The organism is Shewanella sp. (genome assembly GCF_048265805.1).
Taxonomy (GTDB): domain Bacteria; phylum Pseudomonadota; class Gammaproteobacteria; order Enterobacterales; family Shewanellaceae; genus Shewanella.
In genome coordinates this window covers 1-45,795 of record NZ_JBLXAT010000030.1, presented here as the reverse complement: position 1 = coordinate 45,795, position 45,795 = coordinate 1, and the positions used below count along the sequence as shown (strand labels likewise).

Here is a 45,795-nt window from a genome sequence, read left to right as displayed (position 1 = left end):
TCATGTTTTCCATCTTTACAATACGTATGTAATCGAGCTCGTAATCCGCCCGCTGCATCTTATTCTTCCTTTTCGCTATCATTTTATCTATCACGTTTTGTAAACGCTCTCCAAATTTTTCTTGCAATTTAGGATCGACAAAACTCAATAGTTTTTGTTTATCGCCATCGACTAGGGCTTGTTTATAAGCGAGGCATTTTTCAATGAAGATAGGATCTTGGTTATCGGTAGCATTAAAGGCAAAGTTGATCTCGCTAGCTTGGGTATTTGTAACCAGTAATAGCAAACTACTGGTAAGCATTGTAGATAGTTTCATTAGACGTCCTTTTAGTTAACTTACTAACAATAAATGATTAAATGGCTGGTAGTTTTATTCCTGCCAAAGAATTTTTACCTGCTGAGGGTCATTTTCGTTTAGGTATTGACAATTAATAGGTGCCGAGGCTTCTGTTGCGTTGATCTTAATACGTAATGAGGCTTTAAACTGAGTACCAGGGTCAAAGTCAACACGTGCTGAAGTATCCCCTGTGAGTACTTCTACATTGTTAGAAAAGCATATGTAATAGGTAGCACGTGCGTCCGGCACTGTTATGCCATAAAGATCAATATCGGCTTCCCCTGGAGCTACGGTGAGTTCTTTTGTTCGTCGACGTTGTCCGGCTGTTGACTCATCGATGACGTTATCATTTAAACGAACTTCAAAACTGTCATCAGCTTCATTACCATTGTCACCAAAGGTGAAAATGAGTTTAGTGGCACTGATGGTTACATTGGTTTCTGTACTCTGTTCGCCAACTTCAACATAGAGTTTGCCACTCACTGCATTTTCCGGCACCTTTACCGTTAACTTGCTGGTACTTGCGTTATGGACGTCCGCCAGTACACGATTATTAAATTTATCGACAAAGAACACTTTGTTGCCGTCAATGTGTTCGGAGAAACCTAGGCCACTAATTGTCATCTCCTGTCCAATCATAGCCGGCTGAGGATTTACACTGCCTATAGCTAAACCACGACCAAAGGTTAGATACTGTGGTGAGGTATTTTCTGTGACTGTATTTGCTATATCATCTTCAAAACGAAACTCTAATGATACTTTGGAGTCCGCTTGCATTTTTTGATAGAGTGAAGGTGGAAAATAGAAGGTGGCTTGTGTACAAGAATCATTAACTATATAGGAATCATCTAAATTTCCATCGTTTTCAATCGTTAATTCTTCATCGTTTCCTGTTGTCTCATCTTTGAAATATATCTCTGGATAGACTGGGTTACCAAAAATACTGTGGGCTGGACAAATTCCGGTTCCAGTTACTGTAATAAATGTAGAGTAGTCATCTAGGCTTAATAATCCTGGCTCCATTTTTAGTAAGTGCATCCCCCAATTTATACGGTAATCATAATGTTGTTTGAGTGTGAATAAGTTATACCACGCCTCTGCAGCATTTAAGCCTGAGCTAATTGCATCAAGAACGGTGTAAATTTCTTTCAGTTGACTATAGATGGGAATAAATGCTTCAGCTATTTTTGTGATAATTGCGTTACGCACATCTTTCATAAGTGAGTCTAGGTCATAACCCGCAGCCTTAAAAATCTCAGAAAGTAGTGGACCTAAATGCTGTTCAGTTAAAATAGTATCTACTTCATTTTTAACAATACTGTTTAGTTCACTAATAATATCGTTCATTTCCGTTGTTGTAACGCTGCCATCTTCAAAAGCTTTATTAACTGCATCTGCCAACCCTTTGCTAACTTGGGTGGCCATAATGATCTCAGAGATATGTATTTTATTTTTACCTTCTTTAACTATATATCCGTTAGGGTCAATACCACTGCTATCATTTTTCTTGGTAGATGCAATGATATTTGTTATTGCTTGAAAACTTTGCCATAAACATCGATCTATAAGGTTGCGCCAAAAAATGGCTTTTGCAGCGGTTACTTTTGAATCATCAAGTAGTATGTCACCTTGTGAACCTGGAGTAATTACTTCAACCATACAGTCTTGGTATTGACAAGCCGCTATCTGCTCGTCTTGTGACCATAGAGCGATAGAAAAAGGGGAGAAAGCTACAGGTGCTATCATGTTTCGGTCTATTAACGATGTAACGTGATGATAGCTTTTGCTTTTACTACTGTTTGTTGGATCGATGCCGACAACGGGAGATGAGTCGATGCTTAAGTCTGCATTAATTCTATAAACAGCTGTACTCAAATACATCTGGGTGCTGTTTTGTACTTCCGTATAACCATCATAGGAAAAAAGCTCGCTAATTGAGCCTCGAGTGGGTTCCACTTTAATACCGTCCTGGGATTCTGATGGTGAAATTGTTGGGCGAAGATCATCAGTGTTTACATTAGCTAACCCTTTATTGGATGCATTTTTTCGCCATTTTTTCATTGATTGGAGATAATTTGGATCATTTGTTTGGCTATTTTTTTTTAGTACCTGCTGAATTTCATAAATCAACCCTGCAACGTCAAGGTTGTTAATAGCAAAAGTTTTTTCTGGATCATTAATACCATTACGCACGTAGCTAGCTAGTTGTTGGTAGGCATCTATAGTCGGTAATTGATCACGGGCTTCACGAATTTGTTGTTCAGTTTTGTTATAAAGATAACCAGTGAGAGCCATTGCTTCTATGGTTGAATCAAGAGTTAATGTAACACTTGTGTCTGACGGCATAATGATGGCTCGTAAAATAATGACATTATCACTATTACTGACTAGCACTGTGTCAGGTGATGAAGCTTCAAACCGATAGTCAGTACCATCAATGTCTGCCAAGTTAGTATATGCTTCTGCTATGTATGATACATGGAATGGTCCCGTGAGATTTTGATATTCATTCGGAACCGTAATGTTTAACGCGACGTTTCTACCTATCCAAAGGTTGAGATAACGTGACTCTCCATATTGATTAGATAAATAGGCTTGGCCGCTAACGGCATCATCAGGCACGGTAAATTGTGCCGAATATTGTGATGTAACATTTAGTGATATATTTTGGATTCCCCAATTGATTTTTGTACCGCTAACGAAGTGCTCACCGGTTACCGTAATCGTATCACCTGGTGCGGCATTGGTGGGAGATAGTTTATAAAGCATAGGTGTATTGTTATCGAGTAATTTAACTCGCAATTCATTGGTGCGCTTGCCGTCTGCGACCACAAATAGATCAAATTCTTCACCTCCTAATGCAATATTGGCAAAATCAGGTATTACTATTTCAAGTTTATTGCTATCAATTGGGGTCGCTTTAATATTTACGGGCTGGCCGTTATTTCCACGTTTACTTAAAACGACAAAAACATCGCTTTCTGGCAGGTTTTTTCCTGAAATGGTTAGCGGTAGGTAAGCCATTGCTTGGTTAACTAAATCGTCACCGTTATTGGTGGTAAAGCTAGTTGCTGACAGAGTGACATTGCTATTAAGTATTAGTGGCGTCAGTGGATCTGGATCATTACTATCAATCAATAAATCGCCATCATCGTCCACATCGGCGTAATTGGCGATATGGTCGCTATCTGTATCAATCCCTAGCTGATCAATACTATCGTTAATTCCATCATTATCACTGTCGGGATCAACAAAGTTGGGTAGTAGGTCGGCGTCTTGATTACCGGTACCTTCGACACGGTCTGGAATGCCATCACCATCGCTGTCATCATCCAGCCAGTTAGGTATTCCATCGTTGTCGGCGTCGAGCAGGCGCTCTGTTTGGTTGATAAATACGTGGTATTCATTACCATCTAATATTCCATCTCCGTCAGTATCTTGCAACTCAGGATCCATCCCCAAGGCGAGCTCTTGTTCATCAGCTACACCATCGCGGTCTTGATCAAGAAATACGTCAATGGTGTAGGTAAAGCTATCTGCACCATTGGCATACTTATCCGAAACGCTGATGTTGTAATTGCCAACAGTTTTGGGAAGAAAGAAAATCGTTGCTCCGATACGACCGGTAGTATCAATTGCCAATGCTGATGACTGTACGACACTACCATTGTCATCCAATATCGTAAGAATAGGGGTAAACTTTGGGTCATCTTTGAAAAGCACTACACTGATGTATTTTTGTGCTTCCACTTGGGCTTGGCTAATCGAGATTTTAAAATCATCAATGTCTACTTCTTTATCAATAACCCCGCTAATACGGGCTGGAATGCTATCGATGATATTGGCTTGACCAACGTTATTGTTGAACTCTTCTTCTTCAATGGTAGGCAGTCGGCCGCGACTGGGATCAAAAGGAAAGTCATCAAGTTCATCAGGGACGCCATCGCCGTCTTCATCAGGATTTTCCCAAGTGCCTACATGTGGGCCAGAGTCACCATTATCTGAGCCACCACCTTCATCACCATTATCAGTGCCACCGTTGTCTCCGCCGTTACCGTTGTTGCCAGTATCCGGAACGGTTACATCGCTGCCATTGGGGTCTGTTTCATCTAAATCACCATTACAGGCTGCTGTAGCAAGGGCTGCGGTAAGTAGTAATGCTAAGTATTTTTTATTCGTCATTTATCATGTCCTTACGAAAATTATTGGCGAAAAGGCGTTTGCATCCGCATCAGTCCTTGGGATGTCATAGCCAGATATTTATCTCCACTGGCTTGCCCTAAAGCGTTGCAGCGCAGTTGTTGAGCGGAGGGATTAAAAAGCAGTCCTGAAGAGACCACATTCTCAATTACTGAGTTGGCAAAAGGCACCACCATTTTTTGGCACCATTGCACTTCGATTTGTAGCAAGTTAGCGTCTTGTAGGTTGATCTGACGTTCATCTGAGAGCTGAGTTAGTGCGGTTGAACGGTACATTAAGTTATCGTTGGGGATTTCTTGGTGACGGTCTCGTCCGTAGTAGATTTCCACCTTAAACTTATTAAACACTTCCTCATTTGGGTTGAGAATGGTGACTCGACCAAGTAGTCCAACGGCTGTGCGTGCCCGAGTATAAGCACTGACTATGTCACCGATTCCAGTACCGTGGTTGTAGAGTGGCATCATGCCCTCGGTTAAGCCGCGGTTGATAGCACTCATACTGCCATAGTTGATTGCACCTTCACGCACGGCTTTAACAGTTGCTGCATCCAACGTACTTTTTGCGGAAAATAGAAATGCCCATTGCACTACTAGCATCATCACTACCAGTATGATTGGCGTCAAAAACGGCAGTGACATGTTGAACTCAAACATGCTTTGGCCACATTGATAGCTACGTAGCGATCGCATCATTCAGCTACCCGATTTTGCTGTTGTTGTGGGGTTGCTTGCAGCTTGACTAACACTTGTTCTAGAGCATTAATCTGCTGGCCTACTGCGGTATTGCTGTTGCCCTGTCGTTGCGCAGTTTCTAATACTTCAGTAGCTTGTTTAATACGCACTAAGCTCATGTTGTACCAAGCTTTTTGGTGTTGTGGTGCTTGTTGTATACAACGCATGTAGGCGTTGATTGCTGCCTCTTGTCGGCCAGTGCGCGTGTAGATATTACCTAAGCGAAACCAGCCGTCAGCATAGTCTGGCGCCATTGCTAGAACTTGCATGTATAGGCTTTCTGCTTGCCCTAGCATGGCTTTTTTATAGGCCACCTCAGCTTGGGTTTGCAGCGCCATAATATTGGGGTGAATTTCCTGTTCGACGTGGGCTTGATGTGGGTTACTGGCTGCACACCCGGTGATGGTCAGCAGTAGCAAAATAATGGCTATTAGTTGGCCCATAACAACGTGTCTCCCGTGGTGATTTGATAATGTTCAGCGCTGCCACTAGCAAGTTCCAACGTATATTTGGCTCCCTTGCAAGCACTGCTACGCCATGGTTTTAGCTGTTTGGCAATCTTGAGTATTTGCAGTTGTTCGTTGAGGTAGACCACATCAATGGCATAGCTCATGCCCATGGTGTGAACCGCATTGCAAGGACTGATCAACATGCCTTGCTCACGGGTAAGTCGCGGTCTACCAAGCAAACCGCGTAGCCGTAACCAAGGCGTATTGGCCAAAAATACTTGTGGCAATTGCTGGCCGTCATTGAGTTGTAATGCGCGAACTAACATGACTTACATCTCGTACATAATTTTCATGGCAATTGGAAATGCCAAAATGAGAAAGGTCACCGGAAAAATGAACACGATTAGCGGAAAAATGAGTTTCACTGGCGCTTCGAGGGCTTTTTTCTCGGCTTTTTGAAAGCGTTCAACGCGGCGTTGGTCGGCTTGGATCCTTAAGGTACCGCCTAGGCTAGCCCCTGTTCGTTCGGCTTGTGCTAGTGAGCTAACCAAACTGTTGAGTTCAGTTATCTGTACTCGTTCTGCCATATTGCGAAAGGATTGAGCGCGGGACATGCCAGCACGCATATCGCGGATCACCTTTTCAAACTCGATTTTAAGTGGGCCATTTGGGCCACGCTCAACCGCTTGAGTGAGTGCGCCAGACATGTTGAGACCAGCCTCAATGGCAAGGGTTAGGTAGTCGAGATATACCGGCAGCACCCGAACAATGGCAATTTCGCGTTTTTTACGCAGATCGTTCAGCGTCATCATGGGCAGAAAGTAACCGAAGATGCCAGCAATCAGTAGGTAGCGCAGGTTAACGTCATCTAACATCACACATGCACTGAGGGTTAGTCCGATAGCGAACAAGGTACTTAGAATGCGGATGGCAAAATATTGCTCCGCGGTCATGATGTACGACAGTCCTGACACCTGAAGCTTTTTGGAAATTCGTTCTAAATAGTCGACACTGAGTTTTTCACTAATATAAAAGGCTAACAGTCTAACCAAGGGCCAAATGGCCTTAAGCCCTGGTGATAGTGGATCCATAAACTCGCGGTTATCTGTAGGTACACTTTGATAAATGCGATGGCAGCTAATTAGCAGTAATACCAATGCCAAGGCGAAACAAGTGACAATAATGTTGACCATAGTTCAGCCTCCTACACATCAATCGATACAATTTTACGGATCGACATATAGCCGCAAATCAGCATTAGTGAGGCAATGACTATCACCGCCCAGCCCATAGGTTCAGATATCAATCGCCCCATGGTTTGTGGCTCCATCTGATACAGCACTATGGCGATAAATATTGGCATTGCGGTCATTACAATGCCTTGAAGACGTCCTTGTGCTGTCAATGAATTGATTTTGCCCTCCATCTCAATCTTGCGACGTAATGTGTCGGATAAACGAGAAAGTACTTCCGCTAAGTTGCCTCCAACATCTCGTGAAATCTGCATGCCGGATACAACTAACTGAAACTCTTCTTCGGGGATTCGTTGAAACATGTTGTCCATAGCTGTATTGAATTCCACGCCTAAGCGTTGTTCGCGTAAAAAGAGATGAAACTCGTGTTTGATTGGCGCATCCATCTCATCGGCCATAGTTTCAATGGCGGTGTTCAAGTTGGCTCCTGATTGCATTGATGTGGCGATCATATTGAGACCATCCGGTAACTGGTGCACAAACTTGCGACGACGACGTGCATGTAAAAAGCGGTAAGCAAAACGTGGCAGGAATGCCAAAATGACGCTGATAATGATGCCTAAGGTCCAAGAGCCGACCACTAACCAAATTAGTAACGGGCCAGTAAGGATAGTGACAATGTTAATGATGAACAGCTGTTGTGGCTCAATGAACATGAACATTTCAGCCAAGTTGACTTTTGCATTGACGGTAAACCGCTCTTGGTAGATTTTGGCCCAGCGAGCGGATAGGTGACGTAGCGACCAGACCAATAACACTACTGAAATAAAGGTACAGCAGAGAATAAACAGAATATCGTCCATGCTACTCCTCCCGTTGAAAGATGCTTAAGTCGACTTGAATACCATCTCGGCGCAGTTGTTCGTAAAACTCTGGAATTGCACCGCTGGCAGTAAAGAAGCCTTGCACCTTGCCTTGCTCATTAAATCCAGTTTGTTGAAACTTAAAAATTTCAGAGAGCTGAACCGTATTTCCCTCAAGTCCAGTCACTTCACATATGCTGGAGATTCGGCGAGAACCATCGGCAAAACGTGATTGCTGCACAATGATGTTGATAGCCGAGGATATCTGTTCACGTATAGCCTTGGCTGGCAGATCCATCCCCGCCATCATCACCATGACTTCTAGACGAGATATACAATCCCGGGGAGAGTTGGAGTGAGCTGTGGTAAGTGAGCCATCATGGCCAGTATTCATCGCCTGTAGCATATCGAGCGCTTCACTACCCCGGCACTCACCTACAACTACTCGGTCGGGCCGCATACGCAGGCAGTTTTTTACTAAGTCACGAATTTCCACCGCTCCTTTGCCTTCTTGGTTGGCTGGCTTGGCTTCTAATGACACCAGATTTGGCTGATTTAACTGCAGTTCCGCCGCATCTTCTACGGTGATAATACGTTCATTTTTCGGGATAAAGTTAGACAGCACGTTAAGTAAAGTGGTTTTACCTGACCCTGTACCGCCCGAGATAATAATGTTGCGCTTTTGCTTTACCGCTATCTCAAGAAATTGCGCCATAGTTTGGCTCATTGAGCCAAACTTGACTAAATCACTGCACTCCAGCCTTTGCTGCATAAATTTACGGATGGTGATACATGGCCCTTTTAGCGCTAATGGAGGAATGATAGCGTTGACACGAGAACCATCTTTCAGACGTGCATCCACCATAGGTGAACCTTCATCGATTCTGCGGCCAATGGGGGTCACAATCCGTTCAATGGCACCCAGCACAGCTTGGTCATCGGAGAAGGAGATATCTGATAAATAAAGCTGACCTGCTTTTTCATAGAAGATCTGGTCATGACTATTTACCATGATTTCTGACACGGCAGGATCGGCAAGTAGCCCCTCTAATGGCCCTAGACCGATGGTCTCATCCAGCACTTCCTCAATTAATGCTTCAGGCTCAATACTGGTAGGGAGTTTTATTTGTTGGACAATTTGTCGGATCAGTGTGCCACTGCGTTCGCGTAACTCTTCATCGCTCATCTCATTAACATTGACGCGGCGCAAATCCATCTGTGTTAGTAGTTCTTTATGCACCTTGCGGCGCCACGTATTACGAAAGTTAATCTCTTCTAATTGTTGTGCGGTGTGCACATTGGCCTTTGGGGCTTTTTCTGTAGCAGAGTCAGTAGTGGCCACTGTTGGTGAAGTCGTGCTGCAATTTATAGTGTTGATGGTGGCATTTGCACTAGCGGGAATTGCCACGGGGGCTTCGCCTAATGTGGCACGACTGTCTTTTTCCTGTAGTCGTAATAGATAATCACCAACTTGCACTTCGTCATTGGCTGAAAGTGGCCCTGCTTGCTGGCAGCGATTGCCGTTAAGCTTAATACCGGTGCGGCTGCCGCTGTCTTTGATAAACAAACCATCAGCTGTTTGGTAGGCAATGGCATGAGTACGCGCTACTTTTAAGCCGCGTAACACAATCAGATGGTCGGTGTCCTTGCCAATGCTGCATTCATAGCCAACACACTGAAATTCACCAACATTTGTACCTTTAGTGGTATTAACTACAATGCTGAACATACTGCTTCTCCCTTAGTCCAGAATGTAGAACGGCTCAATGTCTTTGGCTTCATCCACCATCTGACGGCCTCTAGCTAGCTGCTCATCATTGGTTTGCCCGGAATAGATGACGTGCGGGGTCACAAAGATTACTAGCTCAGTTTTGTTTTCTCGAAAGTCGCGTGATTTGAAGAGTTCGCCGAGAATGGGGATATCACCCAGCAGTGGAAACTTGTAGATGGTTTTTGACATCTCGCTGTTGACTAAACCAGAGATCACCATGGTTTCGTTATCTTTGACGTTAATAACCGATTCAGTGCGGCGTGTGAGTACCCCGGGGGTACCGTTCGCGCTGGCAACCGATGGATCGATGGAGCTGACTTCGGCCTTGACGTTACTGGTAATGTTGCCGGAAGCATCGACGTATGGTTCGATATCTAATTGAATACCGTATTGCTTAAATTCGACATTGCTGGCGCCGAGGCCGGAGGTCGTTTCAATTGGGTATTCACCACCAGAGAGAAAACTTGCTGGAGTGCCAGAGCGAGTGGTGAGATTCGGTTCTGACAGGATGCGAGCATCGCCTTTTTGTTGTAACAAATTGATCTGCGATCCAAGGCCGCTGACGATACCAAAATAGCTCCAACCACGATTATCTAAGACGCCAATGTTGTCTGAAATTGCGTCTGAAATAGTTTCGGCATAACTTGATGCGGAAGTGCCTGTTAATGAAAACAATTGATTAGTCGTAAACCCTTTAGCTACGCCATAGACTGGGCCATCCGCCACCGTTTCCCATTGTACGCCGATATCTTTCAGTCTTTGTTTATTGAACTCGACGATCTTAACTTCCATTTTCACCATCGGTTTCAGTTCGTCGGCATAGGGGGTGTACTCCACTAAGTTGACGATGTCCGGTGCTAATTTGATGATCTGTTCCAGCGCTTGTTTGCGTTCTTCTGAAACTTTGCCACGCAGGATAATCAAGTTGTTGGCCTCCGTAACGCTGAGATGAGGGAAGCCTGAAAGTAATTCTTTGAGTTGTAGACTGGTTTTGAAGGGGTTGTCTTGAGTGACTACTACAGACAACTTTATTAGTTTGCCATCTTTTTGCCATAGCTGTAGGTCAGATAAACCAGCGCTATCACCAATCAATAACACACCTTTGTCATCAATCACTTTGGCACTCATCACTTTACCGTTACCGACGACAATACGTTCAACATTATTGGCTTTGTACAATTCAACAGCGCCGACATATAACTGTATTTGATGGTTGTTATGGGCCATTACTTGCAGCGAAAAAAAACATACGGCAAACAGAAATAAAATCTTAGTTTTCATACTGATTCTCAAGCTTATTTATTAGCGTTTTGGTTGAGAGAAACAGCGTTAATCGGATAACGCTGATAGGTGGTTTTCACTTGACCGCCACCGGTGATGATTTCTACCTTTTGTTGAGTTAGATTTTTTGCAAAGATCTCACTTTGATAAAGTGATTGAAATTCAATAGGTAAGTCTTCAGTGGCGTTACGCAGTAGCGTGACTAAACTTCCTTTACTCTTGGCTAGTGAAACTCGTGCCGCATCTTTGAGTGATAACGCTAAGGTGACAGTGTTGTATTCGGTTGGATTGTCAAACATCTGTGTGGCTAATTCATCGGGCACATCAATACTGCGCTTGCCAGTGGCTAAGACTTTGGCGTTGGCTAACAAAAGCTCCAGTTTCTTTTGGTTATTGCTTCCGCTAGTACCTGAGGAGTTTTCTGCGTCAGTTTGTTCTTGATACTGTAGTAACACGTCGACGCGATCAGAAGGAACCAACATGCCTGCGTTAGAGCTGATCGCATCAACATCAATGGTCACCGCCCGCTGACCCGGTTCCAACAGGTCGGAAAAATGTACCGCTCCAGTACCTTGCACGTAGCTTGTTAGTAATGGGCGTCCCCCTCCCATAGGCTCGACCAAAACTCTACCAACAACATCGCCAAAGTTATTGGGGCTCAAGGCGGTCATCGGCATTACATCTGCTGGCACACTACGAACTGACATATTTTGTTCAGAGATCACGTCGCCGATGTTAAGTGGCATTTTGGCCACGAGTACATCCATCATTTGGATGTGATTGCCGGAGAGTTCATCGCGAAGTTGCTGTTCGCGGGTGGCAAAGTAATTCTTGGTTGCCCATGCCGCGATAACGCCAATCAACAGCGCGACTATGAGTAACACCCAGTTTAGGTCTAGTGATTTGATTCGCATCTAAATTTCCTTATCTTGGCGCGAATGATTGTTAAAATGGTAGCGTTGGCAATGACTTAGCAAAGGAAAACGCGCTGTACCAATGACGCAATGCCTCTATACAAATTTGCATGACGTTTTGATCGTTAGTTATTGGGGTAAATAGTGCGGCGACGATAGCGCCACATACCACCAGATATTCAATACTGGCTTGTCCTCGTTGAATTTTGGTCATAGTTAGCCTCCATCTGCTGATAAGTTGGCAACAATCGATACATGTCCGGCCATGCGATTAAACGTAATATCGACCGTACTACTGCCACTACTCAGCATTAAGGCTCCTTTGCCTGCGGTAACGTCTAATATGTCGCCGCTTACGGTCCATCCTTGTCCCACAAAATAGTTGTAGTAATAGCGATAGGCACTGCCGATATCGCTGCCACTCCTGAGCAGCAAAGTTCGGCCTCTTTTGAATAGATCTTGGCTGCGTATATCTGATAACACTGTGCTGCTGGCAAGCGTCGGAAATGCTAGCGAATTAGCATTGGCAGTGACTGCTTCATTTTTACTGATACCCACATAAACCAATACGCCTTTTAATTGCGGTTTAATCCTTGCGGTTAGCAAATAGGGTGGCTGCAAGCTATTAATAATGAAGTCATTACCAAATTTCTGTTCATCGAACTTAATACTGCTGTCTTTCCATTGTTGTCTGAAAAAGGCTGCGGTTAGCATCGGGGATGTTTGCTGATCTGTGACTGCCCAAGTACGCATTGGTATGCCGTTGAAGTTCATATTGTCTGCCACTATTTCTACAGTGGCGTTTTTAGGAAATTCCACATTTGGCCAGTTTTGTGCCGCCAGAGATTTACCACAAAGCAACAGCGTTAAAAGGAAAAAAATTCGATACATCATTGTTCTCCGCAGTTTGCCGTGCCATAAGTACACAGTTTGTTAGCGGGAAGCGCATTTTCATCGATATGACCAAATTTAAGTGAGCTAGGGTCTAGTTCTTGCGCAATAAAACCTGCGCCAATTTGCAACACTTCTATCGCACTATTATCAAACAGTCTTAAAGGTACTAATTCGCTCACTTGTTTGCGCACATGACGACCGCCGTTTGCATTCCAACCCGATGCTAACAATGCTGCGGAGCCATGAGGGACAATATCTATCTCGTCGAACGGTGCCATGTAGTAACGTACCAACGGTGAGCTGACATTGGTGCGATAATACTGATCTTGCTTAAGCGTAAATCCCGTCATGTTTAATAAACTAAGCGCTCCGCTAACGATACTATTAGCGGTACCTGGGACCTTCCCCGCTGATTCGTTGGTCAGCAGGCGAGGTGACGAGTTGCTATTGGCGCTTTGCTGTTGGTTTGGATTTTTGAACAGGCTGCTGTTGTCGTTATCCTGCTGCCATTGCGCCTGTAATAGCGGATGGCTGTCACGATCCCAATTCCAAGGCTCGCTATTGGATGGCTGTTCACTCGTAAGTATTTGGCCGTCTTTAGCATAGAAGCGTTGTGGTAAATCTTGTGCGATACGTGTTTGTGCGCGGATTGCCACATTGGCACCGTTACCACTGCTGTTATTTGGAGGTGCACTAACTCGCCATACAGTACGTTCCCAAGCGCTGTATTGCGCTGCTTCAATGGCGCGATGTTGCACTCCTGCAATTTTGCCCATTAATGGCACCAGCAATAGCAAGGGGATAATGGCAAAGCTTAAACCAATAACACTTTCCGCCAGTGCTTGTCCCTGTTGTTGCCGCCATGAAAATAAACTCATCATATGAGCTGGCTCAACGTTAATACGGCGGTTTTTTCCGCGTCGGTCGCAGCACTCAAGCGCACTTGCCAAAATGGGTTATAGAGATTGCCGTACTCCATTTTGTTATCACTACGTGCCCAATTGATGCTGTTTTGCATAAGGTCGCGCGGGCGAGAGTAGTACACTTTGGCTGCGCCCATGGCGGCTAAGCGGTCTTGCCCTAGATGTTCCTGCGTAGCAGGGTTGATGTTTGCTTCACTGGCAGAGATAGAGCTGGTGGTGTGTAGCTTTTGTTGCTCCTTGGTGATTACCACCACTATGTTGTCAAAGCTATTGCTGTGTTGTTGTTCACTACTCAGTGAGTAAAAAGGCATGACACCCATGTAACCACGGTAGTCTTTTTGTTCATCATCAGCTTTACGTGAAGCGCGGGTATTAATATCGCGACTTTCCCCCCAGTATTGTCTACTGGATATAGCGTCCATATCTGCGCGACTATCAGACGACGTAGCGCCCCAGCCAGTTTCCCTCTCGCGATGACGCCAACCACAACCATGCCAGCCACAACTCCAATTGGATGTATGTAGTGAAATAGTGTCCATGGCTGTCCACGATTCAGGCTGTTCGCCACCATCGTTATCGACTAATGTGCTACCACCTGCTTTGCTCAAGGAAAATTTAACTAAGCCCAAATCTAATTTGATCAGGTCATAGCTACGTCGTTTGGTGAATGGATCTCGTGAATCGGCGATGACTTTCTTGAAATCTTGATATTGGCTACTAGTATCGTCGCCGTTGCGGTATTGCAGGGTTTGATAACTGAACCAAAAATCTTTGAGTCGGTTCAATAACATGAAATTCTGTACCAGCTGCAGTTTGGTATCGGGGTCATTGGCTGCAGTTATTTTTCCGCCTGACTCTAGGGCGGCGGTAAATCCTGCAAAATGAAACACATCCTGCGCGCCACTCAATGCGATTAATACTGCAGTTTCAGCAATTTGTGCGATTTCTAATGCGGGTTGCATCACGCGATCAACGATCGCTACGGCCCTAGCAATCGCCGCGACGACAATGTTGACATAGGGCACAGGCCGCAGTACTCGGTCAGCATTCTCGGTAAAGGTCTTTGCCATGCTGAACCAAGATGACAGACCTACCAGTTGAGCGACCGCAACCTGATTAGCTACCGATGCGCGGTTGGTATAAGCCTTAAAATTTAGGTCGCGACTGGCAAATTGTGCCAAGCTGTAGGCGGTATTATCCGCAGTGTGCTGCAGCTTAGTGCCTTGATTATTAAGCTGATAGGTATTGAACGCAAACAGCACAGCCATCAAAGTAAAGGCCATGAGTATTAACGACAACACCAGCGCTTGTCCCCGCTGACGCGATAGCATATTCCTACTCCTTGGATATCTATCGAAGTGTTGTTTTTAAATTAAATCCGTTTTAATTAGTCAGTTTTCGAGTTACTTGAATCGCCGCCAGAGCCAGCTGTTCCCCCGCTAGCGCCATTAGCGCCTTTATCGTAGTTACCCAAGTTATATTGAGCGTTTGCGGTTGAGTTAGCATTTGAGGCTGAGCTTTGTGCAGCACTAATAGAGTCACTAGCACTTTGGCCGGACATTTCGCTAGATAGCCCAGCAACTTGATTACGAATGGTTTGTCCAAAAAAACTGTACACACCGATTGCTGCTACTGCGATTAGTGCAACAATGATTATGTACTCGGTCATTCCTTGGCCTAATTGATGTTTCATAGAGGTTTTAACCCGTGAAAATATGACGGTAGGGACTGAAAAATATCCAGTCCCGCCATTTTTAATGATTAGTTGCTGCTACTTCCACTAGCACTATTTGCGCCTTTATCATAATTTCCTAGATTGTAATTCTGATTGGCTGTGCTATTTGCTGATTCAGCTGATGTTTTGGCTGCACTGATGGAATCATTAGCGCTTGTCCCTGACATTTCACTTGAAAGACCTGCTACTTGGTTACGTATTGTTTGGCCGAAAAAGCTGTATACGCCTATGGCAGAAACAGCAATTAGAGCCACGATGATAATATACTCGGTCATTCCTTGGCCGCGAATTCTACGTATTAACATAATGTTTATCTCTCCCTGATAAAAAACATTCCTTAGTTATCGTGACGTTAAATTTTCTAGAATTAGCTTAATATGTCAATAACAAGTGAGGCTGTTTTTTATTCTATTTTGGAATTTAAACTGGTCACTTTTAAGCTATAATATATATGGATATAAAAATTATGTTATTAAACAATGTATTACTTTTGATTTGGTATTTGCTTATAAATAGAATTTTTATTGTGTCTATATTGATTTTTATCAATTAGATTATCTAGATATGTTTTTTTAGGTTTTTTATTTGTTAATAAAATGTATTTATGAGTGTGTGTAATAAGAGACTTTTATTCCTTTTTGTCCATATGTGGTGTCATTTTTTTGTAGGAGTGTTATGAATGTGGTGTTTTTTTGACTAATGGCATTTTTTGGCTTTTCGTAACGCGCTAATCAATTATTCTAAGAATGATGTAACTGTGGTGAATATGGAGTCGGTATATTTGTGGGAGACTCTAGTAGGAAAGTATTATTAGTTAATCCTTAACAGGATGTGCGGCCGTTAAAACTGCCTGTTTTACTCATTTTTATATTATCCGTAGCCATTTTGTATTCTCAGGAAATCTGAATTAATTCAATGCGACTTAATTGACGCTGTGGATCTTATTTCACTTGTTAATAGGTCCAGCGTTCAATTCATATCATTCGAGCTGCATGCTTTCCAGTCAGGCGTTTAGTACGTAGAAATTTTCTAAGCTTTATCGAGATATGAGCCATGTATATAAGCCGAGGCTTACCTAGGATGATGGGCGCTTTAGCACATGTACCGTGCAACAGTATACAAACTATTGGCACTGCGCGAAGCGGGGGCGTTTTACCACATGCACCGCGCAACAGGCCGCATGTTACGTCTTGTGGTGACGGGGAAAACATCGCATTGCGGTATTAGCCAAGGTCTGAGTGTTGAGGCTAGCTGTTGGCGATTATGGTTTCCCATTGAGCACACCGACAACAGCTAGTCGCATTTCGTTCGGGTTAGCGGTTACAGCTTGATCAATGTTCTGCCTGTCACGGCGCCGTTAACGATACGGGCGGCGTATTCGGGAACTTGCTCTAGGGAAATGGTGGTACCTGCTTGTTGATAGAAGCTATCAGGCAGCAGTTTGAGCAGATTGTCCCACGCTTGTTCGCGTTGTGGGATTGGGCAGTTAACAGAGTCGATGCCTAGCAGGCTGACATTACGCAGAATAAATGGCATGACCGTGGTCGGCAAGGCGGCCCCCCCGGCTAAACCACAAATTGTGGCAACTCCGCCATATTGGATTTGAGCGAGGGCGGTAGCCAGTACTTGATTACCTACGGTATCGACTACCGCGGCCCAGCGCTGTTTTTCCAGCGGTTTGGCGGGACGGTCTAACTCGGCGCGGTCAATCACGCTGCTAGCACCAAGATCAGTGAGGAGCTGTTGGTTTTGCGCTACTCGGCCAGTGCTAGCGCATACTTGATAGCCCAATTGCGCTAGCAGAGTTACCGCAGTGCTGCCAACGCCGCCACTGGCGCCAGTGACTAAAACTTCACCTGCATCTGTTGGCACGTGCGCATCGAGTATGGCTTGCACACATAACATGGCGGTAAGCCCAGCAGTACCAATGAGCATGGCTTTGGCGCCATCGCAGTTATTTGGCATTGGTACTAGCCATTCCCCTTGCACTCGAGCAACTTCTGCCATACCGCCCCAATGCGTTTCACCTACGCCCCAACCAGTCAGGATCACCGAGTCGCCTACCAGAAAACGTGGATGGTCGGAATGTAATACCTCACCCGCAAAATCAATACCGGGTACCATGGGAAACTGGCGAATAATCTTGCCCGTGCCGGTAATGGCTAAGCCATCTTTGTAGTTCAACGAACTGTGGCTGACTTTCACGGTGACATCGCCAACAGGTAGTTGCGCTTCAGTGATGTTGCCGATGCTGGCTTGGGTGTTGCCATCGTGCTGCTCAAGTATCAATGCGGTATACATGTGTGCTCCTTTACGACCGATAAACGACTGCGTTTAACCATCCACCTTACGTGAGCGGCTAGCGCCAATAAACCTCGACTTTAGCCGAGTGATTAAAATGTGTGGCCACGCACATTTAGTATCGACGGCGCTGGCTGGGTGTCACAGTATGTCTGAGTTGCGAGTTGCGAGAGTTGAGTTTTGAGTCACGGGGTGCGAGTCTCGAGCTGCAGAGCAGAGCAGAGCAGAGCAGAGCAGAGCAGAGCAGAGCAGAGCAGAGCAGAGCAGAGCAGAGCAGAGCAGAGCAGAGCAGAGCCACGACGTGAGACTATTGCTGCCGTGGCCTTGTGGACTAATACCCCGTTAGCTCTAAATAGCCGCTGCCATTTTGGGTACCGCTGACGCGAATCGGCCCTTCCCAATAGCTGACGGATAATGGCATGCGGGCTTCGTTGTTGAGTGCCGTTATCTGCAGTGCTAACTGTTCACTTGGCAAGTTGAGCTGCCAAACTATCGGGTAACGGCTGCCTGCCACATTATGCCAAGCTGTTGGTTGCATAGTGATTTGTGCCGAAGATAGTGGCCGTTGCCGACCATCTGGCCACATACGTTTGCCGCTATAGAACGGTGCTTCGCCAGCGGTGGCGCGCAGTTGAAATAGCATCAGCGCCGAGCCATCCTCTAGCCGAATGGCAAACCAATCCCAACCTTGTTGCTGGCGAGTAAGAAACTCAGAGCTCCACTCGCGATCAAGCCATGCATCACCTTTGACATTAAGCCACTCGCCATCGCGCTTCACTTTACCGCTGACATGAATAAACGGCTGTGAGTAGTAATAAGAGGCCACTTTGCCATCCGCACTTTTTACGCTGTAGCCGTCATCACCCTGTTGCACCAGCGGCGCATAGCTAGTGAGCTGCAAATCATAGGACAACTTGGCGTCGGTTACCTGTAAGCGTGCCGGTAATAAGCCTTGATTTGGGTTGCTGCTGTCGGCTGTGGCACTGGCTTGCCAGCGCCAGTTATCGTTCCACACTGTTAGGGGCATACCACTGACCCCTGCTGGGCTGTCGTTAGTACGAATGTCGCGGCTCCAACGCTCCGCCGTTTGATGGCTATTGGCAAAAGTGAGCGCGGCATGAGTCATCCACAATTGGTTGCTGGCCCACGGTGAAGGATTATTTGGGGGTTGGCTACCGAGCGCGATGCGGAATTGCGTCCATTGTAGGCCGAGTGGCTCACCGCTTTCGGTCGTCAAGTTAGCGGTGAGATACCACCACTCCTGCCTAAATTGTGGGTGAGCCAAATGATCTGCGGGAAAATGGAGCGGGCGATTGGGCACCACTTGCGCGTAATCGCTCGCACCACGTCCCATAAGTTGCCCCATGGCGGGTGTTGAGGTTGTCGGCTGTTCGCAACCGCTCAAGAGCAGTAACGGTAAGGCAATTAACCCGCGGTTCATTACAACACCTCCTGTTGTAGCGAGGACACTAACGAACGGCGGCTTTGCCAATACAGCGGCAGCAATACCGCCACAATGCAGCAGAGTAGTGATAGCAACACCACGCGCCCGTAAGCCACCCAATCCCATAACATGGGAATAGTCCAACCAAATGCTTGCAGGGTCACTTTGTGGATGAGCAAAAAGCCGAGCAAGGCGCCGAGCGGTAGGGCGATGAGGCTGGTCAACAGCACCACTAAACAGATTTGTAGCAATAACATCAACCACAGCTGTTTCTGCTCAACACCGAGTGCCCGTAGCATCGCTAGCGGCGCTTGGCGCGATTGAGTCATCATCAACACTGCGCTAAACAAGCCGATAGCGGCGACCAATAAGGTTAAGGTGTTGAGTACCAGCGTAATGCTAAAGGTTTTATTAAACATGGTGATAGCCGTGGTACGGATCTTCTGTTGGCTGTAGATCTGCGCGGGATTGAGATCAAGCTGCTGCTGTAACTCTTGCGTTAGTGCATCAACGTCGGCCACTTGCCCAAATGCGATGCCGAGCGGCTTCGGCGGCAGTTGCAGTTGTTGCCATGTGCGTTCGCTCACCACCACTTCCCCTTTGGGATTGCCATAGTCAAAGTAGATAGCGGCCACGGTAAAAGGCTGCGGTTGCTGACACTGACTATCGGCGCATAGGGGTAATATGTCACCAACATGCAGTTTGAGCTTGAGTGCCAATGGTTCACTCATCGCTATTGCGTCAGCCTGTAGCATCTGTTTCACCGCTGCTTGTTGCGCAGCGGTGGAACTCGGTTGTTTAAATACGGTGGTTTCTTCAATGGATAGTGCATCACGGCCCACCAGATTGATCGCTAATCCAGCTTGAGGCTGTTTGGCATAGTAGCTTGCTTGCCATTGATAGAAGGGGATGACCTGGGGATGATGTTGCTGCATATAATCGGCAATAGCGGCCACGCGGTCTTCACCTGGATGCAGATAGAGATCGGCATGCAGCCGCACATTGAGCCAACTGCGTAGAGTGTAATCAAAGCTGCCAACCAAACTGTTCATGGCGATATTGGCGCACAGTGCTAACACCAAGGCCATCATGGCTAAGCCCAATGGCGCGATCAGTTCTCGGCTTTCTGCTACGGCGTAGCGCCACAGTCCAGTTTTGGCGAATGGCACTAGCCAGCTGAGGCTCCATTGCAACAACTGCGGTAGCAACAGCGGAATCGCCAAGGTTAACAGCCCCAGCAGTGCAAGGCTTTGCTGATGTTGCTGGCTGAACGGGTAAGCCAGTGCGGTGAGGCCAAGTAGCACTAACCCCAACTTAAATAGACGCCGCTGGATGAGATGATGCTGCATGGTTTGCAGATAACGTTTGCCCCCTTGTGCCAAACTGCCGTGGCTTAAGGTGCGGTATAAAGGTACGCAGGCCAGTAAGGCGGCGAACAAAGTTAATCCCGCCCCTTGTGCCAGCCACTGCCAGTGCCATTGTCCGGGCAGTAGGGTCGCGCCATAAAGCTGCTCAAGTGTCATCGCCACCATAGGTTGTAGCCATTGGCTCAATTGCAAAGCCAGCACAAAGCCAATGCCTGCACCAACGACAACCAATAGCAGCAACTCAGCTAAGAGACTCAACATAATGGACCGTCGGCTGATGCCTTGTTGCATCAGTTGAATCAATAATCGTTGCCGTTTCATCAGGCTATATCGCACACCGTTGTAGGCGATGAATAGTCCAACCAGAAACGCAAGCAGCGCCATGGCGTTTAAGTTGAGATGAAAACTGGCGGTTAAATCGGTCAGTGCTTGGCCGTGGTCTTGCAAGGTCAATAACAGGTCATCAATGGTGATGCCCGCACCGCTTAGTTGCTGTTTGAGCTGTGCTTGCCCGCCAAACAGCGCGATATAGCTAAGCTTGTTGGGTTGCTGTAACAGTTGCTGCGCTAGGCCAATGTCAACAAATAGCCGATGGCCTAAATTGCTGCTGTCGGGCAGTGCGATAGGCGTAAGCTGTGTGCCTGCCAGCGTGATAGTTGGGGAGAATTGCGCTGTAAACCCTAGCGCTTGATATTGGCTGTGACTCATCAAAATAATCGGTTCACCAGTGAGCAGTCGCGCTAGCGGAATGGCCGAGAAATCGATATTGGTTGACGCTGGATCTTGGTGAACACCTGCAGCGGCTAGCGCCGCAACCACATCACTACCGGTGATCTCCCACTGCTCGCCATCGGCATCATCGACGTTACCAGTGATGACTGGCAACGCATCAATGCCTGCACGGCGCATGGCAAAGTAACGTTGCTGATCAATCATGCCATTACGAGTTTTACTAGAAAGTAGTGCGCTGGCTTGTTGCCCTAGCGCTTCCCCCGCGTGTTGATAACTGTTGATCGCGTTGTCGTTGGTAGCTTTAACCCCGACTAACAGTGTGACCGCCAGAATCACCCCTAGCAGAATCGCCCCAGCTTGTAGCGGTGCATGACGGTAGTGCGCTAAATATACGCGCAGCGCGTGCCAACTTAGGCGCCCATCATTCATAAATTTGGCCTTGATCTAAATGCCAGCGTCGCTGCATATATTGGGCGGCGGTGTCACTGTGAGTCACCATCAAGATGGCGGTGCCTGCATCGGCGGCGAGTTTCACCAGTAACTGCATGACTTCTTCACCTGCTGCGGCATCTAGGTTACCTGTCGGCTCATCCGCCAGTAGCAGCGCGGGTTGGTGGGCAAGGGCGCGGGCAATGGCGACACGTTGTTGTTGGCCGCCAGAGAGCTGTTCAACCGCCCGCTGTTGCAGGGTTTCAATCCCCAGTTTTTCCAGCAGGTAGTCACACCAATCATTCCAGCCTTGTCCGAGTAAACTCAGCGGAAACAAAATGTTATCGTGCACGTTCAAGGGAGTTAGTAGATTGAATTGTTGGAATACTACGCCGAGAGATTGTCGCCGAAAGCTGCTCCATTGCGTGTCGCCCCACGCTTGCGTGCTCTGACCAAGCAGTAGTAGTTGGCCGTCATCGGCTTGCTCAAAACCACCAATAATATTGAGTAGGGTGCTTTTACCGCTGCCGCTTGGCCCCGTGAGCGCGACGGTTTCGCTAGTATTAATGCTGAGATTAAGCTGATGTAATACTTGATGATACTGACCACCATCAACAAAGCCTTTTGTGACTTGTTGTAGATTGACGATGGTTGAGGGCTGCGAATGTTGCATGAAAATCCTTGGGCGAAATCCCTGAGACAGCCCCTAGCTTAGCAAAATTTTTATCAGCCGCGGTGGCTTATCGTTGTTTCGGGGGACAACTATTATGCTGCTAACTGATTGTTTGAATTTGTGTATTAGCTCAAGTCGTTAACAACAAAATTTCCACCCAGCATCATAAAAAACTGTGTATATTGACGCTTTAAGCTAATGTTGTGTATTTGTAGCGATTTTTGTTCATCTGTTTTTGGCTCCGTTGTCGCTAAGCATCAAAAGAGAGTGATTCATGCGAGATACTGCCTCGTTTCAAACGTTCCGTCGCCGCATTCTGTCTCAATTGGCGATGCCACTCATCGTGGTGATGACCATCATCTATTGCGTTGCTGGTTGGCTTAATTATCAAAGCAAGCAACAGCATTTTTTTACCCAATTACACGAGCAAGCAAAAGACGCGGCTGACCGTCTACAGTCGCAGTTGCAGCGGGCTCGCTCTAATACACAAACCCTTGCCAGCTCATTGAGTTACACCCAATGGCAGCGTAACAGCTTGCCCAGTTATCTATTCACTATTCTGTCTAATCGTGTTGAGGACAACAGCGCGCTGTTCGGCAGTGCTATCGCGTTTAAACCCAATGTATTTGATGGCACAACGCGATTTGCACCCTACGCCTATCGGAACGACAACAACATTGCCACCTTAGATATTGGTCAGGAAGCTTATGACTACAGCAATGGGGCGTGGGCGTGGTGGAGCGAAGCGTTGAAATACCCAAACGGCTATTGGACAGCGCCCTATTTTGATGAAGGCGCTGGCAATATTCTAATGGTGACGTTTTCTCAGCCGTTTGGCCCCACAGACAGCTATTTTGGGGTGGTCACTGCTGACATAGCACTGTCCTCATTGCCCGAGCAGCTTGGCGTAGACGCCACACAACTATTGGTGGTTGATAATCGCGGTATGCTGATTTCAGCGCCTGGTTATAATAGCCATCAGCCGATGCCTTTGCAGCAATGGTTGGCAACGACAATTGACACGCCGAGCGCGGCGATGGTGATGGCTGCTATGGCACAGGAAATCACGCTCAGCAGCGTCGATGGTGTCCGCTATTTTGCCAGTGTGACTGAGGTGCAACCGTTGCAGTGGCGCGTCATTGTGCTAACGCCGGTGCAGCAGTTATGGCAGGCATTTATTTGGGATTTCGCTCTGCAAACGCTCGGTTTGTTGCTGTTTGTTGGCTTGCTGGTATTAGCCAGCTATTTTACCGCGCGACGGCTAACCAAGCCGCTAGAGCAATTAGCACAAGGCATTAACCAGTTCAGCGAAGGCAGTATTGAGCGCTTACCTGATCCCGCTCGCGGTGTGCGTGAAGTGGCGGTATTGACCCACAGCTTTAATGCAATGGCGCAGATCTTACAGCTGCGTGAGCAAGCCTTGCTGGATTCTCGCGGCAACCGTTTTGCGCAGTTAATCGATGGCATGGGGGACAAATCATTCTATTGTTCCATGGTTCAAGCAGGGCAATTGACACAGGTCAGCGATGGGGTGAACAAAGTGCTCGGTGTGCCGCCAGATTTAGTGAAGCGTAAATATCAGCGGTTGTTTTCCAGTAACCCCATTAATGAACAAAACTGGCTATTAATGGAGCGAGCGTTTCGTGGTGAAACCGTGCCACCACATCAAGTGGAGATGCAAGCGGCAGACGGCACCTTACATCGCTTGGATGTCTATATGCAGCCGTTTATTGATGACCATCACGAGGTGTTGTCTGTCGAGCTACTATTCACCGATGTGACTGAGCAATTTTCCGCCGCAACTTGGTCAAATGCGGTGCTAGAGGCTGCGCCAGAAGCAATGCTGATTGTAGAGGACTCGGGCGCGCTGGTATTCAGTAACAGCCGCTGCCAAAGTTTACTGGGCTACAGCGCGGAACAACTGCTAAACATGACGGTAGAAGAGTTGCTCCCTGAGCGGTTTCGTTCTCAGCATTTACCGTTGCGGCAGGCTTTTTTTGAATCTGGTCAAAACCGTGTGATGGGGCATGGTAAAACCTTTCCGGTATTGTGTGCCGATGGTCGCGAGTTTCCGGCGCAAATAGGCCTTAGTAAACTGCCGGTAGATCTAAAAGGTCGCCATCAAATTGCCGCCTCCATTCATGATATGACCGAGCAACTGGCGGTTGAAAAACAGATCCGCGAGAGTGAATCACGTTTTCGCAGTTTAGCAACCAACGTGCCGGTGGCTATTTTCCGTGTATATATTAAAGATGATTGGCCGTTAGAGTTTGTCAGCGACAATATTGCCGATATTACTGGCTACCCGCCATCGTATTTTTTCAATAACCGCAATTCGGCCTATGCCGAGTTATTGTTGCCAGAAGACCTCCCCAAACGGGTTAACGTGATTGAAACTGGCATTGCTGAACATCGCTCGGTTGAAGTGGAGTATCGGATTCGCCACCGCGATGGGGCGATCCGCTGGATCCATGAGCGTGCTAAGGCCAGCTACGATGAGCAAGGTAACCCGGTATATTTTGATGGCAGCTTAAACGATATTACTGAAATCAAACTTGCCAACGAACAGCTCTATCAATCGCGTAAGCAGCTAGAAAATATTACAGAATCTATTCCTTGTACTGTGTTCCAGCTATTTGTTGGCGCAGATGACAAGCGCACCATGAACTTCATCTCCAACTCGTCCATTTCCACGCTGGGTATCCACCGTGATGAGCTGGTCGGTAATGACAATGTGATGTCGCCGCGTATTCATCCAGACGACCGCAGCGAGATATTTAAATTGCTCAATGGTAAGCAGGGCATGCAGTGGATGGCGATATTCCGCTATCTGCACCCCAATGGTGAATATCGTTGGTTAGAGTCAGGCGCACGCGGCATCAATACCGCTGAAGGTATTTTGTGGAACGGTTACATGATGGATGTCAGTGATCGTAAACAGATGGAAAACGAGTTAGCCCGCAGTGAAGCACATTTCCGCGCCTTGTTTGATTGTGCTGGCATGGGGATTGTGAATCTGGACGCTTCCGGTGTGATTATCGACAGTAACGATTTCTTCGGTAACTACTTGGGCACTGAGGCTCATCTTTTGAAGCATCGGTTATTCACCGATTTATTACAGGATAATCAAGAAGAGGCAGCCGCCTTGTTGGCGAGTTTGGTCGCTGGAGAGCACCAAGGTTTTAGTGTGGAATGGGCGCTCAAAGTTGCCAACGGTCGGCCTAAATGGATGGCGGTCAACGCCACGGTGCGTGGCGAGGGGGCTAACTTATCTATCGTGATGACGATGGCCGATGTATCGGCATTAAAAGAGCTGTCACAAGAGCTGTTAGTCGCGCGTGATCAAGCTGATGCGGCTAGCCGCGCGAAAAGTGACTTTTTAGCCAACATGTCGCACGAAATTCGCACGCCGATGAATGCCATCATCGGGTTATCGCAGTTGTGCCTGCAAACCGCTCTCACGCCAAAACAGCAGGATTATCTGGAGAAGATTGAGCGCTCATCGCAATCATTATTGGGCATTTTGAACGACATTCTCGACTTCTCCAAAATTGAGGCTGGGAAACTTGATATTGAAACTGTGCCGTTCCAGTTGGATAACCTACTGGAAGATTTAGCGGATATGTTCTCATTGCGCGCTGCTGATAAACAGTTGGAGCTGCTGTTTTCCGTTGCCGCCAGTGTGCCGGGGGCGCTGATTGGCGACCCGTTGCGCTTATATCAAATTTTGGTCAACTTGATGGGCAATGCACTCAAATTCACTGAGCAGGGCGAGGTGATGCTGTCGGTAACTGAGTTGTCGCGTCATGAGCATGAGATTGAGCTGAAGTTTGCCGTTAAAGATACTGGCATCGGCCTGACCCAAGAGCAGCAGCAAAAGTTGTTTCAGTCATTTTCACAAGCCGACAGCACCACCACCCGCCGTTACGGTGGCACTGGCTTAGGCTTGGCGATCTCCAAACAACTGGCACATTTGATGGGCGGTGAGATTGGTGTTGAAAGTCTATATGGGCATGGCAGCACCTTCTACTTCACCGCTAAGTTGCAGATTGCCGATAGCACTCAACTTAAAGTAACCGAAGAGCTAGAAGGCATGCCGGTATTGGTGGTGGATGACAACGCCACCGCCCGCTCGATTCTCAAAGCGACGCTGACAGGTATGGGCTTTGAGGTGGATACCGCGCGTGGCGGCTATGAAGCGTTACAAAAATATCAGCAAAAGCAGTACGGCTTGGCGTTGATTGATTGGATGATGCCTGAGATGAACGGCATTGAAACGGCCAAAAAACTCAAAGCGTTAGATGATAACCCGTTGATTATTATGATTTCTGCCCATGCTAGTCATGATTTGATTGAGCAATTAACCGCTGATGAAATCAACGGCTATGTTGCCAAGCCTGCTAGTGCTTCGCAGCTACTCGACTCCATCATGGTGGCGTTAGGACGCAGCGGTGTGGTGCATATTCGACGCAAATTGCCTAGTGCTGACTTACCGTTACAACTTCTGCAAGGGAAGCGTATTTTGTTGGTGGAAGATAATCAGATGAACCAAGAGGTGGCATCCGAGTTTATTCGCATCGCCGGCATGCAGTTGAGCATTGCCAATAACGGCCAAGAAGCGCTGGATATGTTGCAGCAGCAACCATTTGATTTGGTGCTAATGGATTGCCAAATGCCAATTATGGATGGTTATCAGGCCACACAAGCCTTGCGTCAACAGCCTCAATTTGCCGACTTGCCGATTGTGGCGATGACGGCCAATGCCATGTCGGGCGACCGTGAACGTTGTTTGGCTGCGGGGATGAATGACCACCTTGCTAAACCGATTGAGGTCAAGCTGTTGTACCAGACCTTACTGCATTATCTTGCGAGCAGCGAGGATAATAACGATGCTGTGGAACCCTTGGAAGAAACCAGCCCGTTGCATTCTCACCAACTGGTGACTTGGCCTATCTCCGACGAGATTGATGTTGACCGCGGTTTGCAGCTCGTACAAGGTTCAAAACGCTTATATCAACGGATTCTGGAACGTTTTGCCGCAGGGCAGCATGATATTGTGCAACAGGTACGCCAAGCGCTAAGCGAACAGCGTCAGCAAGACGCACAACGGATGCTGCATACGCTTAAAGGTTTGGCTGGCAACTTGGCAAATAAAGCCTTGGCGCAACAAGCCGAGCAACTGGAGCAACTGTGTGCTAAGCAGCAAACCATCAATGATGAACAATTCTCTGCATTAGAGCGCCGTATTCAGCTGATTGTGAGTGCGATATCAGCATGGCAACAAGGGGCAAATGCTACGCATAATGAGCTGAGTGCTGCACTGACCGATGTGTCAGTCATCGAGCAATTACATCAAGTGCAACGGTTACTCGATGATGCTGACCCGAGCGCTGCGGATGTATTAAAGCAGTTGTTCCAGCAAGGTGATGAGCCGTTACAGCAACAGTTAACCCCGTTAGCCAACTTGGTCGCCACGTATCGTTTTGATGAAGCGAACTTGGCAATAGAGTCCCTACTCGCTAGAGTGGAAGCGTAACAATGGTAGGTGGATACTAATGGAACAAGCGACAGTGTTAGTTGTGGATGACACCGCTGAAAACATCGATATTTTGGTGGGGATTTTGGCGCCTGATTATAAAATCAAAGTCGCCATTGATGGTTATAAAGCGCTGCAACTCGCCAAGCGCTCGCCGCCGGACATTATTCTGCTTGATGTGATGATGCCTGGGATTAATGGCTACGAGGTGTGTCGCCAATTAAAACAAGACCCGATCACGCGCCCCATACCTGTTATTTTTATTACCGCCATGACCCAAGAAGCCGATGAACAGCAGGGCTTTGAACTGGGCGCTGTGGACTATATCTCCAAACCGATCTGCGCTGCGATTGTGAAAGCGCGCGTGCGCGGCCAGTTGAATCTTTATGATCAACAACGTCACCTTGAGCAACAAGTGAAAGCGCGTACTTTAGAGCTAGAGCAGACGCGCTTTGAAATAATCAAACGCCTCGGACGTGCCGCCGAGTATCGTGACAATGAAACGGGCACCCATGTGATCCGCATGAGCCACTATGCACGTCTGTTGGCCGAAGAGTTGGGCATGCCAGCGGCATTTTGTGAAACCTTATTTAATGCAGCACCGATGCACGATGTGGGCAAGATTGGCACCCCTGATGCGATTTTACGGAAACCCGGCAAGCTCGATCCTGATGAGTGGGCGATCATGCAGCGGCATGTGCAGATTGGTGCCGAAATCATTGGTGAACATCCCGATCCGTTATTGCAGATGTCACGTAAAATTGCGTTATATCATCATGAACGTTGGGATGGCACGGGCTATCCCGAGGGATTGAGTGGTGAGCAGATCCCGCTAGAGGCTCGTATCGCGGCGCTGGCCGATGTGTTTGATGCGCTCACCTCTGAACGCCCATATAAGCGGGCATGGACGGTGGAAGAAGCGCTTGAGCTATTGCAAAAAGAGCGTGGTAAACATTTTGAACCCAAGCTTGTAGATGCTTTCATGCGTATCTTGCCGCAAGTGGAGCAGATCCGCCTCGAATACGCCGATGACCCCGAAGAGTGGGCGCACGTGCAGCAGAGAAGTTAACAGCAGTTGCGAGATGCGAGTAGCGAACAGCTGAAAACAGTTGCGAGACGCGAGTTGCGAAAAGCGACGGTCAGTAGCGAGCTAAAGCAAAAAGCGGCTCGCAACTCGCCGCTTTTTGCTTTTCATCTTTCGTTCGATGCTCACCACTCGCAACTCAAACCTGTCGTCACTTAACGTTTTCGCTTCCCATCTTTAGCTCGAATCTCGAATCTCGAAACTCGAAACTCGAAACTCGCCGCTCCTAACTCAAACCTAGTCTTCCAGACTGTACGGCAGCGGTTGCACGGTAAGAACGCTGCTGTCATCGCCAGCAATACGCAGTTTAGCGTCAACTTCGGTGTCGTTCGGCAGCACTGCAGTCAGTAACACGAGTTCACCTTGTTGTGCCACTTCAATAATGGCACCTACTGGACGGTAGCTATCTTCCAAAGCAATTTCTAACTGGCTATTCAAATCGACGGCCGCGGCGCTATGGCCTCTAACGATGTACAGCGCGCGCTTATTGCCACCGCGATATTTCATGCGGGCCACAGTTTCTTGGCCCATGTAACAGCCTTTGGTGAAACTGATGCCGCCAACGGCTTGTAGATTACACATCTGTGGCACAAATTGGTTTTGATGTGCTGCTGGCAGGTTAGGGTAGCCAGCTTGAATTTCTAATGCGCGCCATGCAACAGCATCATATTGCGCAACGTCGGCAAATGGTTGTTGTGCCGCCGCAGCAATCACCACGATAAAACGTTCGCCATCTTGCAAAATCACACCGTTATCAAGCTGTGATACTGCAACGGTGGCATCAAACTGGCTAAAGTTATCTGTTAACCATTGGCGGGCTTGGCTACCTGCAACGCCGTAAATGGCGAAGTCATTACTGGCATCGCTCAGCTCGGCTTTGCTAAAGACCGCATATTTTTGAAACTCTGGCAGATCCAACGCTAAGGTATCTTTGGGCAGGAGCATCATCAGCGTGTCGCCCTGTAAAAATATGCGTGCTGCAGACCACATCTTACCGCGTGCGTCGCAGTGGGCGCTCCAGCGCCAATCGTTAGCAGCAAGACTGGTGATGTCTGCGGTCACTTGGCCGTGTACAAAGGTACGGTTTTGCTCGCCAGTGACGGCGATTAATCCCAGATGAGAGAGCGGAGAAACCAGTAACGCTGGTGTGTCAGCATCTAAGGCCCAATCGGGCGCTAAAACAGAATTGCCCATAACAAAATGTCCTGCAAAAAGTTGCCATGTTAGTGTGGCGATTGTAACGGATCTCAGGCAAATAAACAGGGCGTCACTATGGACGCCCTGAAAAATTCACTTGGCAATATCGCTGCTTACGGATAGTGCGAATAAGTTCCGTGCGCGTACTACGGGGATTTGTCAGCTAACCATTGCTTTGTTAGCCAAGGTTGCCATGCCCCAGCATGTCCGCAGTTCGCTGCATTGAACCGCTATAGCTTACCAATCCTGTGTGTCGCCAAGACCTGTTCGCCTCTTTTCCTTAGTACAACAAGCGGGTGCGAATGGTGCCTTCAATCGCCTTCAGTTGTTCAAACGCTTCTGAGGCTTGGTCGGTGTTCACTTCCATCACCACGTAACCAATCTCTGATGTGGTTTGTAGGAACTGTGACGCAATGTTGATGCCTTTTTCAGAAAATGCTTGGTTAATCTTGATCAGAATACCTGGGCGGTTATGGTGAATGTGCAGCAAACGTGAGGTTTCGTGATATTGCGGCAATGATACTTCTGGGAAGTTGACGGCAGATACGGTTGAACCGTTGTCTGAGTATTTCGCCAGTTTGCCTGCGACTTCAATACCAATGTTCTCTTGCGCTTCTTCTGTGCTACCGCCGACGTGTGGTGTCAGAATCACGTTGTCCAAACCGCGCAGTGGGGTTTGGAATTCATCGTCATTTGATTTTGGCTCAACAGGGAATACGTCCACTGCCGCCCCAGCCACTTTGCCGGCTTTGATCGCTTGTGCCAGTGCGTCGATATCGACGACGGTACCGCGAGAAGCATTAATCACGAAGGCACCGTGTTTCAACGCTTCTAGCTCTGCCGCCGCAAACATGTTTTGCGTTGATGGGGTTTCTGGTACGTGCAAACTTACGACGTCCGCTTGCGCTAACATCTCCGGCAGTGAACGGATCTGCTGTGCATTACCCAGTGGTAATTTGTCTTCAATATCGTAGAAGACCACGCGCATGCCCAGCGTTTCCGCCAGAATACCCAGTTGGGTACCAATATGGCCATAGCCGATGATACCGAGCGTTTTACCACGTACTTCAAAGCTGCCTTTCGCACTTTTCAGCCAACCGCCGCGATGAGCGGAAGCACTACGTTGAGGGATACCACGCATCAGCATAATGATTTCACCCAACACCAGTTCAGCAACTGAACGCGTGTTAGAGAACGGTGCGTTAAATACTGGCACGCCCATCCGTTCTGCGGCTTTGAGATCGACTTGGTTAGTACCAATACAGAAGCAACCCACACCGACCAGTTTTTCTGCGTGTTTGAGTACGTCAGCTGTCAGTTGTGAACGGGAACGTAGCCCAACAAAGTGTGCATCTTTGATGGCGTTAATCAAATCGTCACCCGACAGTGCACCTTTGTGATAATCGATGTTGGTGTAACCAGCGCGCTGCAATGTATCTACAGCTGATTGATGGACGCCTTCCAACAGCAGGAACTTGATTTTGTCCTTGTCCAGCGAGTGTTTCGCCATGATTTCGATACCCCTTAACGATAGATTGATGCGATGTGTTAAGCTCCCCCTCAACACTCGGTTCAAATTAGCACCTTTTTTCTTCGCTGTGGAGGGCTAGATGGCTAAAGTGTTTATTTTAGTTCTAGAACAATGACGATCTGGGAGTAGAAAATTGAAAAAAATGGCCCTTTGGCTAGTAGTTTATACAATGGTGTTGCTGTGGTCGCTGTACCAACCGCACGATATTTTTACTTGGTGGATGGAAGCGCTACCCAGTTTAATTGCCCTGCCATTACTTGGTTGGTTTTATTGGAAACATCGGCCAACACCACTCATTTCCGTATTGGTTTTGCTGCACTGTTGTGTGTTGTTTGTCGGCGCCAAATACACCTACGCTGAAGTGCCCTTGTTTGATTGGATTGCCGAACTGTTCGATTGGCAACGCAACAACTACGACAAGCTGGGGCATTTTGCTCAAGGGTTTATTCCTGCCATGTTGTGTCGTGAAGTCTTATTACGACACAACGTGCTTAAACCTAGTGGCTGGTGTGGTTTTCTCTGTGTCTGTTTTGCGCTGGCACTTTCGGCGTTTTATGAACTCATCGAATGGTGGGTTGCAGTGGCAACTGGTGATGGCGCCGAAGCATTTCTTGGTACCCAAGGTTATGTATGGGATACCCAATCCGACATGCTATTCGCGTTGATTGGCGCAATCTGCGCCATGGTAACATTGAGCGGTTGGCATAACCGTCAGTTAGCGGCACTTAAGCAACTGTCAAAAACATCCGCCTAAAGGCTATTGGGCGATACCGCTGCCAGCGCATACACTGTGTCGGGGTCGATTAATAAGGAATAACTAAAATGAGTATCTGGTTTCGTGAAGTGACATTGGAAGACTGCGCTCGCCTTGACAAAGGCCTCGGCGGTAAGGGCAGTTTGATGCAAACCTTAGGCATCAAAGTTACTGAAATTGGTGAGGACTATCTGGTTGCGACCATGCCCGCAACGCCAGCAATCCATAACCCGATTGGTATGGTACATGGCGGCGCCAATGTGGTGTTGGCCGAAACGGTGGCTAGCTATGCGGCTAACTTTGCGGTTGACTTTGAGCAATACTATTGCGTCGGGCAAGAGATTAACTCCAACCACATCAAAGCTGCTCGTAGCGGCGAACTCAAAGCCATCACCAAACCTATTCACCTCGGCCGCCGTACATCGGTATGGGAGATCAAAATCTACAACAGCGCCGATGAACTCACCTGTGTATCACGCATGACCGCCGCCGTCGTCAAACGGCCTGATGTGAAGTAATAACTTCGAATTTCCCATCTCAGCCCTTACAGAACTTTGTGGGGCTGTTTATCCAAAACATGCACGTCATCTAGCTATATCAACAATAATCTGTTGCCAATCTAAAAGTTAATGACAACAGATTAAAAATCTTCAGTAATATTATTCATCAATATATTTCCCCCAAAGAACCCAACGACCTGGCAGGAATTTGTCCTGATTCTGAATAAGGTACTCTTCCCATGCATTTATCTGAGCGTCTTGTTTTACCATATAAGCATCACAATCAAACGGAAAATACTGTCCTGTATAAATAATTAAGTCATCAAAAACTGTATTCAGGCGACTTCTTACACCTTCATAGCGATGGGTTCGTAAAATATGCAAAAGGTCAAATTCATGACAACCGTCTCCGAGACCATCATAGTGTTTATTGATATCCCTTATTTCCAGGATCTTACTTTGCACTTCACTCCAGAGCGTCTGTAAATACGTTGCTTGCAGCTCTGGGACATTCCATTCATCCTCATCATCTTCTCCTTCAAGATCCATGATAATTTCATATACTTCTGCGATACGTTCAAAATCTGGGTCGTCATCTAACTCTTCATAAAAAAACTGACACATAGCATTAAACACATTCACACGATATTCCACATCCGGATACTTTAATTGTTCAAATAACCAGGTTAATGCTCGTAAATTCCCCATCCCTACAATACTTGTCAAATAAAAAGCTCTTAATTCAATAGGTTTCTTGTCTACAAACGCAGTTAATATAGACAAATCAGATGGGCCACTGAAACGCGCAAGTGTATCACCATCATCATATTGTATTCCTTCAGGACTTTTTATATATGCTAAAGTATTAATCTGTTGTAACAACAAAAAAGTACGAGTGTAATATGACCTCTTATCTTGAGAAATCTTATTGATTAAATCAATCGAACGCTCGGTATAAAAATACCCCAGAACACTAGTGAAATCACCCGGATATTTAAATTGACCATTTTCAAAAAACAAATCCAAGTGTTCAGATCTTCGATTCCTCTCGATATAATTACTAACACGATATAGCCATCTTATATCTTCTACTCGTTTAGTTTTTAGATAATTAATAATAAAATCGGCCTCATTATCTTCCAATAAGTGAAAAGAATTATAGTCATCCCAATTATCTATTGTAAATGATAGAGAAAACATTTTATCGAGCACATCGGTGTTTCTAGATAAGTACACCACATGCCAAGCTGCAGCTTGAAAATATCGGTTATATCTTTGGTCGGCAAAATCTGGAATGGAGGTAACGACCTCCGGTTGATCGGCCAACTTCCTCACATATTGGTCATAACGATGTTGGGCATCATAAATTGCATCCAATTGAGCATCATCTTCTCGATGTAATCTCTCCAATAAGTTACTTTGCTCTTCATAAAGTGTAGCTGCAAACTCTAAACTGGCTCTTGGCATCGTTTTTCTCTCCTTCTAAATTATGCTGTTGCCCCTGGACATGTCATCTCTATTTCAAGTGTCACTGGTGGCATTAATTGACTTAATTCCTTTGCCAAAGTGGTGATGTCCCTGTCAGTTAGCTGCCTATTTTTTCCATTTTTCTTTTTCATCAAGTCTTCCATGTTACTATCTTGACAAAGCCTAGAGCACCCACCAATTTTCGTAGTTGATGAGGATTGGCTACGCTGAACCGTCATATGGAGTGAAATTTCTAGCTACAACAAGGAGTGTTGTTATTACCATTTTCTATCGCTATTTGATTGATTTTTAATGAAGGGCGAATACAAGATACTCAAAACTGCATGACGGCTGATGACCAGAACCGCACGCTGTTATGCCCCAGTGCCAGCTTGCCGCGGTGGAAATACTTAAGCCCCCACACGGCGTAGTCGCTGTTCTATCGCTTATGCTTATTCGTTAAAGGTCACTCGCGTTGATTGCTGCAATGGCTGGCTGCGGCTATTGCTAAATGTTTGGTTGTCCTCTGTGATGAAAAACACTTCTAGCTGTTCGCGTTCGGCTATCGTTTTACCTGCCTTCGGGCCTAAACAGAGCATGGCAGTGGCCCAAGCGTCACCGACATTTGGATTGCTACCGAATACTGATGCTGACACTAACTGGTGGCTGACAGGATAGCCAGTGCGTGGGTCCAGAATATGTGAATACTGTTTACCATCAGCATCGAAATGGTGGCGATAGGTGCCCGAGGTGTCCAGTGTTACGCCACTTTGATCGTTAATCGTCACGACAGCGTAAGGTGTGCGGTTATCAGTAGCATCGTTCTCTGGCCGTTGAATCGCGATACGCCATTGACTGCCGTCCGGCTTATGACCGCGGATCTTCATATCGCCGCCAAACTCCACCAAGTAGTGCTGAATATGGTGCTGCTCTAACACCTTGGTGAGTTTGTCGATGGTATAGCCTTCGCTCATTGAAGAAAAGTTGAGTTGCAGTTGCGGCAGGGCTTTACGGATCTGCAATTGCGCCTTATTTACCTCAACTTTATCTATGCCGATCTCTGACTTAACTTGAGCGATCTGCTCCGGAGTAGGCAAGTTAAATATATCTTTCTGAAAGCCCCATAGGTTAAACAACGGGCCAATGGTGGGGTCGTAGCAGCCATCGGTCTTGTGGTTAATCTCCTTTGCCGTTTCAATCAGCTGAATAAAATCTGCCGATGCAGCTTGCCAATCGGTACTGCTGCTGTTGTTAAATTTTGAGATGTAGGAGTCATCGCGATAGGTGGATAACTCGGCGTCAATTTGCGCCAAGGTAGTGTCAAATTCGGCTTCAATAGTCGCGGTGGCAACGGGCGGATTGCTCCACCAACTGATGTGATAACTGGTGCCTTGGGCAAAACCTGCCACTTTCTGCAACGGCGGCGGTGAGTCGCCCCGCAATAAGAAATAGAGAATGGCACCGATAATCGCGAGGTAGACAACAATTTTGACCGGGGAAAGAGCTGATTGACCTAGGGACGCCACGTGATGAACCTTAGCATAGGAAGATGTGGGCTGAGTTTACCATTACCCATGAATCTGCGGCCAGCGCTGCTTGTTATTGAATGTTTACGGCGTATTGTGTGGTGACATCTACGCACTGGCGGTGGCTTGTGTTACCGTCTTTTTCATCTAACTAAGCGGCTGGAATATTGATGTTTTTTTGGAATGTTGACCCTATCTTAGTACAACTTGGTCCCATCACACTGCATTGGTATGGGCTGTTGTTTGTGGGTGGTTTTTTGCTCGGGTTTCGTGTGATGCAGTGGATCTGTCAACGCGAAGGTTATCCGACAGAACCGTTGGAAAGCTTACTGTTGTATATGTTTGCCGGGGCAATTATTGGGGCCAGATTGGCGCATGTACTGTTCTATGACCCTGAGTTTTATTTTGCTCATCCGATAGAGATTTTAAAAATATGGCGTGGCGGTCTTGCCAGCCATGGCGGCACCGTCGGTGTCATCATCGCCATCTGGCTATTTTTGCGAAAATACCCGCAGAACGGTTTGTTGTGGTGGTTAGATCGGTTAGTGATCCCGACAGCGTTAACGGCGTGCTTCATTCGGTTAGGCAATTTTATGAATTCTGAAATTGTCGGTTTGCCAACGGGCGGTAACTGGGGCGTGGTGTTTGCGCGCATTGATAACTTACCGCGCCATCCGGTGCAACTCTATGAAGCATTTAGCTACTTGGCGATATTCATCCTGTTATTCTGGTTATATCGCCGCAACGCCATGAAAGCCAAAGGTTTCAGCTTCGGGCTATTTATGATTTTGGTGTTTGGTAGTCGTTTGCTGTTGGAGTTTGTAAAAACCCCACAAGCTTCCTATGAAGCGGGCAATATGCTGACCGTTGGGCAATGGTTGAGTATTCCCTTTGTGCTACTGGGCATCTTCTTTGTGTGGCGCAGCCGATATCATCGGCCTAAAGCGGTGTAAGTCTGCCTGTTGCACGCAATCCTTGCCGCTGAAATTATCTTGGTCATTGGGGCGTTTGTGCCGATGACCTTTAGCGGCGGGGAAATGGGGGCGGCGTGGTTTTTACGGTCAGTATGGGGATAACGCTGGCTTTTAGCGGGGGATTGATAAGCAATATCAACTAGCTGGCTAAATTTTTGGCATTCGGCATTTTCGTTGTGATCGCGATCGAGCATTTGTACTTTAGTAGTTTAGCCAAAGTGAATCTTCTATTCTAATAGCCCCGCACCAATCAGTTCGCCACGTGTTGGCCTACGCTTACGAAAGCTGGGTCCGACTGGGATGTTGTGCAGTTATTTAAACATCTCTGTTAGGACTCGAATCTATGTCGTACCGAATGATCGTCGACACCAATCGTTGTGTCGGTTGCCATGCATGCTCTGTGGCGTGTAAGCAAGAGTTTCAAGCCCCACTCGGCCACTTTCGTCAAATGACGATATACCGTGATGTTGGCACCTTTCCAAACGTTAAGCGCGAATTTCTGCCTATCTCTTGCCGTCACTGTGAACACCCAGATTGCATGGTGGCTTGCAGCAACAAGGCGATCTACAAGGTGGACGGGACGGTTCAAATCGATGAAAGCCGCTGCGATGGTTGCGGCCACTGTATCAGTGCCTGTTCTATCGGCGCGGTTTACGTTAATCCTCATACCCAGAAAGCTGAAAAATGCACCCTGTGTTTGCACCGCTTAAACGTGGGGCAACAACCCGCGTGTGTCTCTACTTGCGTGGCTGATGCTATCACCATTATTCAAGATGGCGAGCCAGTACCGAGCGAGGCCGAAGGCATTAAAAAGCGCGTGTCAGATACGCCACGTAGCCGCCATATCGGCGTGTCTCAAGCGATGATCGACAAGCTACAAGATGGCAAATCATTCGATCCACATCTGTATGAAATCGACCAATGGGGTGAGGTGTAAGCATGGAACGTCGTGAGTTTCTTAAAAAATTTGCTGCCACGGTAGCAGCAATGCAGTTGGGAGAGGTGATCTCTCTGATGCCCAACGCGGTGGCGGCTGAAGCACCACTGGCCGCAATGACCCGTGATCGCTTGGCGGACAGCATTGCCGATGTCATGCGCGTCCCCAGCGTTTGCCTTAACTGCTCCAACGTCTGCGGTATGGATGTGTTAGTGAAAGACGACCAAATTCTTGGGGTTGAAGGCAGTAAAACTGACCCAAACCCGCAAGGTAAGCTGTGTGCTAAAGCCCACGGCGGTGTGTCGGCGGTTAACTATCCTGAGCGTATCGTCTACCCACTGAAACGGGTCGGCGAACGTGGTTCAGGCCTGTGGCAGCGGATCACCATGGAAGAAGCCTATGAGATGATTGCTGCCAACATCAAACCAGCGATTGCCGCAGGGCATCCTGAGCGCGTGGTATTCCACGGTGGCCGTAACAAGATTGGCGACATTGTGGGGCGCTTTATGAATGCGGTTGGTTCGCCAGTCGTGTTGAACCACCGCGCACTGTGTTCTGCCAACAAACGTGCCGCTAACTTGACCTCAATCGGCGATAAAGATTGGGAAACCGTTGATGCCGAACGTTGCCGTTACTTCTTGAACTTTGGTTCTAACTTTTTAGAAGCGCACCAAGGTGGCTTCCCGATGATGCGCCGTTATGTTAAAGCCAAAGCGGCTGGTGCAAAAATGGTGACCTTTGACGTGCGTCTATCAAACACCGCTGGCCGCAGTGATGAATGGCATGCACCGTTCCCGGCATCAGAAGGCGCGGTAGCGTTGGCGATGGCCCATGTGATCGTCAATGAAAAACTGTACGACGCGGCGTTTATCAACAATTGGATGAACGTGACGTTGACTGAAATCACCGACTTCCTCGCGCCATATACGCCAACATTTGCGGCAGCAGCTTCAGGCCTTGCCGCTAAAGATATTAGCCGTCTTGCTCGTGAATTTGCCGCAGCGGCACCTGCGTGTGTGGCGTTTACCAACCGCGGTACCCAAGGCCACCAAAACGGATTTAACAACGAGCGCGCTGTGGTATTGCTGAACGCGTTGGTGGGCAGTGTGGGCGCTGAAGGTGGCTACGCTTACGGTGGCTCGCAAAGCATTAAGGGCAATAATTTCCCTGAGCCAGCGCCGATCCCTCCTAAGCCTAAATTTAGTACCGATCTGGAAGATCCAAAACAGTATCCACTGTCTAATCACTGGGCCAAAATGAAGGTGAGTGAACTGGTGTTTGATAAGTTGCTTAAAGGCGAGCATCAAGTGGATTGCTACTTGTCTTACACCATCTCCGCGCCGCAAAACTGGCCAGAAGGCCCGCAAGTAACCGTTGCGGCGCTGAAAGATGAGCAGAAAATTAAGTTCCATGCCTGCTCTGACGTGGTGTACTCCGAGATGGCGCACTACGCCGATTTGATTCTGCCTGATGCGACTTACTTTGAGCGCTACACCATTGATGCGCGCAACGCCTATGATCTGCAACCCTACATGGTGCTGCGTCAACCTGCGGTAAAACCGCCGTTTGATTGCGAAAACTATGCCGACACGCTGATCAACATTGCCAAACGTTTGGGGCCAGATATTGCTAAGTATTTTGAATTTGCCTCTTATGAAGAGTTTGTGGCTTACCGTTTGAATTCATTGCCAAAACGCGATGGTTTGAACGGCTTTGACTACATGAAGAAGCATGGCGCGCTAGTGTGGAATAAACCGAAGAACTATCGCCCATTTGAGAAAAACCTAAGCGCCGAGCAACTGGCAGACACCACAGTGGAAAACGGGGTGATCTACAAAGCGAGCAAAGGCAAGAAAGAAGCCATCGGCGTGATGCAAAATGGTGTGGCTAAGCAGGGCTTTAAAACGCCGTCACGCAAGTTTGAGTTGCATTCACCCTACGTGGTGGAGATGGCGAAACAGCTTGGCAAGCAGGACGACGGCTGGCCACACTTTGCCTTCCCTGAGTCGATGACCAAGCGCAAGCCAGATCAACTGATCCTGACCACCTTTAAGTGGAACGTGCATACCCAAGGCCGTACCGCACCGCAGAAATATCTGACCGAAATTGTGCACGACAATCCGGCGTGGATTAACAGCAAAACCGCCAAGCGTTTGGGCGTAAAAAGCGGTGACTTGGTTGAACTGACTTCGTACCGCCCGGTGACTGATTACCAAGTCCATAACCCAAGCGACGTGGTTGGTAAACTGAAAGTCAAAGTGGTGGTAACTGAAGGTATCCACCCAGACGTGATTGCCATCAGTAACTCGATGGGCATGAACTATGGCGGCCGAATTGCTGAAGGTCGCAACGGCAAACCAGCCGATTTGCCAGCATTTGCCCAAGTGGAAGATGCCGATATGCAAAACCAAATCTGGTGGGATAAGCAACATGGTGGTGCGGGTAACGGCTTTAACCCGAATAGTTTGATCCCGATTAACCCATCACCGCTGGTGGGTAACCAATCGTGGAACGACACCATTGTTGATGTGGTAAAAGTGTAATTTTCACTTAATTGAAGAATTGAAAAGGGAGCTGCGGCTCCCTTTTTTGTGGCGGGTAATAGCCCGCTATTTGGCGGGCTCAAACAGTTTATACACTTGCTCAACCACCTGAGGATACAGATCTTCGCGCTGATATTGATTGATGTAATACAGCACCACTAATTGATTTTGCGGGTCAACCAAATAGCCGGTGCCCATCATGCCGCCCCAGCCGTAGGCTGTGTTGGAGACTGCCTCAGCAGGGGCTTGTTTTTGAAATATTTCAAAGCCTAAACCAAAGCGAAACTTATCATCGGGATCTGCTTCATCACTTGGCAGGCGGTTGATGGTGGTCATCAACTTAACTGTTTCCGGTTTAAGAATACGCACCCCGTTCAGCTCACCTTGATTGAGCATCATCTGCAAAAACTTAGCGTAGTCACCAATAGGGCCATTTAAGCCAATCGCTCCTTCGGCATAAGTGTGCTCAGGATTAACGGCACCACGGCGATAGAGATTCGGCTCGGCGATAATATTGCCATCAATACTGCTATAGGCATTGACGAAGCGGCTCAGCTTCTCTGGTGCATAAAACCACGCGGTATCGTTCATCCCCAGTGGTTTGAGTACCTGTTCCGTCACATATTGCTGCAGTGTTTGGCCGCTGATACGTTCAATCATATAGGCCAACATATTGGTGCTGGTGTGATAGTGCCACTCGCTACCAGGGTCAAACCCCAGCGGCCAGCGAGCGAGTTCTTCCATCTCATCTTTTAAGTAACGGCGTTGATAGTTATCGCTGTGGCTGCGTTGGCCAGAGGGATACATAGTGACCGGTTGACCATCCCACACTAATGTTGGCAGATCGGTTTGTTCGGCATCGCCCCAACGCAACTTAGGCACTTGGCCAGCATTAAACCCCGCCGTATGTGATAGCAAGTGCACAAAGGTCATTGGTGTTTTTACTGGTCGGGTTTTATAGCTACCATCGGCCGCAACCTCTGTTATCACTTGCTGCGGGATCTCGGGGAAATACTGACTCACCGGATCATTAATATCTACCAAACCTCGTTCTACCAGCGTCATAAAAGCCACAGATACAATCGCTTTAGTTTGTGAAAACAGCACGTAGTAATCATCAACTGCTACTGGTGTTTGCTTGGGGACATCTTTCCAACCAAAACCTTTCTGATACACAATCTGACCGTCTTTGACTACTAAAGTGACCACGTTTGCCAGCTTATTACTGTCGATATAGGACTGTAATAACTGGTCTAATCGCTGCGCTTCAGCGGCATTGATGGTGTTGGTGGTTGGCATTGCCACTGGTTTTGTTACCGGTGTTGCCGCAACGCTGAGCCAGCTACAGCTACTCAGTAGCAGCGGCAGCAACAGTTTGTGCAGTAAGTGGCGGCGTGGACGCGCGAACGGCGGAGCAGGCGTTTGCATGGCGGTATCCCTAAGCGTGCAAATCAGAGTGAACACTATTTATATGATAATTAACCTGGCGAATACAGCCCACAATGCAGATTACTGCGGTTGGCTCACATGGGGTTATTACCTAAGTGTCCGCAACTGTCCGTTCCACATACCTAATTACACATTCAAACATTTTGTGGCTGTTGTTATTTTGCACAATGGGGTAACGTTATTTGGTCGCTTATTAGCATAAACAGTAAATACGAACGTGGCATCAACGTTAGATGCGCGTAGCAGGAGGCTATTTATGACACGGAAACTATTACTCGCTTTATACACACTGAGTGCATGGTCCGGCGCGGCATTGGTACAGGCCGAAGAACTGCCATTTTTTAGCTCGCAAACCGATTTGAACCACGCAGCCTTGCAGTCTGTCAGCAAGGATGATGCGTTACCAACAGGCGTCAACACTACTGCTAACACTGACCGTCGTATCGAACATACGGTTAATCAGGCTGCAATTTCAACTGCGCGACAGCAGTTTGCTGAGTTACCCGCACAATATGTGGCTACGGTGCAGAAATATAAAAAAACTGAGCAAGCAAGTGCTAAATCTGACCTAACGGGGTTTGGTAATAACGATGATGAACTCGGTGTTAGCTTTTATCCGCTAAATAATGACGTCAGTTTTTCCGTCACATTTAAGCAAAATCCCAAAGATGAAACCGACCCGTACCACAACGACCCGTTTCATGAGGATGCCAACCACAATGACCCTAACTTTAGATAGATAACGTTGCGAGCGCTTGTCCCAACCCTAGCGCCTCATGCCCAATCCTATCGAATGCCCACGGCCAATCACCGCGGGCATTTTTTTCGCTGCTTTTTTATAGCGCAGCAAACAGTGTAGCTGTTTCTAATCTTAAAAACCAATCGCCATAATCATCTTTAATCGTTTTATTTGTGGTCATCGTTTCTCTACTATGCATTTCAAGCAAGGCCACTGACTCAATGGGAGCAACTTATGGCCACAATCGTTGATTTAATTGAACTTTGGTTAACTCCATCAGCACTAGAGGACGGTAACAATGACAACTAACTACATCACTAGCCAAAACGGCGCTCCAGTAGCCGATGATCAAAACTCAGTCACCGCTGGCGCTCGCGGTCCTGTGTTACTGCAAGATTTCCAACTGATTGAAAAGTTAGCGCACTTTAACCGTGAGCGGATTCCTGAGCGGGTAGTGCATGCCAAAGGTACTGGCGTTTACGGCACCTTCACCGTGACCAATGACTTAAGCCAATACACCATTGCAGACCACTTCCAAGGCGTGGGCAAACAAACCGAAGTGTTTGTGCGTTTCTCTACCGTGGGCGGTGAGATGGGCTCCGCCGATGCCGAGCGTGATCCACGTGGCTTTGCCGTACGTTTTTACACTGCACGCGGTAACCACGATGTGGTGGGCAACAACACGCCGACCTTCTTCCTGCGTGATGGCGTGAAGTTTCCTGACTTTATTCATACGCAAAAACGTAACCCAATGACCAACTTAAAAGATCCGCAAGCGATGTGGGACTTTTGGTCACTGAACCCAGAAGCGCTGCACCAAGTGACGATTTTGATGTCTGATCGCGGTATTCCGGCCAACTATCGGCAAATGCACGGCTATGGTTCGCATACGTTCTCATTCTGGAACGCGAAAGGTGAACGTTACTGGGTGAAATTCCACTTCCGTTGCCAGCAACCGATTGCCAACCTGACCGAAGCGCAAGCGGCGACAGTCAAGGGCATTGACCCAGACCACGCCCAACGCGACATGGTGGCAGCGATTAGCGATAGCAACTTCCCGCGCTGGCAGTTGTGTGTGCAGATCATGCCAGAAGCGGATGCCGAGAAATACTACGTCAATCCGTTTGATTTAACTAAAGTGTGGTCACACAAAGATTACCCGCTGATTGAAGTGGGCATGCTGGAGCTAAATCGCTTGCCACAAAACTACTTTGCTGAAGTTGAGCAGGTGGCCTTAGCACCAAGCAACTTAGTGCCAGGCGTGGGGGCATCGCCCGATAAAATGCTGCAAGCGCGCTTGTTCGCCTATGCGGATGCCCAGCGTTATCGCATCGGTGCCAACTATAACCAGTTACCGGTGAACTGCCCGCATGCCACGCAGGCCAACCATCACCAACGTGCTGGTGCCATGGCAGGTACCCAATGCCCGTATCATCAAAGCCAAACTGGTGGCGATGCAACACCCAACTATGGGCCAAACTCGGTCGAAACTGGCTTGCAGGACGCCAGCCAATTTAAAGAGCCGCCACTGCGTATTGATGGTGACGCCGACCGCTACAGTCGTTTCGACCAAGATGACTTTACTCAAGCTGGTGATTTATATCGCATCTTCTCGGAAGAAGAAAAGCAACGCTTGGTAGCGACCATCGCGTGGACATTGAGCCAAGCAACGCACGATGTGCAGCAGAAGATGATCTGCCATTTCAGCCGCGCTGATACTGATTATGGTTCACGCGTTGCGAAGGCATTGGCTAAGTAACTTAGCTCTGCCTGATGTGGATTTGGAAAGCCCAACGGAAGTTGGGCTTTTTCTTTGGCTAGCGCCAAAGGGGAGTTGCCTTGTTGTTCTGGCGGCTACATTTAGCAATGGGTATTTGCTGCGAGATGGTCGCGCTAAATCACCTGCGGTGGGCGCATGCACAGATGATCCAGTGACACGCTGTGAACCCATCCATGGGCGCTCGGCCTCGGCATCCATGCCTCGGACGGTCACTGGTTCATCTGTGCCGAGGAATCACAGTGCAATCCTGTCGAGTTAGAGTTGTTTGATAAAACTTTACAGCAATTATGGTTTGCCATTTTCGCAAATCGCTCTGATTCGCGGTCCCTCGCTCACCATCGCTTCTCGGCATCGACGTTCAGGATGTACTAATGCCGTGGAGCACAAGGATGTGCGAGAACGGCGAATGTCTCGATTGCTCAATGTCTGCCCAACGCACCTGCACTGCGCCGAAGGGGAATTGGTGTTGCCTGATAGTTCATTGATTAGCTGATTTCAATTTGGTGTGTGTCCCAATTTTTCTCCGGATCCAAGCTGCCGTTGCTTGTGGGATCACAAGTAAAGGTCCTTGGCGTAGCTCGAAAACCCCAGGCATACAGCAAGCACTGAGTAACGAGTACCTAATGCAAGCAGGATTGTATTCATTGAGAGATGGATGGATCGCAGTTCACTATCCTAATCAGAAGATGAATGAGGTGTTCTAAATGAACCGCCCTGTGCGGGGCCGCATGCAGGGTGGTGTGGGGGCTGGAGGCTAGATACCTCCGGCTACCCGATTAGGCAGATTCAGCACCGACTTTATGCTTTAGGCTTTGAAGATGCGATATGAACATATCAAGTTGCTCTTTAGTTACAGCGAGCGGGAACTCGCCATGACCTGAACGTAATACATCGTGATGATCAACAAATAATAGCTCGTTTGTTAAATAATCATTGTATTCGGCGCGAGTCATTTCATGCATTGTCGGAATGTCTGCTGCTTCAATTTCAATTGATACTTTCAGTCTTGAGTTTTGCATAAAGCCTCCAAAATTTGCCTAACGCCGCCAACAGCGGCCGAGCGAAGCGAGGTCCAGCGCACGAAGTGTGTGATGCTGTTTGGCTTTGTTATGCATAGTCAGAAAGTCTCGCCTTTGTTTTTAGCAATGCTGCTCTAAACAACGAATCATCCGGATCACCGGAGGATTGCTCAATGTAATATTGGATGATCGGTAACGACATGTGTCTATACTCAGGGAACTCTCCCAACTGGTAAATTGCCATGGCTTGCTGAGTATCCACTAAGGGATTTCCTTCAGCCGTTCGGCCTGCAACCCACTCAAAAATCTTGATGAACTGCTCAAATCTTTTGTTGGCCTGCGCAATCCGCTGAGAGTGCATGTACTTAAAAGCCGTGAAGCAAAATGCCGCAACACTCACAACCGCAGTAATGTATGGTAAATACTCCTTCATATCACCTCATGCATAACGTCTTAGTATTTATGCGCTGTGCTGTTTGCAGGGCATAAATCGCTTGTTGGACTTGGCCGCTGCCACATCCA

The 45,795-nt window shown here is 47.6% G+C and carries 38 protein-coding genes and 1 pseudogene; 11 read left to right on the top strand and 28 right to left on the bottom strand.

Annotated elements, in window-relative coordinates; translation table 11 throughout:
• The 16 genes from ACN0TT_RS17220 to ACN0TT_RS17145 all read right to left on the bottom strand — a co-directional run.
• On the bottom strand, positions 1-316 hold a 316-nt coding region (locus ACN0TT_RS17220; RefSeq protein ID WP_417763379.1), incomplete at its 3' end, for a hypothetical protein.
• 54 nt (positions 317-370) lie between these two features.
• A complete protein-coding gene (locus ACN0TT_RS17215; RefSeq protein WP_417763378.1) occupies positions 371-4,519 on the bottom strand; it encodes an IPT/TIG domain-containing protein in 4,149 nt (1,382 codons plus the stop codon).
• Between the two features lie 20 nt (positions 4,520-4,539).
• Complete coding sequence (locus ACN0TT_RS17210) at positions 4,540-5,229, bottom strand: pilus assembly protein (protein ID WP_417763377.1); 690 nt, start codon at positions 5,227-5,229, stop codon at positions 4,540-4,542.
• The gene (locus ACN0TT_RS17205; RefSeq protein ID WP_417763376.1) at positions 5,226-5,711 is read right to left on the bottom strand and encodes a tetratricopeptide repeat protein; all 486 of its coding nucleotides are present in this window, start codon (positions 5,709-5,711) and stop codon (positions 5,226-5,228) included. The genes ACN0TT_RS17210 and ACN0TT_RS17205 overlap by 4 nt, the downstream gene beginning before the upstream one ends.
• On the bottom strand, positions 5,699-6,043 hold the full coding sequence (locus ACN0TT_RS17200; RefSeq protein ID WP_417763375.1) for a DUF192 domain-containing protein: 345 nt from the start codon (positions 6,041-6,043) through the stop codon (positions 5,699-5,701). Before ACN0TT_RS17200 ends, ACN0TT_RS17205 begins: the two co-directional genes overlap by 13 nt.
• A 3-nt stretch (positions 6,044-6,046) precedes the next feature.
• Entirely contained in the window at positions 6,047-6,910 is an 864-nt protein-coding gene (locus ACN0TT_RS17195; RefSeq protein ID WP_417763374.1) for a type II secretion system F family protein, read from the bottom strand.
• A gap of 11 nt (positions 6,911-6,921) precedes the next feature.
• Positions 6,922-7,773 carry a type II secretion system F family protein gene (locus ACN0TT_RS17190; protein WP_417763373.1) on the bottom strand — a complete coding sequence of 284 codons (852 nt, stop codon included), beginning with the start codon at positions 7,771-7,773 and terminating at the stop codon, positions 6,922-6,924.
• Between the two features lies 1 nt (position 7,774).
• Complete coding sequence (locus ACN0TT_RS17185) at positions 7,775-9,502, bottom strand: ATPase, T2SS/T4P/T4SS family (RefSeq protein ID WP_417763372.1); 1,728 nt, start codon at positions 9,500-9,502, stop codon at positions 7,775-7,777.
• A gap of 12 nt (positions 9,503-9,514) precedes the next feature.
• Entirely contained in the window at positions 9,515-10,825 is a 1,311-nt protein-coding gene (locus ACN0TT_RS17180; RefSeq protein ID WP_417763371.1) for a type II and III secretion system protein family protein, read from the bottom strand.
• A 14-nt stretch (positions 10,826-10,839) separates the two neighbouring features.
• Positions 10,840-11,739: a Flp pilus assembly protein CpaB gene (gene cpaB / locus ACN0TT_RS17175; RefSeq protein WP_417763370.1), complete on the bottom strand. Its 900-nt coding sequence runs from the start codon at positions 11,737-11,739 to the stop codon at positions 10,840-10,842.
• A 31-nt stretch (positions 11,740-11,770) separates the two neighbouring features.
• On the bottom strand, positions 11,771-11,953 hold the full coding sequence (locus tag ACN0TT_RS17170; RefSeq protein ID WP_417763369.1) for a hypothetical protein: 183 nt from the start codon (positions 11,951-11,953) through the stop codon (positions 11,771-11,773).
• A gap of 2 nt (positions 11,954-11,955) precedes the next feature.
• A complete protein-coding gene (locus ACN0TT_RS17165) occupies positions 11,956-12,633 on the bottom strand; it encodes a hypothetical protein (protein WP_417763368.1) in 678 nt (225 codons plus the stop codon).
• On the bottom strand, positions 12,630-13,514 hold the full coding sequence (locus ACN0TT_RS17160; protein WP_417763367.1) for a hypothetical protein: 885 nt from the start codon (positions 13,512-13,514) through the stop codon (positions 12,630-12,632). The genes ACN0TT_RS17165 and ACN0TT_RS17160 overlap by 4 nt, the downstream gene beginning before the upstream one ends.
• Positions 13,511-14,887: a hypothetical protein gene (locus ACN0TT_RS17155; RefSeq protein ID WP_417763366.1), complete on the bottom strand. Its 1,377-nt coding sequence runs from the start codon at positions 14,885-14,887 to the stop codon at positions 13,511-13,513. Before ACN0TT_RS17155 ends, ACN0TT_RS17160 begins: the two co-directional genes overlap by 4 nt.
• Before the next feature lie 56 nt (positions 14,888-14,943).
• Entirely contained in the window at positions 14,944-15,249 is a 306-nt protein-coding gene (locus ACN0TT_RS17150; protein ID WP_417763365.1) for a Flp family type IVb pilin, read from the bottom strand.
• Positions 15,250-15,317: 68 nt separating this feature from the next.
• The gene (locus ACN0TT_RS17145) at positions 15,318-15,596 is read right to left on the bottom strand and encodes a Flp family type IVb pilin (RefSeq protein WP_417763364.1); all 279 of its coding nucleotides are present in this window, start codon (positions 15,594-15,596) and stop codon (positions 15,318-15,320) included.
• Between the two features lie 794 nt (positions 15,597-16,390).
• On the opposite strand from ACN0TT_RS17145, the gene ACN0TT_RS17140 reads away from it, so the two are divergent.
• The gene (locus ACN0TT_RS17140; protein WP_417763363.1) at positions 16,391-16,588 is read left to right on the top strand and encodes a hypothetical protein; all 198 of its coding nucleotides are present in this window, start codon (positions 16,391-16,393) and stop codon (positions 16,586-16,588) included.
• 23 nt (positions 16,589-16,611) lie between these two features.
• Here ACN0TT_RS17140 and ACN0TT_RS17135 read toward each other — a convergent pair whose 3' ends face one another.
• From ACN0TT_RS17135 to ACN0TT_RS17120, 4 genes are all read right to left on the bottom strand, one after another.
• Positions 16,612-17,592 (bottom strand): MDR family oxidoreductase, encoded by a 981-nt coding sequence (locus ACN0TT_RS17135; RefSeq protein WP_417763362.1) that lies wholly within the window; start codon positions 17,590-17,592, stop codon positions 16,612-16,614.
• Between the two features lie 331 nt (positions 17,593-17,923).
• On the bottom strand, positions 17,924-19,033 hold the full coding sequence (locus ACN0TT_RS17130) for a lipocalin-like domain-containing protein (RefSeq protein WP_417763361.1): 1,110 nt from the start codon (positions 19,031-19,033) through the stop codon (positions 17,924-17,926).
• Positions 19,033-21,564: an FtsX-like permease family protein gene (locus ACN0TT_RS17125; protein ID WP_417763360.1), complete on the bottom strand. Its 2,532-nt coding sequence runs from the start codon at positions 21,562-21,564 to the stop codon at positions 19,033-19,035. Before ACN0TT_RS17125 ends, ACN0TT_RS17130 begins: the two co-directional genes overlap by 1 nt.
• Positions 21,557-22,237, bottom strand: coding sequence for an ABC transporter ATP-binding protein (locus ACN0TT_RS17120; protein WP_417763359.1), 681 nt, complete (start codon positions 22,235-22,237; stop codon positions 21,557-21,559). The genes ACN0TT_RS17125 and ACN0TT_RS17120 overlap by 8 nt, the downstream gene beginning before the upstream one ends.
• 274 nt (positions 22,238-22,511) lie before the next feature.
• Between ACN0TT_RS17120 and ACN0TT_RS17115 the strand changes: the two genes are divergently transcribed.
• The gene (locus ACN0TT_RS17115; RefSeq protein WP_417763358.1) at positions 22,512-27,773 is read left to right on the top strand and encodes a response regulator; all 5,262 of its coding nucleotides are present in this window, start codon (positions 22,512-22,514) and stop codon (positions 27,771-27,773) included.
• A gap of 19 nt (positions 27,774-27,792) precedes the next feature.
• Positions 27,793-28,842: an HD domain-containing phosphohydrolase gene (locus ACN0TT_RS17110; RefSeq protein WP_417763357.1), complete on the top strand. Its 1,050-nt coding sequence runs from the start codon at positions 27,793-27,795 to the stop codon at positions 28,840-28,842.
• 252 nt (positions 28,843-29,094) lie between these two features.
• Here the strand turns inward: ACN0TT_RS17110 and ygfZ are convergent, their stop codons facing one another.
• Both ygfZ and serA read right to left on the bottom strand, forming a co-directional pair.
• Positions 29,095-30,051: a tRNA-modifying protein YgfZ gene (gene ygfZ, locus ACN0TT_RS17105; protein ID WP_417763356.1), complete on the bottom strand. Its 957-nt coding sequence runs from the start codon at positions 30,049-30,051 to the stop codon at positions 29,095-29,097.
• Positions 30,052-30,334: 283 nt separating this feature from the next.
• Positions 30,335-31,564 (bottom strand): phosphoglycerate dehydrogenase, encoded by a 1,230-nt coding sequence (gene serA, locus ACN0TT_RS17100; protein WP_417763355.1) that lies wholly within the window; start codon positions 31,562-31,564, stop codon positions 30,335-30,337.
• A gap of 154 nt (positions 31,565-31,718) precedes the next feature.
• Between serA and ACN0TT_RS17095 the strand changes: the two genes are divergently transcribed.
• Entirely contained in the window at positions 31,719-32,339 is a 621-nt protein-coding gene (locus tag ACN0TT_RS17095; protein ID WP_417763354.1) for a DUF2238 domain-containing protein, read from the top strand.
• 68 nt (positions 32,340-32,407) lie between these two features.
• Positions 32,408-32,857, top strand: coding sequence for a PaaI family thioesterase (locus ACN0TT_RS17090; protein WP_417763353.1), 450 nt, complete (start codon positions 32,408-32,410; stop codon positions 32,855-32,857).
• Positions 32,858-32,998: 141 nt separating this feature from the next.
• Here ACN0TT_RS17090 and ACN0TT_RS17085 read toward each other — a convergent pair whose 3' ends face one another.
• The 3 genes from ACN0TT_RS17085 to ACN0TT_RS17075 form a co-directional block, all read right to left on the bottom strand.
• A complete protein-coding gene (locus ACN0TT_RS17085) occupies positions 32,999-34,306 on the bottom strand; it encodes a hypothetical protein (RefSeq protein ID WP_417763352.1) in 1,308 nt (435 codons plus the stop codon).
• A 20-nt stretch (positions 34,307-34,326) separates the two neighbouring features.
• Positions 34,327-34,470 (bottom strand): hypothetical protein, encoded by a 144-nt coding sequence (locus ACN0TT_RS17080; protein ID WP_417763351.1) that lies wholly within the window; start codon positions 34,468-34,470, stop codon positions 34,327-34,329.
• 288 nt (positions 34,471-34,758) lie between these two features.
• A complete protein-coding gene (locus ACN0TT_RS17075; RefSeq protein WP_417763350.1) occupies positions 34,759-35,832 on the bottom strand; it encodes an FAD:protein FMN transferase in 1,074 nt (357 codons plus the stop codon).
• A gap of 170 nt (positions 35,833-36,002) precedes the next feature.
• On the opposite strand from ACN0TT_RS17075, the gene lgt reads away from it, so the two are divergent.
• From lgt to ACN0TT_RS17060, 3 genes are all read left to right on the top strand, one after another.
• Positions 36,003-36,785, top strand: coding sequence for a prolipoprotein diacylglyceryl transferase (gene lgt, locus ACN0TT_RS17070; RefSeq protein ID WP_417763349.1), 783 nt, complete (start codon positions 36,003-36,005; stop codon positions 36,783-36,785).
• A 364-nt stretch (positions 36,786-37,149) separates the two neighbouring features.
• Positions 37,150-37,743, top strand: coding sequence for a 4Fe-4S dicluster domain-containing protein (locus tag ACN0TT_RS17065; RefSeq protein WP_417763348.1), 594 nt, complete (start codon positions 37,150-37,152; stop codon positions 37,741-37,743).
• Positions 37,744-37,745: 2 nt separating this feature from the next.
• Positions 37,746-40,286, top strand: coding sequence for a molybdopterin-containing oxidoreductase family protein (locus ACN0TT_RS17060; RefSeq protein ID WP_417763347.1), 2,541 nt, complete (start codon positions 37,746-37,748; stop codon positions 40,284-40,286).
• 66 nt (positions 40,287-40,352) lie between these two features.
• Here ACN0TT_RS17060 and ACN0TT_RS17055 read toward each other — a convergent pair whose 3' ends face one another.
• Entirely contained in the window at positions 40,353-41,714 is a 1,362-nt protein-coding gene (locus tag ACN0TT_RS17055) for a serine hydrolase domain-containing protein (protein ID WP_417763346.1), read from the bottom strand.
• 277 nt (positions 41,715-41,991) lie between these two features.
• On the opposite strand from ACN0TT_RS17055, the gene ACN0TT_RS17050 reads away from it, so the two are divergent.
• The 3 genes and pseudogenes from ACN0TT_RS17050 to ACN0TT_RS17040 all read left to right on the top strand — a co-directional run.
• Positions 41,992-42,474, top strand: coding sequence for a hypothetical protein (locus tag ACN0TT_RS17050; RefSeq protein WP_417763345.1), 483 nt, complete (start codon positions 41,992-41,994; stop codon positions 42,472-42,474).
• Between the two features lie 298 nt (positions 42,475-42,772).
• Positions 42,773-44,233, top strand: a complete 1,461-nt coding sequence (katB, locus tag ACN0TT_RS17045) for a catalase KatB (protein ID WP_417763344.1) — start codon at positions 42,773-42,775, stop codon at positions 44,231-44,233.
• Between the two features lie 542 nt (positions 44,234-44,775).
• Positions 44,776-44,958, top strand: a pseudogene (locus ACN0TT_RS17040) (group II intron reverse transcriptase/maturase); the annotation flags it as partial.
• Positions 44,959-45,030: 72 nt separating this feature from the next.
• Here ACN0TT_RS17040 and ACN0TT_RS17035 read toward each other — a convergent pair.
• Entirely contained in the window at positions 45,031-45,273 is a 243-nt protein-coding gene (locus ACN0TT_RS17035; protein ID WP_417763343.1) for a hypothetical protein, read from the bottom strand.
• A gap of 88 nt (positions 45,274-45,361) precedes the next feature.
• The gene (locus ACN0TT_RS17030) at positions 45,362-45,706 is read right to left on the bottom strand and encodes a hypothetical protein (protein WP_417763342.1); all 345 of its coding nucleotides are present in this window, start codon (positions 45,704-45,706) and stop codon (positions 45,362-45,364) included.
• Positions 45,707-45,795 lie beyond the last annotated feature (89 nt).

Excerpts from the sequence above, each read along its gene's own strand:
- ACN0TT_RS17050 (WP_417763345.1), top strand. The coding sequence starts at position 41,992 with ATGACACGGAAACTATTACTCGCTTTATACACACTGAGTGCATGGTCC.
- katB (WP_417763344.1), top strand. The coding sequence starts at position 42,773 with ATGACAACTAACTACATCACTAGCCAAAACGGCGCTCCAGTAGCCGAT.
- ACN0TT_RS17035 (WP_417763343.1), bottom strand. The coding sequence starts at position 45,273 with ATGCAAAACTCAAGACTGAAAGTATCAATTGAAATTGAAGCAGCAGAC.
- ACN0TT_RS17090 (WP_417763353.1), top strand. The coding sequence starts at position 32,408 with ATGAGTATCTGGTTTCGTGAAGTGACATTGGAAGACTGCGCTCGCCTT.
- ACN0TT_RS17205 (WP_417763376.1), bottom strand. The coding sequence starts at position 5,711 with ATGGGCCAACTAATAGCCATTATTTTGCTACTGCTGACCATCACCGGG.
- ACN0TT_RS17150 (WP_417763365.1), bottom strand. The coding sequence starts at position 15,249 with ATGAAACATCAATTAGGCCAAGGAATGACCGAGTACATAATCATTGTT.
- ACN0TT_RS17110 (WP_417763357.1), top strand. The coding sequence starts at position 27,793 with ATGGAACAAGCGACAGTGTTAGTTGTGGATGACACCGCTGAAAACATC.
- ACN0TT_RS17120 (WP_417763359.1), bottom strand. The coding sequence starts at position 22,237 with ATGCAACATTCGCAGCCCTCAACCATCGTCAATCTACAACAAGTCACA.
- ACN0TT_RS17170 (WP_417763369.1), bottom strand. The coding sequence starts at position 11,953 with ATGACCAAAATTCAACGAGGACAAGCCAGTATTGAATATCTGGTGGTA.
- ACN0TT_RS17180 (WP_417763371.1), bottom strand. The coding sequence starts at position 10,825 with ATGAAAACTAAGATTTTATTTCTGTTTGCCGTATGTTTTTTTTCGCTG.
- ACN0TT_RS17195 (WP_417763374.1), bottom strand. The coding sequence starts at position 6,910 with ATGGTCAACATTATTGTCACTTGTTTCGCCTTGGCATTGGTATTACTG.
- ACN0TT_RS17165 (WP_417763368.1), bottom strand. The coding sequence starts at position 12,633 with ATGATGTATCGAATTTTTTTCCTTTTAACGCTGTTGCTTTGTGGTAAA.
- ACN0TT_RS17145 (WP_417763364.1), bottom strand. The coding sequence starts at position 15,596 with ATGTTAATACGTAGAATTCGCGGCCAAGGAATGACCGAGTATATTATC.
- ygfZ (WP_417763356.1), bottom strand. The coding sequence starts at position 30,051 with ATGGGCAATTCTGTTTTAGCGCCCGATTGGGCCTTAGATGCTGACACA.
- ACN0TT_RS17160 (WP_417763367.1), bottom strand. The coding sequence starts at position 13,514 with ATGATGAGTTTATTTTCATGGCGGCAACAACAGGGACAAGCACTGGCG.
- ACN0TT_RS17155 (WP_417763366.1), bottom strand. The coding sequence starts at position 14,887 with ATGCTATCGCGTCAGCGGGGACAAGCGCTGGTGTTGTCGTTAATACTC.
- ACN0TT_RS17080 (WP_417763351.1), bottom strand. The coding sequence starts at position 34,470 with ATGGAAGACTTGATGAAAAAGAAAAATGGAAAAAATAGGCAGCTAACT.
- ACN0TT_RS17135 (WP_417763362.1), bottom strand. The coding sequence starts at position 17,592 with ATGTATACCGCATTGATACTTGAGCAGCACGATGGCAACACCCAAGCC.
- ACN0TT_RS17030 (WP_417763342.1), bottom strand. The coding sequence starts at position 45,706 with ATGAAGGAGTATTTACCATACATTACTGCGGTTGTGAGTGTTGCGGCA.
- ACN0TT_RS17210 (WP_417763377.1), bottom strand. The coding sequence starts at position 5,229 with ATGATGCGATCGCTACGTAGCTATCAATGTGGCCAAAGCATGTTTGAG.
- ACN0TT_RS17125 (WP_417763360.1), bottom strand. The coding sequence starts at position 21,564 with ATGAATGATGGGCGCCTAAGTTGGCACGCGCTGCGCGTATATTTAGCG.
- ACN0TT_RS17215 (WP_417763378.1), bottom strand. The coding sequence starts at position 4,519 with ATGACGAATAAAAAATACTTAGCATTACTACTTACCGCAGCCCTTGCT.
- ACN0TT_RS17055 (WP_417763346.1), bottom strand. The coding sequence starts at position 41,714 with ATGCAAACGCCTGCTCCGCCGTTCGCGCGTCCACGCCGCCACTTACTG.
- ACN0TT_RS17200 (WP_417763375.1), bottom strand. The coding sequence starts at position 6,043 with ATGTTAGTTCGCGCATTACAACTCAATGACGGCCAGCAATTGCCACAA.
- serA (WP_417763355.1), bottom strand. The coding sequence starts at position 31,564 with ATGGCGAAACACTCGCTGGACAAGGACAAAATCAAGTTCCTGCTGTTG.
- ACN0TT_RS17060 (WP_417763347.1), top strand. The coding sequence starts at position 37,746 with ATGGAACGTCGTGAGTTTCTTAAAAAATTTGCTGCCACGGTAGCAGCA.
- ACN0TT_RS17185 (WP_417763372.1), bottom strand. The coding sequence starts at position 9,502 with ATGTTCAGCATTGTAGTTAATACCACTAAAGGTACAAATGTTGGTGAA.
- ACN0TT_RS17140 (WP_417763363.1), top strand. The coding sequence starts at position 16,391 with ATGTACCGTGCAACAGTATACAAACTATTGGCACTGCGCGAAGCGGGG.
- lgt (WP_417763349.1), top strand. The coding sequence starts at position 36,003 with ATGTTTTTTTGGAATGTTGACCCTATCTTAGTACAACTTGGTCCCATC.
- ACN0TT_RS17085 (WP_417763352.1), bottom strand. The coding sequence starts at position 34,306 with ATGCCAAGAGCCAGTTTAGAGTTTGCAGCTACACTTTATGAAGAGCAA.
- ACN0TT_RS17065 (WP_417763348.1), top strand. The coding sequence starts at position 37,150 with ATGTCGTACCGAATGATCGTCGACACCAATCGTTGTGTCGGTTGCCAT.
- cpaB (WP_417763370.1), bottom strand. The coding sequence starts at position 11,739 with ATGCGAATCAAATCACTAGACCTAAACTGGGTGTTACTCATAGTCGCG.
- ACN0TT_RS17190 (WP_417763373.1), bottom strand. The coding sequence starts at position 7,773 with ATGGACGATATTCTGTTTATTCTCTGCTGTACCTTTATTTCAGTAGTG.
- ACN0TT_RS17130 (WP_417763361.1), bottom strand. The coding sequence starts at position 19,033 with ATGAACCGCGGGTTAATTGCCTTACCGTTACTGCTCTTGAGCGGTTGC.
- ACN0TT_RS17115 (WP_417763358.1), top strand. The coding sequence starts at position 22,512 with ATGCGAGATACTGCCTCGTTTCAAACGTTCCGTCGCCGCATTCTGTCT.